The sequence below is a fragment of the Nonomuraea sp. NPDC049028 genome (genome assembly GCF_043197735.1).
In the GTDB taxonomy this organism is placed as follows: domain Bacteria; phylum Actinomycetota; class Actinomycetes; order Streptosporangiales; family Streptosporangiaceae; genus Nonomuraea.
In genome coordinates, this window is the sequence record NZ_JBICTR010000015.1 from 113,282 (window position 1) to 169,763 (window position 56,482).

The following is a 56,482-nucleotide window of genomic DNA, read 5'->3' on the forward strand; positions in this document are numbered from 1 at the left end:
CCGGCGAGCTGGGCCAGGCTCAGCGCCTGGCTGTTCAGTTCGATGATCTCGGTGTAGAAGCCGCGCATCCGCTGGTAGGACTCCAGGTTGTGGACCAGGCGCCATGCTTGGGGGGAGCGTGCGGATAGGCACCGGCGGGCCACGGCGAGAAGATCTGCGTAATGCCGGTCGAGCCATCGCAGTGCGGCGACATCGGATTCGTGCCGGGGAGGTGGCACGCGGCGATCGTCTCCGTCGGCACTCATACAGGTGACGGAGGCGCTGGAATCGATCGGGAGAACCGCGGCGTCGATGGTGCCGTTCGTGTACCGGAAGAGTCGTTCGTCGGCGGCGGCAAGTTGTCTGGCGCTGTCGTGCTGATCGGATTCGATCAAGGCGGCTGTGCGGACAGCGTCGTGCATGCGATAGCCGCCGCTGGCGCGGTTGTCCGGGATGAGCAGACCGCGCTGGTAGAGGGTGGCCAGCATGGTGATGGCCTCGTTGGCCGACTGGTTGGCAAGGACGGCAGCAATGGGCGCGATGATCAGCGAGCCGGGGTAGTGGGCGACGCGGCGGAGCGCGAGGCGTGCGGGTTTGGCCAGAGTGGCAAGAGAACGGGCGAATGCGGCAGAGGTCTCGTCGCTGATCGTTCCTGCGGAAGCGGTGGGGATGTCATGGGCAGGGTTGGCCACCTTCAAGTCGCTCATTTGTCGGATCGCGAGTGGAAGCCGGAAGGTGGCGGCGATCGCGGTGACCGCCTGGGGGTCGTTCAGCCCAGCACGGCGCAGGATGGCTCCAGCCAACTGGGCGGCCTGGCTGCGGGTGAACGGTTGCAGGGTGATGCCGTGATCGGGGTCGAGGCCGATCAGCACGTGGCGGGTAGTGATCAGGACCGCCGATTCTTCGGCTGCGGGTAGCAGCGGGCGGATCTGTTCGGCGGTGTCGGCGTCGTCCAAGACGATCAGTATTTTCTTGCCTGCGGTGGCGGTCCGCCAGGTGCGGCTGAGCGCTGTCACGCTTGTGGCGTTTGGGTCGGGCGGTACGTTGAGGGCGTTGAGCAGGGTGCGCAGCGCTGCGGTGCTGGTCAACTGGGACTCGGTCGCGGCGTAGGTGCGCAGGCCCAGCCAGAACAACCCGTCGGGGTAGCGTGCGGCCAGTGCACGGGCGGCGCAGATGGCCAGCTCGGTCTTTCCGGTCCCGGGCATGCCAGTAATGACCATGATGAGAGGACCTGGCCGGTTTCCCTCAGGGCCGGGGGTTGTCAAACGGCGCAGGTCTTTGGTGCGACCGATGAAGACCCGGGTGCCCGATGGAGGCTGCAGCACCGAACCGGCCTGCGGATCTTCTGTCTGGAGCGTCGCCGGGTATGGCGGGTCGCCGTGCGGCAGGGCGATCAGCGTACTGGCGCTCACCAGGCTGGTCGTCAGGACCAGCCCTCCGAACAGCCACCAGTTCCACGTCATGGTGAGCAGATTGGTGAGTCCTCCGGCCGCCACGCCGGCCATCGGACCCAACGCGACGATGACCAGACGCCCTCGCCGCTGAGCCCGTAATCCACCTGCCATCGGATCACCTCATGTCGCTGTCGACCGGGTCGACGATCTAGAGGTCGCACGGAGTTCACGTAGGTCGGGGATGTGGTTATAGAGCGTGCCCGGACTGACGCCGAGCAATCTGGCGATCGAGGTGATCGAGTTCTCCGGATTCGGCAACATGTCGCGGGCAGCGCGCAGCAGTTCGGGGATGATGACGGTGAGGCGGCCGCCGGGGGTGGTGGTGTCGAGGTTCTCGTGCAGCGAGGTGAAGCCGATCTCGCGCCGTCGGAGCCGCCGGCATCCGCCGCACCCTCCAGCGCACCAGCTCCGGCGACCTGACCGCCCTTCCGGCCAAGACCCAGAGTTCCGAACGACGCATCGCCCTGCCGACGCGGTGCATGCGCTCCCTGAGCCCCGCTTGTGCTCACCAGAATTTTCCTAGATCGTCCCGGCTTCAGCATCACTCTTGAGCGCGGCACCAGAGGGCCCCAGTGCCGCGCCCCGTTCGCAGCGTTGGTAACCGGGCGGGAGCCTACGGTTTCCGCCTGGATCCATGAGGACATGAGCCGCTGGAGCAGGTCACCGAAGGCTACGAGGCCATAGACGAGCGCTCTGACCCCTGCCCTCAGGGTGCGAGATGCTCCCTCAGGCCCGGCGGCCATGCCTCGAGTTCCCGGTCCACCAGCAGCTCAGCGCGCTCAGGCGGCCCTTCGACCCGGAACAGCACGACCCGCCCCTCCGGCTCGGGCGCGGCCACAACGCGGTGCGCGATCTTCGCCGGGTCGAACGGGAAGTCCCAGTGCGCCAGCCGGCCGTACACGCGGCCGTCGGCCACCAGTTCGGACTGCCGCACCCACCGGCTCCGCGAGCTGCGCACCGCCGCGCGAAGCAGGAAGCTGCCCGGGTGCGGCCACCCCGCATCGGACTCGTCCACGATCACGGCCGATCCGGACCGCAGCCGCAGCGGCTGCGTGGTGGCCTCGGTCAGCGCCGCCAGCAAGGATTCGTCCGCGACCGTGAGCCGATCGAGCAGCCGGGCCGCGGCCACGGCGTCGACGTCGCCGTACACGTCATAGAACGAACCCGCGACGCCCCTCGCGAGCGCGGGATGCAGCGCGGGGACCTCGGCCGCCTCCTGGAACACCTGATGCTTGGCCTCCCAGGGCACCGGACCCGCGCCGCTGATCAGGCGATCCCAGTGGGGCCGCGGCAACTGAAGGGCCAGCGCCGTGAAGACCTGCGACGCCTCAGGCGATTCGAAGTAGTCGGCCCACAGCCCGTACTCGGCCGAATCGGCCACCGGGGCCGGGCCGTACATCAGCATCGCGGCGAACTGGCGCACAATCCAGTCCTGCAGCGCGTGGTCACCGCTCGACCAGCACATCCGCAGGTACATCAAAATCCCATAGGACGGGAACCTCTGGTGCAGCAGGACCCAGCCGGCGGCGACCTCGGCATCGGTCCCGAAGAGGTTCAGCCCGTGCGGGTCGAACTCGCCATGGGCGTCCGTGGTCGCCAGCACGGCACCCACATCGGCGTCGACCCATCGCCGGTCCAGCCCGATGTCCGCGAGTTCCCGGTCCCACACGGGGGACCCGATCCGCGGCGGCGGCGATGTCGGCTCTGACACCCGCCAACCCTAAGGAACCGGTGAGCGCGGGGGCAAGGCGGAAGGGCCGGGGCGCCGGAATGGCGTCGTCGAAGTCGCGTCGGGCGTTCGGGTCACCACGTTCATGGAGGCGGGGTCGTTTCGGCGGTCCCAGCCATCGCAGTCGTTTCGGCCGTCCCGACCATGGTGGCCGCGGCAGGCGCGTGTCGGCGGGCGAAGAGGAGGCAGGCGCTCGCGCCGAGGAGGACGGCGACGACGGTGACGACGCCTAGCGGGAGGATGCTGGTGGCGCCCGCGATGCCGACGAACGGGGCGGCCACACCGCCGAAGCCGTACCTGACCGTGCCGAGCAGGGAGGACGCTGTTCCCGCCATCCGCGGGTAATCCGCCAGAGCGAGGGTGCTGGCGGGTGCGGAGGAGATCGCCACGCCGCCGGCCAGGAAGAACAAGGACGCGATGACCACCCAGAGCGGCATCGGGGTGAGGCCGGAAATGAGGAGCCCGGCGGCACCGCCGCCGGCGACGAGGATGCCGATGGCGAGGGTGCCGGTGATGCTCCATCGTTCGGCGCCGCGGCCGCCGAGCCACCCGAAGAACGCGAAGCCGGCTGAGTTGAGTCCGAAGGCGGCCGCGTACCACTGCGGGGAAAGGCCGTAGATGTTCTGCAGGACGTATGTGGCGCCGGCGAGATAGGCGAACACGGCGGCCCAGAGGAAGCCCTGGTTGAGGAGGGCGCCGAGGAAGACCCGGTCGGCGAGCAGCGTGCGGTAGTCGCGCATGGTCTGGGCGAATCCGCCTCGGACACGATGGTCGGCCGGAAGTGTCTCCGTGAAGATGAGCAGGGTGGCGATCAGGATGCCGGCGCCGATGACCGCGAGGACCACGAACAGGCCACGCCAGTCGACGAGCGCGGTGAGCAGCCCGCCCAGCAGCGGGCCGACGATCGCGGCGCACGCTCCGACCACGGTGAGCCGGCCGTAGAAGCGGATCAGCTCGCCGCCGGAGTGGACGTCGCGGCCCGCCGCCTGAGCGATGACGATTCCGACCCCGCCGGTGAGGCCTTGCACGAGCCGGGCGATGATGAGCACCTCGACGCTGGGGCTGATCGCGCAGAGCGCGGAGGTGACGATGTACGCGGCGACGCCGAGGCGGAGGATCCCTCGCCGCCCGAACTGATCCGAGATCGGTCCTGCGATCAACTGCCCGGCGGCCAGCCCGATCAGGCACGCGGTGACGGTCAACTGCGCGATGGAGGTCGCGGCACCGAGTTCGACCGTCAGTGCCGGCAGCGCGGGCAGGTACAGGTCCATCGAGATCGGCCCGAACACCGTCAGCAAGAGCAACAGGGGCGGCAGAAATCGCCCCGCTACAGGCTTGGACGGCGTTGTGGTCTCTGGCATCGTTCTTGCTTTCCTCGCGAGGTCGACGGGAGGGAGGCTGGGCGAAGGTCGCTACCGGGCTGTCATTCGGCCATGCGCGCACATGTCCGCTGACGCACGGGGTCAGGGCTTGAGGAGGGTCTTGATGGCGCGGCGCTCGTCCATGGCCTTGTAGCCCTCGGCGACCTGCTCCAGCGGCAGGGTGAGGTCGAAGACCTTCCCGGGGTTGATCCGCCCCGACAGGACGTGGTCGATCAGGTCGGGCAGGTAGCGGCGTACGGGGGCGGGGCCGCCACGCAGGCCGACGTGGGAGAAGAACAGCTCCTGCCCGTCGACGGCGACCTCGTGGGGGACGCCGACGAAGCCGACGTTCCCGCCGGGCCGCGCCGAGTGCAGGGCCTGCCGCATGGCCTCGGCGGTACCCACGCACTCCAGGACCGCGTCGGCGCCGATGCCGCCGGTCAGCTCCTTGATCCGGGCGATGCCCTCCTCGCCGCGCTCGGTGACGATGTCGGTGGCGCCGAACTCCCTGGCCAGCTGCTGCCGGGGCTCGTGGCGGCTCATCGCGATGATCCGTTCCGCGCCCATCTCCTTGGCGGCGATGACCGCGCACAGGCCGACCGCGCCGTCACCGACCACCACGGCGGTCGAACCGGGCTTGACCTCGGCGGCGTCGGCGGCGTACCAGCCGGTGCCCATGACATCGGAGACGGCCAGCAGGCCGGGCCACAGCTCCTCGTCCGGCACCTGGTCGGTGGCGACCAGGGTGCCCTGCGCGTTGGGGATGCGCACGTACTCGGCCTGGCAGGTGCTCATGAACTCACGGTTCAGGCAGCTGGACTGGAAGCCGTTGCGGCAGTTCGCACACGTGTTGTCCGAGGTGGCGAACGAGCCGACGACGAACTGACCGGGCCGGACCGCGGTGACCTGGCTGCCGACCTCCTCCACGAAGCCCACGTACTCGTGACCCATCGGGTGAGCCTCCTGGGCCGGCTCCAGGCCGCGGTAGGACCACAGGTCCGAGCCGCACACACAGGTGACGGCCGTCCGGATGATCGCGTCGGTCGGCTTGAGGATCTTCGGGTCCTCCAGGGTCTCGAAGCGCACATCGCCGGGGCCGTGGATCACTGCTCCGCGCATCAAAGTTTCCTTTACGTGGTTAGGCGTCTGATATGCGGCTGCCGCCCGGTCGTACCGAAGGCGCAGGATTCCGCCGCAATCCACCTAACCGGCATTCCGCGGTGGTTACGAGTTACCAGCGAGAGGTGTACTCCCAGTACATCCCTCGCTTGGCGCTGACGCCGTACGGTCGAGCTGTGGACAATCGTGACGAGGTCCGCGAGTTCCTCACCTCGCGGCGAGCTAAGATCACCCCGGAGCAGGCCGGCCTGATCGCCGGATCCCGGCGGCGCGTCCCCGGTCTGCGCCGCAGTGAGGTCGCGGCCCTGGCCGATCTGAGCGCCGAGTACTACGCCAAGCTCGAACGAGGCAACCTCGCCGGCGCCTCCGCGGCGGTGCTCGAAGCCCTCGCCCGCGCCCTGCGGCTCGACGACGCCGAGCGCGCCCACCTCCTGCACCTGGCCCAGACCGCCGACGGCTCGGACGTCCTCACCCGCCCCCGGCGCCGCGCCGCCCGGCCGCAGACGCTCCATCGCAGCCTGCAGTGGACGCTGGACGCGATCACCGCCGGACCCGCCTTCGTGCAGAACAGCCGCATGGACGTGCTCGCCGTCAACCAGTTCGCCCGCGCGTTCTTCGCCGACCTGTACGCCTCCCCGGCCAATCAGGAGAATCTGGCCCGGTTCGCGTTCCTCGACCCGGCCTCCCATCGCTTCTACCCGGACTGGGGTCCCTTCGCGGACATGTGCGTGGCCATGCTGCGCACAGAAGCCGGCCGCAACCCCCACGACAAAGAGCTCCACGACCTCGTCGGCGAACTGTCGACCCGCAGCGATGAGTTCCGCACCCGCTGGGGCGCGAAACGTCCGCCGGCACGGCACCGGAACCAAACGCTTCAACCATGCCATCGTCGGAAAGCTCACCCTCGCCTTCGAGGGTTTGCAGATGGTCGCCGACCCCAGCCTCACCATCACCATCTACACCGCCGAACCCGGCTCACCCTCCGAGGAGGGCCTGCGCCTGCTCGCCTCCTGGGCGGCCACTCAGGAAGCCCGGACCCACACGGAGCCGTTGGCGGCGGACTGACCGGTCGGTGGCGAGGTCGGCGAGGGAGACCTCACCGACTGCGTAGCGCCGGCGGATGGAGCGGCAGGCGGGCGCGGGCGTCCTGAAGACGGTCGCGGGCGTCCTGGAGACGCTCGCGGGGCGGGGAGGTCGGTCAGGTGTCGCGGTCGTAGCGCAGACGGACCTCCGCGGCCAGCGTCTCGTCCTCGTGCTCCAGCCCGTACGTCCAGACGCGGCCCGCGTCGTCGACGCGGCCACGCAGCGGCAGGGTCCTGGCCAGCAGCTCGATGGCCAGCCCGCTCGTCGGCGCGTCACCGCCGTCCTCCACCGCCCCCGCGAACTCCGCGCAGGCGAGCTCCAGGTGCGCGATGCCGAGCTGCACCCGCAGCCGGGCCACGTCGTCCTGGGGGGCCACCTCGAGCGCCTCCAGCAGCACCTCGGCCGCCTCCCCCGGCTCGCCCCGCTCCAGCAGCAGCTCGGCCAGTTGCTGCGCGGCGTGCGCGCCCACGTCGTCCGGCCCGGCGGCGGCCAGCGCGGCCCGCAGCTCGTTCTCCGCCTCGTCGTAGTCGCCGGCCAGCAGGGCCAGCCGGGCCAGGGCGAGACGCGCCAGCGGGACGTAGGCGGCCGTGCCAACGCCCAGGACCGCCTGCCACGCCCCCCTGGCCTGCTCGGCGCGGCCCTCGCGCTCGAAGCCCTGCGCGAGGTGACAGGCCGCCTGAGCGGCGAACTCCGGATGTCCGGTGGCCAGCGCGACCCGGGCGGCCGCCCGGGCCCCCTCCGGGTCGCCGCGCTCGTCGAGCACCACGGCCAGGCCCACGGCGGCCTGCGCCCGGTCGGGCTCCTCGGGGTCGGCGGCCAGCTCGCTGAGTATGGCCGCCGCGCCGTCGAGGTCACCGTGCTCGGCCAGGCGGCGAGCGGTGTCGAGAGGCGGGACCTGCAGCTCTGAGAACGTCAAGAGAGCTCCTTAGGCGACGGTCGGACAGAGCCTAACGAGTTCCGGTGATCATGTCTTCTCACTGGCCACGTTCAGCCTGGGTGGCGGGAAAAAATCCCAGAAAACGGACGTAGCCCTCCCCGTCCGAGCACAGCGGACGGAGAGGGCCACGGTTACGCGGCGGAGAAGGCCACGGTCCCGCGAACGCGACGTGCGGGTCAGTCACGGACGCGACAGCCGGATCAGTCGCGAACGCGACAGCCAGCTCAGTTGCGGACGTAACGACCGGAGCCGTCGCGGACGCGACAAACCAGGTCAGTCCTCGTACGCCTCCAGCGGCGGGCAGGAGCAGACCAGGTTGCGGTCGCCGTAAGCCTGGTCGATGCGCCGCACCGGCACCCAGTACTTGCCCTCCCGCAGCGACGGCAGCGGGTAGACCGCCTCGGTACGGCTGTAGGGATGGGCCCACTCGTCGGCCGCGACGGCCTCGGCGGTGTGAGGGGCGTTGCGCAGCGGGTTGTCGGCCCGGTCGTAGGCGCCCGAGGCGACCCGCGCGATCTCGCCCCTGATGGCCACCATCGCGTCGACGAACCGGTCGAGCTCGGCCAGGTCCTCGCTCTCGGTCGGCTCGATCATCAGCGTGCCGGCGACCGGGAAGGACATGGTCGGGGCGTGGAAGCCGTAGTCGATGAGCCGCTTGGCCACGTCGTCGACCGTGACGCCGGTCTCCTTGGTGATCTGCCGCAGGTCGACGATGCACTCGTGGGCCACCAGGCCGCCGCGCCCGGTGTAGAGCACCGGGTAGTGCGGGGCCAGCCGCCGGGCGAGGTAGTTGGCCGACAGGATCGCCTGCTCGGTGGCCGCGGCCAGGCCGTCGCCGCCCATCATCCTGACGTACGCCCAGGAGATCGGCAGGATGCCCGCCGAGCCGTACGGGGCCGCGGAGACCGCGCCGACCGGTGAGCCGGGGCGCAGCGGGTGGCCCGGCAGGTAGGCGGCCAGGTGGCCGCGGACCGCGACCGGGCCGACGCCGGGGCCGCCGCCACCGTGCGGGATGCAGAAGGTCTTGTGCAGGTTGAGGTGCGAGACGTCGGCGCCGAACTCGCCCGGCTTGGCCAGCCCGACCAGCGCGTTGAGGTTGGCCCCGTCGACGTAGACCTGGCCGCCCGCGTCGTGCACCTTGGCGCAGACCTCGGTGATCGTCTCCTCGAAGACGCCGTGCGTCGACGGGTAGGTGAGCATGATCGCGGCCAGCGCGTCGCGGTGCTTGTCGATCTTGGCGTCGAGGTCGGCCAGGTCCACGTTGCCCTCGGAGTCGCAGGCCACGACCACGACGCGCATGCCGGCCATGACGGCGCTGGCCGCGTTCGTGCCGTGCGCGGAGGACGGGATGAGGCAGATGTCGCGGTGCTCGTCGCCGTGGTCGCGGTGGTAGGCCCGGATCGCGAGCAGCCCGGCGAACTCCCCCTGGGACCCGGCGTTCGGCTGGATGGAGACCGCGTCGTAGCCGGTCACCTCGGCCAGCCATTCCTCCAGGGTCTCGATGAGGTGGTGGTAGCCCGCGGCCTGCCCGTCAGGCGCGAAGGGGTGGATCCCGGCGAACTCCGGCCAGGTGATGGGCTCCATCTCGGTGGTGGCGTTGAGCTTCATCGTGCAGGAGCCGAGCGGGATCATGGACCGGTCGAGGGCGATGTCCTTGTCCTGGAGCCTGCGCAGGTAGCGCAGCATCGCGGTCTCGGAGTGGTGGCTGTGGAAGACGGGGTGGGTGAGGTAGCCGGACTCCCGCCTCAGCGCGGCCGGCAGCGTGTCCAGCCCTTCGTCGGCGAGGAGGCCGGCCACCGGCCCACTGACGCCGAAGGCGGCGGCGACCTGCTCGAGGTCGGCCGCCGTGGTCTTCTCGTCGCAGGCGATGGAGACGTGGTCGGCGTCGGCCTGCCACACGTTGACGCCGCGCTCGGCGGCCTGCCGGACGACGTCGGCGGCCCGGCCGGGCACCCTGGCCAGCACGGTGTCGAAGAACTCCCGGTGTACGACCTCGACACCGCCGCGGCGCAGGCACTCGGCCAGCGCGGCGGCGTGCCGGTGCACGCGGCCGGCGATGCGGCGCAGCCCCTCGGGCCCGTGGTAGACGGCGTACATGCCGGCGATGACGGCCAGCAGGACCTGCGCGGTGCAGATGTTGCTGGTGGCCTTCTCCCGTCTGATGTGCTGTTCGCGGGTCTGCAGGGCCAGCCGGTAGGCGGGCGCGCCGTCGGCGTCGACCGAGACCCCGACGAGGCGGCCGGGCATCTGCCGCTGCAGTCCTTCGCGTACGGACATGTAGGCGGCGTGCGGCCCGCCGAAGCCGAACGGCACACCGAAGCGCTGCGAGGAGCCGATCGCGATGTCGGCGCCGAGTTCGCCCGGCGCGGTGACCAGGGTCAGCGCGAGCAGGTCGGCGGCGGCCACGACCAGCGCGCCCGCGGCGTGCGCCCGCTCGGCCACCGCGCGGAAGTCGCGCAGCCGGCCGGAGGCACCCGGGTATTGGACGAGCACGCCGAAGCACTCGGGCAGCTCACCGTCGAGCGCGTCCTCGACCAGCGTGATGCCCAGCGGCTCGGCGCGGGTGGCCAGCACCGCCTTGGTCTGGGGCAGCGCGTCGGCGTCGACGACGAACACGTCGCTCTTGGACTTGCCCGCGCGCCTGGCCAGCGTCATCGCCTCGGCGGCGGCCGTGCTCTCGTCGAGCAGGGAGGCGCCGGCGACGTCGAGCCCGGTCAGGTCGGAGACGACGGTCTGGAAGTTGAGCAGCGCCTCCAGGCGGCCCTGCGAGATCTCCGGCTGGTAGGGGGTGTAGGCGGTGTACCAGCCCGGGTTCTCCAGCAGGTTGCGGCGGATCACCGCCGGGGTGATCGTGTCGTGGTAGCCCAGGCCGATCATCGAGGTGAGCACCCGGTTGCGGCCCGCGATGGCCCGCAGCTCGGCGATGACCTCGGTCTCACTGGCCGCGGCGGGCAGCGAGAGCCGGTCCTTGATCCTGATGGACTCGGGGACGGCCACCGCCACCAGGTCGGCCACGGACTCGAAACCCACGGCCTCGAGCATGCGCTGCTGCTCGGATTCGGACGGGCCGATGTGCCGGGTCGAGAACGGCGGAGCTGACAGGTCGGTCATGGAAGGTGCCTCCCGAGGGCTATGGAGACCGGCGCCTGGGCGCGGGCGAGTGCCGGATCTCCCCCTCTGTCATGGCGACCTGAGAGCTTCACCCCCATGAGGGCTTGCACCGTCGGTGAGGCGCGCCTGGCGGGCGTGCCTGCTTTCCAGAGTTGCCTACCCCGAGCGGTACGGGTGCCTGAGAGATTCCGGGGAGGGTTGCTCCTTCGGCGCCCCGGGACCAGCCCGGGACTCTCCCGCAGGGGGTCGTCAGCCTTGCGCCTCTTAGGTTACTACCGGATTGCTACCCTATGCGGCGCGCCCGTCGCCGCTGGGCCAGCTCGTCAGCGGGGTGGTCGGCCGGGACGCTGTCCTCGACCGCCGCCCTTTCCCCCGGCAGCTCCGCGAGGGAGCCCTCGACCTCGCGCCAGACCCGGCCGAGCGCGATGCCGAACACGCCCTGACCGCCCTGGAGCAGGTCGATCACCTCGTCGGCCGAGGTGCACTCGTAGACGCTGACGCCGTCGCTCATGAGCGTGATCTGCGCGAGGTCGCCGACCCCGCGGTCACGCAGGTGTTGTACGGCCGTACGGATCTGCTGGAGGGAGACTCCGGTGTCGAGGAGCCGCTTGACGACCTTGAGCACCAGGATGTCGCGGAAGCTGTAGAGCCGTTGGGAGCCCGAGCCGTGCGCGGCTCTTATCGTCGGCTGGACCAGCTCCGTGCGCGCCCAGTAGTCGAGCTGCCGGTAGGTGATGCCGGCCGCCGCGCACGCCGTCGGGCCGCGGTATCCGATGTCACTCGGCAGTGTCGTGGGCTGCTCGTCGAAGAGCAGACCCTGCTCTCCGGCACGCTGCCGCGCACTCTCACGCCGCACCGGATCTTCCTGGCCGGCCGTCTTTCCCTCGCCGCTGCTGACCGCCACGCGGACCTCCGGCTTTCTCTCATCCCATGGCCTGATCTGGGGGTTCGTAAAAGCGCGGCCATGGGTTTCACTTGCACCGTAGGACCGTGACCATGCGCAGTCAACGATCCCGCTCGGCGCGTCGTGAAGCGTAAATGCACTGAAATACCTACCCCGCCCGGCCAAAGTCTTCGGGGGTGATCGTGTCAAGGAACTCCCTGAACTTCTCCACCTCGTCCTCTTGGTCGTCGGGGATGATCACCCCGGCCTCCTGGACGACCTCCTCACTGGCGAAGATTCGTGCTCCGGTGCGCAAGGCGAGCGCGATCGAGTCGGAGGGCCGCGCGCTCACCTCTACGCCGTTGGAGAACACCAGGTCGGCGAAGAAGATACCGTCACGCAGGGCGACGATGTTGACCGCGCGCAGGCCCACGCCGAGGGCGCTCAGCACGTCCCTGAAAAGGTCGTGCGTGAGTGGCCGGGCTGGAGGCTCCTCCGCTTGGGCCAAGGCGATGGCCGTGGCTTCGGTCATCCCAATCCAAATCGGCAGGAACCTCTCCCCGTGTGCCTCCTTGAGCAAGACGATCGGCTGATTTGTGGGCATCTCTACGCGGACGCCCACGACCTCCATCTGCAACACGGGCTGCTCCATATTCGACTGGTCGGCGACCCCGGCACAGCTATTGGGCCGGTCCGCTTCTGCATTTCAACGTAACACCCGAGGGGCCTTGTATGTCCCGCTGGTCCGGTCATCGGCCTAGAACGGTTCGCACGCCCGTACGCACCAGAGCGGCGTGCAGGTCGAGCAGCAGCGCCGACAGCTCCCTCGCGGCCTCGTCAGCCTCTCCGATGGCCCCTGGGGCCCGGCGTTTGAGTATGGGCGCGACCGTCTGCTCCACCAGACCGCACTCGCGCTCGGCCGCGGCCTTGACCGCGCGCAGATGCCGGGCGTGCAGGCCGAACCGGGCCAGGGCGCCGACGCTGCGCGCCACGTTGAGCGCCTCCTCGTCGTAGCGCCTGGCCGTCGCCGAGAGCAGCCCGTAGTCCTCGAGCTCGGCCAGCGTGTCCTCGTCGAGCCCGGCCGCCTCCAGCAGCTCGGCGCGGCTCAGCCGCACCTCCCGCGTCTCCGGCCGGTCGGTCACGGCACGCGGGCGGCCGAAGTGCTCGGCCATCTTGTCCTTGATCACCCGCAGCGGCAGGTAGTGGTCGCGCTGCTCGGTGAGGATGTAGCGGAGCTGCTCGACGTGCAGGTGGGTGAACTTGCGGTAGCCCGACGGGCTGCGCTCCGGCTCGATGAGCCCCTCGCCCTCCAAGAAGCGGATCTTGGAGATCGACACATCGGGGAACTCGCCCTGGAGCATGGCGAGCACCTCCCCGATGCTCATGTGCGAACGTGCCGCCTGCGCGCTCATGCGGCTTCCTCCGTGAGCCGCATGAACGCTGTGACTATCGGTCGCTCGCTGGGCTCGCTCATGCGCCGGCGGCGGTCCGCATCAGGAAGACGAGGCGGAACTTGCCGATCTGCACCTCGTCACCGGAGTGCAGCGGCACCTCCTCGATGCGCTCCCGATTGACGTAGGTGCCGTTGAGGCTGCCCACGTCGCGCACGGAGAACTGGCCGCCGCGAAGGCGGTAGAACTCCACGTGCCGCCGGGAGACCGTGATGTCGTCCAGGAAGATGTCGCTCTCGGGATGGCGCCCCGTGGTGGTGAGCTCCTTGTCGAGGCGGAAACGGCTCCCCGCGTTGGGCCCCCTGGTCACGGTGAGCAACGCCGTGCCAGGCGGCAGCTGCTCCACCAGCGCGCGCTCGGCGAGGAGCATGTCACCGGTCTCAGCCTCGTACGCCTCGATTCCCGCGACAGAGATCGTCGATGTGGTGTCCCCGGCGACCTCGGTTCTGGTCAGCGGTGACCCACAACGGGAACAGAAACGGGCATCCTCGGGGTTGGCGTGCCCGCACTGCGTGCAGTAGACGCTCGGCATCGATCGGCTCGGCCTCCTACCGCGAAGACGCGGCAACGGGGATCTGGGCGCGCCTCGCTTCGCTCTTCAAGTTTGCGAATGCCGCAACTTACGCTGATCAGCGGCAAAGGTCAAGGCGGGGCGCTGGACGACGGGTTCGGACGGTGACAAAGTTACCGCCGCCCGCGCCCCAAGGTCCATGCCGCCGCGCGTTTCTACATTACGATCTTGCACGTTCCGGCGCCACCGATCCGCCAGTGTCACGTTCCGTGATGATTCTATGCGAATTGCCGTACAGATTTCGGTCCCGAGGCTCAGGAGGCCGCCTCCTCGACCACCCGGGCCCAGTGCTCCAGGAGCGACTGCGCGGTGTCCACGTCGGCGGCCTCGGCCCACAGATCGGTGACCGGCTCGGTGGCGGCGGGCAGGATCAGCACCCAGCTCCCGTCCTCGGCGGCCACCCGCACCCCGTCGGTGGTGTCGACGCGGCAGCCGTCCGGCTCGGCCTCGGCGGCCTCGATGACCGAGCGCATGACGGCGCCCTTGGCCGCCCACGGGGTCGGCACCGTACGCTTGAGCAGCTTGGCCTCGGGGATGCGCGCGTCGATCTGGCTGAGCGAGAGCCGGGTGCGGGCGACCAGGCCGAGCAGCCGCATGAACGCCGCCACCCCGTCGATCGCCGGACCGAACTCGGGCACCACGAAACCGCCCCTGCCGTCGCCCGCGAAGATCATGTCTTCGTCCACCGCGGCCGAGGTGAGGGCGTCGACCGCCGTGGAGGTCCAGCGCACCTGCACGCCGTGGAAGCGGCAGACCTGCTCGGCGACCCTGGTGGTGGTGACGGGCAGCGCCACCCGGCCGGTCCTGCGCTCGGCGGCGATCAGGTCGAGCACGACGAGCAGGGCCCGCTCCTCGCCGATCAGCTGGCCCATCTCGTCCACCAGCGCGATGCGCTCCCCCACGGGGTCGAACCGCACCCCGAAGGCCGCCCTGGAGGAGCTCACGAGCTCCGACAGGCGCTGCAGGTCCCTGCGGCGCTCGGCGAACGTCTCCGTGGGCGAGATGTCGTCCAGGCGGGCGTTCACGGTGAGCACGTCGACGCCGACCCGGCCGAGCAGCGTGGGCAGGACCAGCGCGGAGGTCCCTCCGGCGCAGTCGACGACGACCTTCATGTCCCTGATACCGGTCATGTCGACGCAGCGCAGCAGCTCGTACGCGTAGTCCTCGACCGCCCTGGCGGGAAAGCGGAGCTCGGCGATCTCGCCGGGGAAGGCGCGCCGGAACTCCTGGCGGGAGAAGACGCGCTCCAGCTTGCGCTGGGCGGCCGGAGGCAGGTCGGCGCCGCGGTCGTCCATGATGACGATGTCGATGCTCTGCGGGTCGCCGGCGGTGGTGCGCAGCGCGATGCCGCCCGCCGCGGACTCCCTGGCCGTGTGGAAGCGGGCCACCGGCAGCGGCGCGGCCTCCAGGTCGAGGACGTTGATGGCGCTGGCGTTGAGCGCGCCGATCACGGCCCGCTTCAGCGCCCTGGCGGCCAGCGAGGAGTCGCGCGAGGTGACGACGTGCTCGCCCTTCTTCAGGGTGGTGGCGTACGCGCTGGCCAGCCGTACGCACAGCTCGGGGGTGATCTCCACGTTGACCAGGCCGCTGACGCCGCGGGGGCCGAACAGGCTGCGCTGGCCGCGCGACTCCCAGATCACGCTGGTGTTGACGACGGCGCCGGCCTCGATGGTCTTGAAGGGGTAGACCTTGACGCCGCTGGAGACGTACGCCTCGGGCTCGATGACGCACTCGTCGCCGATGACGGCGTTCTCCTCGATGCGGGCCCCGGCCATCACGTCGGTGCTCTTGCCGATCACGCAACCGCGCAGGTGGCTGCCGGGGCCCAGGTAGACGTTGTCGTGGACGACCGCCCGGTGCAGGAAGGCGCCTTCGCGCACGACCGTGTTGTTGCCGAGCACGGTGTACTCGCGCAGCTCGGCGCCGGCCTCGACCTTGGCGTACGCGCCGACGAGCAGCGGGCCCTTGAGCACCGCGTCGGGGTCGACCGAGGCCGACTCGGCCACCCAGACGCCCGGCGAGACCTCGAAGCCGCCGATGTCCACGGCGACCCGGCCGGACAGGGCGTCGGCCTGGGCCTTGAGGTAGCTCTCGTGGGTGCCGACGTCCTCCCAGTAGCCCTCGGCGACGTAGCCGAAGATGGGGGCGCCGCGCTCCAGCAGGGTGGGGAAGACGTCGGCCGACCAGTCGACGGGCTCTCCGGAGGCGACCGCGTCGAGGACCTCGGGCTCCATGATGTAGATGCCGGTGTTGACGGTGTCGGAGAAGACCTGCCCCCAGGTGGGCTTCTCCAGGAAGCGCTGGACCCGGTTGCCCTCGTCGACGATCACGATGCCGAACTCGAGGGGGTTGGGCACCCGTTTCAACCCGATGGTGACAAGTGCCGAATTTTCACGGTGAAAACGGACCATATCCGACAAATCGATATCGGTCAGGGCGTCGCCGGAGATCACCAGGAATCGGTCGTCGCGCAGGCGGGCCGCGGCGTTCTTCACACTGCCCGCCGTGCCCAGCGGAACGTCCTCGGTGGCGTATTGCAGGCTCATGCCGAGTTCGTCGCCGTCGCCGAAGTAGTTGCGCACGAGCGCGGCCAGGAACTGGAGGGTGACCACGGTCTCGGTGATGCTGTGCCGTTTGAGCAGCCGCAGCACGTGCTCCATGATCGGGCGGTTGACCACGGGCAGCAGGGGCTTGGGCTGGTTGGCCGTCATCGGACGCAGCCGAGTGCCCTCTCCACCCGCCATGACGACCGCCTTCACCCGATCACTCCTCCTTGGCCGCGGTTACGAGCCGTCGTACCTGTACCCCATACAACACCCCCGACCACCAGTACAGGCCCGTTCCCCAGAGCGCAAAGGCCCATCCGACAATTCGTGCTATATCGGCATACCACCCAGTGTGGGAGGCAAGGAAGAGCAGAGGGAAGGCGTACATCAGGTTGAACATGGCGGCCTTGCCCAGGAAATGCACCTGAAGTGCCTTGTAACCGCTCTTCCGAAGTACGGGAAAGAAACACGCGACGAAGAGTTCGCGACCCAGGATGATCGCCACCAGCCACCACGGAATGACGTCGCGCACCAGCAGCGCCAGGATCGTGGCGAAGACATAGAGCTTGTCGGCGGCCGGGTCGATGATCCGGCCGAGCCTGCTCATCTGGTTGAAGGCGCGAGCGATCTTGCCGTCCAGCCAGTCGGTGAACCCGGCGACCGCGAGCACGAGGATCGCCCAGGCGTCCGCCTTCGGCCCCAATACCAGCCAGAGGAAGACGGGAACGCCGAGGAGGCGCAGGAAGCTCAGCAGGTTCGGAACCGTCCAGATCCGATCCTCGGCGGAAGTTTCGCTCACGCTGCCGACCCTACTGCGTCGCCTTTCTCCGCAGCGGGGTTGGCAGCGGCTCATCCTTTCCGCCGGCACTCCCGACGACCTGGTGGCACTCCCGACGACTTTCCCGCCGGCACTCCCCGCGGCTCTCTGGGCGACGCCACGCGGATCGGCGCGTCGCGAGAGGTTAGCGTCGGCCCTCACCGCGCAGGTGTAGGGGGATGAAGCGGAACATCCTGATCGTGATGTGCGCCGGCCTGTTCGTCGTCCTGCTGGACGTGACCATCGTGAACGTGGCGCTGCCGTCCATCGCGGCCGGCCGGCACGCCGGGCTCGCGGACCTGCAGTGGGTGGTCGACGGCTACCAGATCGCGCTGGCCGGGCTGCTGCTGACGGGCGGCACGCTGGGCGACCGCTTCGGACACCGGCGGGTGGTGCTGGCGGGGTTCGGCCTGTTCGGCGTGGCGTCGGCGGGCTGCGCGTTCGCGCCGGGCGTCGGGGCGCTGGTGGCGGCGCGGGCGGTGCAGGGCGTGGGCGCCGCGCTGCTCCTGCCGGGCACGCTGGCGGTCATCACCCGGACCTTCCCCGGCGAGCGGGAACGGGCCAGGGCCATCGGGGTCTGGGCCGCGGTGGGCAGCGCGGCCCTGCCCGCCGGGCCGCTGCTCGGCGGGATGCTGATCCAGGCGTTCGGCTGGCCGTCGATCTTCGCCATCAACGTGCCGATCATCCTGATCATCTTCGTGGCGGTGTTCCGGGTCGCTCCGGCCGACGAGCCCGAGCGCCGGCCGATCGACCTGCCGGGCACTGTGACGGGCGCGGGGACGCTGCTGGTCCTGACGTACGCGGTGATCCAGGCGGGGCGTGACGGGCCCGACTGGCGGCTGTTCGGGGCCGCCGCGGCGCTGCTGGCCGCGTTCGTGGCGATCGAGAGCCGGCGGGAGGCGCCGATGCTGCCGCTGGGGCTGCTGCGGCGCCCCTCGATCGCGGTCGGCACGATCGGCTCGGCGACCATGAACTTCGGGATCAACGGCATGATGCTGCTGATCACCCTGTACCTCCAGGGCGTGCTGCGGCTGTCCCCGATGACGGCGGGCGCGGCGCTGCTGCCGCTGTTCGTGCCGCTGGCGCTGCTGTCCGCCCCGTTCGGGCGCCTCGCCGGCCGGTACGGGCCGCGTCCCGTGATGGTCGCCGGGCTGGTGGTCCTGGCGGCGGGCATGGGGCTGCTGCTCCTCGTACGGCCGGCCACGCCGTACCTGGTGCTGCTCCCGGCGCTGGCCGTCATCGGGCTCGGCGCGGCGCTGCTGACGCCGAGCGTGGTCGCCCTGGCCATGAGCGACCCACCGCCCGGCCGGGAGGGGCTGGTGAGCGCGATCAACAACACCGCCCGGCAGGCGGGCGGCGCGATCGGCGTCGCGGTCTTCGGCGCGATGGCGGGCGCTCCCGGCGGGCCCCGCTTCATCGGCGGGCTGCATGGGGCGGCCGTGGTGGCGGGAGTGGCCTACCTCGGCGTGACGGCCCTGACCCTGACCCTCGGCCTCACCACCGGCCACCCCACAACCCCCTCGTCTGTACGCTCCCAGACCTGTACCTGACCACTCCAGGCCCGCATCTGACCGCCCGCCCCAAGACCCGCGTCCGACCACCCCAGGCCCACATCTGGCCACCCCAGGCCCACATCTGGCCACCCCAGACCCAAGGCCGGTCACCACGGGCCCGCATCTGACCGCCCGCCCCAAGACCCGCGGCTGACCGCCGGCACCAAGCCGTCCCGGGCCAGACCGCACCACCCGAGATCCGCCACCGCCCGAAACCCCCATCGGGAGCCTCCACCACCGGGGGTCGGGTCCCGAAGGCTGAGGCCGCCGACCGTGATCGGTGGGCGGGGGTCAGTAAGGGTCGGTCAGCCGGAGGGACGGTTGGCCGGGGTCCGTCAGTCGTGGTCGGTGGGCGGGGGTCAGTAAGGGCCGGTCAGCCGGAGGGACGGTGGGCCGGGGTCCGTCAGTCGTGGTCGGCCGGAGGCGGCGGCCGGGGTCGATCGAGCGGCTCGGCCGGGGGCGTCCGGAGTCGGCCGAACGGAGCCGACTGGGGTCATTCAGGTCCGACGGCGGGAGGGACGGTTGGCCGGAGGCGGGCGGTCAGGTGCGCAGGAAGCTGTGGGTGTGGCCTACCGGCTCGAAGCCGAGCCGTTCGTAGAAGTCCTTGGGCCAGTCGGCGGCGTCGGCCAGCAGGAACACCAGCTCGCTGTCGGCCGCCTCGGCGAGCAGCGCCCTCATCAACGTGCGGGCGTGCCCCCGGCCCCGGTGGCGGTCCCCCGTGTAGAGGTCCTCGATCTGTGTGACGGCGCCGTTCCGGTAGATGTCGGCCCGCGCGGCGAGTTGGCCGTCCTCCGTCCGTACGGCGCGGAAGCCCACCGTGTCGGCGCCGCGCAGCCGCTCCTCCACGCGCCTGGCGAGCTGGTCGATGACGTCGTCGGTGGCCTCGGGCAGCGTCTCGCGCCAGCCGGCCCGGAGCGTGGGCAGCAGCGCGGGCAGGCCGAGGCGCTCCACGGGTGCCGCGTCGTGCGGGAACGCGCCGCGGAAGACCATGACCAGGTTCGTCTCGTGCGTGTAGCCCGCGGCCTCGAAGGCGGGCGCGTACGCCCGGCCCAGGCGGTCGTCGTCGACGTTGACCAGCCGGTGGGCGTACCCGGCGAGCACCTGGTCGGCCGCCTTCAGCGCCGCGCCGGGATCGTCGCCGGACCAGATGACGACCTTGTTGTCGTCGTACGAGCCGGGGTAGCGGTCGTTGAGGACGGCGAACCCGCCGGGCACCTCGACGGTCCGCCCCGCCTTCCGCCGGGCGAAGTCGTGCGCGAAGGCGACGCTACGGGCGAAGTCGTGCGCGAAGGCGGCACTACGCGCGGAGTCGGGCGTTAACCCGGCGCTACGGGCGAAGTCACCCTGAGACCCGGTATCCGCGCCGCCGAAACCGCCGGTCATGGGCGGGCCGCCGTGATGAAGCGTCTGATGAGGTCGGAGTCCTTCACCCCGGGCGCCACCTCGACCCCGCTGGACACGTCCACGCCCCACGGCGCCGCGGCGGCGACCGCCTGAGCGACGTTGGACGGGTCGAGGCCGCCCGCGAGCAGCCAGTGCCCCGTGGGGCGGCCGCGTACCGCCGCCCAGTCCCAGGGCTCGCCGGAGCCGGGGCGGGGCGCGTCGACGATGAGCAGGTCCTCGTCGTAGGCGCCGCAGCGCAGGTCGGCTTCGGCGTCGACGGCCCTGACCAGGGTGTGGCCGAGATCCTTCAGCGCGGTGAAGTCGCCGTGCGGATGCCGGCCGTGCAGCTGGACGCCGCGCACCCCGGAGGTGAGCGTGGCGGCGCGGACGGCCTCAGGGGTCTCGCCGCGGAACACGCCGACGGTGAGGACGTGGGCGGGGACCGCCGCGGCCAGCTCGGCGGCCCGCTCGGGGGTCACCTGACGAGGGCTTCGGGTCAGCACGAAGCCGATGGCGTCGGCGCCCGCCTCGACGGCGGCCGCCACGTGCTCGGGCTCGCTCAACCCGCAGATCTTCACGTACACACCGTCGACCCTAACGGCGAACGGCGGCGACCGGGACCCCCGGCGACCCCGAGCGGACGACCGCGACCAGGACCCCGCCAACCCCGAGCGGACGGCCGCGACCAGGACCCCGGCGACCCCCGAACAGCGCGCGGGTCAAGGGCCTCGGCCAGCGTGCGGGTCAGCTCAGGGGATCACCCGGGGGGCCGCCGCGGGAGTGGCGGAGGGGCTGGCGCAAGGGGTGGTGTACCGGGCGGAACGCCGCGTCCACCAGGCCGGTGCGGTAGGCGACGACGGCGGCCTGGATCCGGTTGCGCAGCCCCAGTTTGTCCATGGCGGCGGCGACGTGGGACTTGACCGTGGTCACGCCGACGCCCAGCTCCTCGGCGATCTCCGCGTTGGACAGGCCGGTGCCGACCAGCGCCAGCACCTCCAGCTCGCGGTCGGTGAGCCCGGCGGGGACCGGTACGCTCGCCGCCTCCTCGGCGGCCAGGAAGCGGGCGACCACCCGGCGCAGCACTGAGGGGGCCAGGAGCTGCTCGCCGGTCGCGGCCCTGCGTACGGCGTCGACCATGCGTTCTGGCTCGTCGTCCTTGACCAGGAAGCCGACGGCGCCCGCGCGCAGGGCGGCGTAGACGTTGGAGTCCTCGGCGAACGTGGTGAGCACGACGATCCTGGCGGCCGGCCGCGCCAGCAGGATCCGCCTGCTCGCCTCCAGCCCGTCGACCCTGGGCATGCGCAGGTCCATCAGGATCACGTCGGGCAGGTGGAGTTCGGCCAGGCGTACGGCCTCGGCGCCGTCCACGGCCTCGGCCACGACCTCCATGTCGCCCGTGACCTGCAGGAGCATGCGCACGCCCGCGCGTACCAGCGCCTGGTCGTCGGCGACCAGCACGCGGATCACGCGCCACCTCCCGTGAGGCCGCCGGTGAAGCGCTCGGTGACGCACCCCGTGCGCCCGACCACGTACTCGGTGGCGTGCAGCTCGGTGATGTGCGGGGCGGCGGTGGGCATGGTCGCGGTGAGCAGCCAGCCGCCGTCCTGGTCGAGGCCCGCGGTCAGCGTGCCGCCGAGCGCGCGGACGCGCTCGCGCATCCCGGCCAGGCCGCGGCCGGACGAGGGCAGGCGTTCGATGGTGGTGGGCGGGGAGCCGTTGCGTATGTGTACGGTCAGCCCTTGGCCGGCAGTGGTGACGGCGACACTCACCTGAGTGCCGGGACCGGCGTGCTTGAGCACGTTCGTGAGACCTTCCTGGACGATGCGGGCCGCGGAGGCGCGGGCCACGAGGGGGGCGTGCGCGGTGGCGGGGTCGAGCTCCAGCTCGACCTGGAGGCCGGCGGCGGTCATCCGCTCGGCGGACTCACGTATGAGGGCCGCGGGGTCGGCGGCCATGTCGGGGCCGCGGCCGGGGTCGCGCAGCACGTCGAGCAGCCCGCGCAGATCCTCCAGCGCCTGGTGGCCGGTCTCGCGGATGTCGGCCAGCGCGTCGGCGACCGGCCCCTCGGGGGCGGCGTAGCGGGCGGCACTGGCGCGCAGGACCATGGCACCCACGTGGTGAGCCACGATGTCGTGTACCTCGCGGGCGATGTTCTCGCGCTCGAGGAGCTGGTCGGCGCGTACCTGGGCGACCGCCAGCCGCGCCGACTCGCGCAGCCGCAGCCCCTCGGCCTCGGCGGCCGCCTGCCGTACGCCCAGGTAGCGGCCGATCGCGACGGGTGTGGTCACCAGGGCCATCAGGACGGCGACGCGGAACGCGGTGACCTCGGTCGAGTCCTGGACGATCGCGATCGAGGCGAGCATGGTGCAGGTCACGTAGGTGACCGTGATCCAGGCCCAGGAGGCGATCCGCATCGCGAACACGCAGAGCGCGATCAGCGTCAGGATCAGGCAGGTGGTGACCGTGTCGTTGAGATACTGGTCGGCGGCGATCAGCAGCACGCTCTGGAACATGAACACCAGTCCGGGAAAGCGCCGCGCGACGCCGAGGGAGAGCCCGCCCAGCACCGCGAGCAGTCCCACGACCCAGACCGGCTGGGTGCCGTTGTGCCAGTCGGTCCAGGTGCTCAGCACCGTGAAGGCCACTCCGCCACCGGCCAGCAGCACGTCCGGGGTGAGGTCGGCGTCCTTCAGCCGCCCGGCGGGGCCGCGCAGGTAGGCGCCGATGAGAACGGGCAGGGCGGGGACGAGCACCGAGTACATCCACGCGTTCGTGGTGAACGCGATGCCCGGGTCGGCCAGGTTGACCGCGGTCGCGGCGACGGCCACGCCCAGGGCCAGGCAGGTCGGCCGCCAGCGCGAGCGGTAGGCGACCAGGCCGACGGAGACGCAGAGCAGCATCTGGGCGGTGTTGGAGGTGAACGACCCCACCTGGTCGGTGAAGACGAGGAAGGCGGCCAGGTAGAGGCTCACCGCCAGGGGCGCGCGCCGGACCAGGCCCATGGGCGCGCCCACGCCCACGGCCATCGGGATCACCTCGTTGCCCGGCAGCAGGGCGGAGCCGCCGCCCTTGGCCGACAGCAACACGTCGAGAGCGGTCCCCGCGGCCGCGAGCACAAGGTCGAGCGGCACTCCACGCCATCGCATGCGCCCACGTTATCCGGGTGCCGCGCACCCGCCGGACCTACAGCCGGACCTACAGCCGGACCTCCCGCCGACGCCCGCCGCTCCTCCCGCCGGAGGAGGCGGTCTCCTCCAAGTGGCCGCGGCTTCGTCCCTTGGGGGGACGAAATCGGGGCGAGAACTCCCTTACGTTTGTGGTATGCCCAATGACACCGCAATGTTCCTCGGCCAGTTCCTGCGCGCTCCGGCCACCATCGGGGCGCTCGCGCCCAGCTCACGGTGGCTCGCGGCGGCGGTCTGCGCGCCGGTGCCGGAACGCGGCGAGCCGACCGTGGTCGAACTCGGCCCTGGTACGGGGCCCTTCACCGCCGAGATCCAGCGCCGGCTGAGCGGGCGCGGCCACCACCTGGCCGTGGAGGTCAACCAGTCGCTGGCGGCGTTGTTGGCCGAGCGGTTCCCCACCGTGGACGTCGCGAACGACGACGCGACCGAGCTGCGCCGCCTGCTCGGCGAGCGCGGCCTGCGGCAGTCGGACGTGGTGGTCAGCGGGCTGCCCTGGGCGGCCTTCCCCGAGGACCTGCAGCGCGGGCTGCTCGGCGCGGTGGCCTCGACGCTGAGCCCGGCGGGGGCGTTCACCACCTTCTCCTACATCCACGCCGTTCCGCTGAACTCGGCGCGCCGCTTCCGGGCGCTGCTGGCCGAGCGGTTCGAGGAGGTCGTGCGGGGCCGTACGGTGTGGCGCAACGCGCCTCCGGCGTTCGTGTTCCACGCCCGCCGGCCGCGACCCTGAACAGAACTTACTTCTACAATGGTGTGATGGATTTCACGCTTCCCGAAAGCGCCCTGGCCGTCCAGCGCGGCATCGGCGACATCTGCGCACGTTATGACCTTGATTACTGGCAGCGGTGCGAGGCGGACAAGCGCTGGCCGGAGGAGGTCTGGGCGGAGCTGGCCAAGGGCGGGTGGCTGGGTCTGGCCGTACCCGAGGAGTTCGGCGGGGGCGGCCAGGGGCTGCTGGAGCTGGCGGTGGCGACGGAGACGCTGGCCGCCTCGGGGGCGGCGGGCGGCTCGGCGTTCACGTACGTGCTGACACCCGGGTTCGGCGCGCTCACCCTGGCCAGGCACGGCACGGCCGAGCAGCGGGCGGAGCTGCTGCCCCGGCTGGCCACGGGTGAGGTGGAGACGTGTTTCGCGCTGACGGAGCCGGACGCCGGCTCCAACTCGCTGGCGATCACGACGGCGGCCCGGCGCGACGGCGACGACTACGTGATCAAGGGTCAGAAGATCTGGATCACCGGCGTGCAGCGGGCCACCTGGATGCTGCTGGTCACCAGGACCGTCCCGGCGGCCGAGGCCAGGCCACGTACGCACGGGCTGACCGTCTTCCTGGTGAACGTGCCGGAGGCGGTGGCGGCCGGGCGGCTGTCCTACCAGCCGATCCCGAAGCTCGGCGCCAACACGACGCCGTCGAACATGGTGTTCATCGACGATCTCCGGGTGCCCGCCTCCAGTGTGGTGGGGCAGATCGATCAGGGCGCGGCGGTGCTGTGGGACATCCTCAATCCCGAGCGGGTCCTGCTCGCCGCCTCCGCGCTCGGCGGGGCCGAGGTCGCGTTGCGGGTCGCGGTGCAGTATGCCAAGGAGCGCGAGGTGTTCGGCCGGCCGATCGGCGCCAATCAGGCGATCGCGTTCCCGCTGGCCCAGGTCAAGGCCAAGATCGAGCTGGCCCGCCTGATGATCTACAAGGCGGCGTGGTCGTTCGACCGGCGCCTGCCGTGCGGCACCGAGGCCAACATCGCCAAGCTCACCGCCTCACAGGCGGCGTGGGAGGCGGCCGACGCCGCGTTCCAGACGCACGGCGGGATGGCGTACTCGCTGGAGTATCCGGTGGCCAGGCTGCTCACGGACGCCCGCATCGGGAAGGTGGCGCCCGTGACGGAGGAGCTGCTGCTCAACTACCTCGCGACCCAGGTGCTCGGGCTGCCACGCAGCTTCTGACCGATCGACGGCACTGACCGACGTGGTGTGGCCGACGGTGTGGCCGACGGTGTGGCCGATCTGCCACGCGCACCAGCGACCGGCGCGGGCCGCGGCTTCGTCTCCCGGGGCGGCGTTCTCGGCCTCGGCGGACAAGCCCGATCCGGCACTGGTGCGGCAGCAGCCCTTCCACACCGTCCAAGGGTCACGCCTACCCTGGGCGCGCGGGTGAAACCGCAGGTCAGCCGAACTCCGGTGACCGTTTCTCGCGCACCGCCCGCACACCCTCCACCACGTCGGGGCCGCTGAAGCCGAGAAACTCCATGGCCAGCGAGGCGTCGAAGGTGGGCCCGGCCATGCGCAGCCAGTTGTTCAGGGAGTATTTGGTGAGGCGGATGGCCTCCTGGGAGCCGGCCGCGAGCCGCACGGCGATCTCCATCGCCTTGTCGTGCACCTGGTCGTCGTCGACGCACAGGCTCACCAGGCCCATCCGCTCGGCCTCCGCGCCGGTGACGGGCTCGCACAGCAGCAGGTGGTATTTGGCCTTGGCCAGCCCGCACAGCAGCGGCCAGACGATCGCGGCGTGGTCGCCCGCCGCGACGCCGAGCCTGGTGTGGCCGTCGATGATGCGGGCGGTGCGCCCGGCGACGGAGATGTCGGCCAGCAGGGCGACGGCCAGCCCGGCGCCCACCGCGGGCCCCTGGACGGCGGAGACGATCGGCTTGGCGCAGTTGAGCACGTTGTAGACGATGTCGCGGGCCTCGGCGAACACGCGCAGCCGGGTGGCGTGGTCGCGGGTCATCTCCTCGATCATCGACAGGTCGCCGCCGGCGGAGAACGCCTCGCCCTCTCCCCTGACGACCACCGCCCGGACGGAGTCGTCGCGGTCGACGTCGCGCCAGATCTCGGCCAGCTCGCGGTGGCCGGTCATGTCGACGGCGTTGCGCCTGCGCGGCTCGCTGATCGTGATCCGCAGCACGCCGTCGGCGGGCGTGTCGATCTTCAGCTTCTCGTACGCGTTCCGGTACGTCACAGAGCCTCCCGCAGCCGGTCAGCCACGTAGTCGCGGGCCTCCACAGCCTGGTCGAACAGGCCGGGCAGGCCGAAGAAGCCGTGGATCGCCCCGTCGAACCTGCGCGTCTCGACGGGCACCCCGGCCTCGGCCAGCCGCGCGCCGTAGCGCTCGCCGTCGTCGCGGAGCACGTCGTACTCGGCGGTCACCACGGTCGCGGGCGCCAGCCCGGCGAAGGACGGCAGCCGCAGCGGGGACAGCCGTGGATCCGCCGGGTCGGCCTGGCCGGCGTAGGTGCGCAGGAACCACGCGAATTCCTCGGCGTCGAGGCCGAGGCCCGTGGCGAACTCGGTGTGGCTGGGGGAATCCATGGCCGCGTCGAGCGCCGGATAGATGAGCACCTGGTGGGCCAGGTTCAGCCCGGCGTCGCGGGCCTGCCAGGCGGCCACGGCGGCGAGGTTGCCGCCGGAGCTCTCGCCCATCACCGCGACGCCGCCGTCGCACTGGTAGAAGGCGGGGCGGGCGAAGATGTCGCGCACCACGGTCCAGGCGTCGTCGGCCGCGGCCGGGAACGGGTGCTCGGGCGCCAGCCGGTAGTCGACGGAGACGACCACCGCGCCGGTGCGGATGGCCAGGTCGCGGCCGAGCGCGTCGCTGCGCTTGATGCCCCCGGTCACCCAGCCGCCGCCGTGGAAGAAGACCACCACGGGCAGCGCGCCGTCGCCCCGGTCGGCGCGGTAGACGCGGATGGGCACGTCCTCGGCGCTCTCGTCGCGGACGAAGGGCAGGTGGGTGAGCGGCCCGCGCTGGGGCGCGAGGCCGTCCTGGTTCCGGGCCTCCTGAATCTCGGCCAGGTCCATCCCGGCCGGGCCGGGGCCGGGATCGGACATGTAGCGCTCGACGAACTCCTGCGCCTGGGGGTGCAGTGGCATGATCGAAGCCTAGCGGGCCGCCTCCACGAGCGCGTCGAAGAGCCGTCCGTCCTCGGCCCGCTCCGGGTGCCACTGCACGCCGACCCCGAACCGGTGGCCCTGCAGCTCGATGCCCTCGACGATCTGGTCCTCGGCCCAGGCCACGGCCAGCAGCCCGTTGCCGAGCCTGCGTACCGACTGGGTGTGCGGCGCGACCACCTCGACCTTGTCGCCCACCGCCTTGCCGAGCTTGCTCGACACGCTCACCTGGATGACGTGCGGCGTGCCCGGCTCGGCGTGCCGCTCGTTGTCGAGCACCTCGGGCAGCCAGGGGATCAGCGTGCCGCCCTGGGCGACGTTCAGCACGTGCATGCCGCGGTCGATGGCCAGGATCGGCACGTCGGCCTGTACGGCGGCGCGGGCCAGGGCCAGCTCGAACCGGTCACGGTGTCCCTGCGCCTCGGGCACCCGCTCGTCCTGTTCCTCGCCGTAGGCGCTACCGCCCACCTCGACCCCGCCGGCCAGCACCACGCCCCGCAGCCCTCGTACGTAGTCGTCGATCGCGTGCAGGTTCAGCGGCGGCAGCACCACGGGGGCGCCTCCGGCGCGCTCGACGGCCTTGGCGTAGGACGGGGGCGACAGCACCGCCTCCCGCACCCAATCGCCCCAGCGGGCGGCTTCGAAGTAGGCGGTGATGCCGATCAGCGGTCGGGACATGCGATCTCCAGGGTGCCTGGTGGAGTACGTGCCGCCGCCGGTGGTGACGACGGCCGCACGCCCATCATGGCGTAGACCATTTCGGTTATGTCACCTCTCCTGAAGATCCCTGCTGCATAAGGGGTGATTACCGCACCGTGAGAAAGACCGGCAGCTCCGCCGCGGAATTGGAGAACAGGGACGGTACGGGGACCAGCGCCGCGGACGGAACGGCCAGCGACAGGCCCGGATAGCGGCGGAAGAGGGCGGGCAGCGCCTCGGTGGCCTCCAGGCGGGCCAGCGGGGCGCCCAGGCACAGGTGGGGACCGCCGCCGAAGGCCAGGTGCCTGCGCTGCTCGCGGGTGATGTCGAAGCGCGCGGCGTCCTGGCCGTGGTGCGCCTCGTCGCGTCCCGCCGCGCTGTACGGAGCCAGGATGGCCTCTCCGGCGGGGATGGTGACGCCGGCGATCTCGATGTCCTCCAGCGGGTAGCGGGCCATGAAGTTGCCGATGGGCGCGTCCCAGCGCAGCGTCTCCTCCACCACGGCCGACCAGGTCTGCTCGCCGCCGGCCACCGCCAGCGCGCGCTGGTCCGGGTGGGTGAGCAGGGCGCGGGCGCCGTTGACGATCAGGCTGAGCGTGGTCTCGTGCCCGGCGGCGAGCATCAGCCACATCGTGCCGACCAGCTCCTCGTCGGTGAGCCGCTCCGGGTCGTCGCGCTGGGCGGCGATCAGGTCGCTGATCAGGTCGTCGCCGGGCTCGGCGTGCCGCGCGGCGACGAGCCGGTCGAGCAGCAGGTAGATGTCGCGCTGGGTCTTGAGCACCTCTTCCGGGGCGGTGGTGGAGCGGAAGATGCTGTCCACCAGCTCCCGCAGCTCCGGGCGCTCCTCCTCCGGCACCCCGACGAGCTCGCAGATCACCTGCATCGGCACTGGGTAGGCGAAGTGCTTGCGCAGGTCGACGGTCCCGTCGGCGGCCGCGTGCGAGGGCAGGTCGTCCAGCAGCCCGCCGACGATCCCGGCGATGCGCGGCCGCATGCTCTGGACGCGGCGCGGCGTGAGCGTCTGGGTGACGAACTTACGCAGCCGGTGGTGCTCCCGCCCGTCGGCGGTGACCATGTTGGTGACCTTGACCATGCCGATGAGCGGCCAGTCGTCGGTGATGCGGCCGTCACGGACGGCCGTCCAGTTGTGCCAGTCCTTGCTGACCCTGCGGTCGGTCAGCAGGTCGGCCAGCAGCGCGTGATGGGTGACCGACCACGCCTCCACGCCGCCCGGCAGGACGACGCGGACGACGGGGCCCAGCTCCCGCAGCCGGGCGGCCTCGCCGTGGTGGTCGGTCCCGGCGGGATCGAGGGTGACTACAGGGATCATGAACGGTCTCCAAGCGCGCGGAAGTGGACGGGCAGCGAGGCGGGGCAGCGGGTCCACGGTGACGGGTGCGGGGTCAGCTCCGCGGCGTCCACGGACAGGCGCACGTCGGGCAGCAGGTGCAGGGCCGTCTCCACCGCGGTGCGGGTGATGAGCCGGGCGGGGACGGGCGCCGGGCAGACGTGCGGACCGGCGCTCCAGGCCAGGTGGGCGCGGTTGCCCAGCTCGATCTCCGTCGCGCCGCCGTGGACGCGCGGGTCGTCGTTGGCCGCCCCCAGGCCCAGGACGAGCGCGTCACCGCGGGCGATGCGCCGGCCGCCCAGCTCGGTGTCGCGCAGGGCGTATCGGGCGGGCATGTTCGTCATGGGCGGGTCGCGCCAGAGCACCTCGTCCAGCGCGTCGTCGACGCCCAGACGGCCGCCGCGCACCCGGCCGGCGAAGCGCGGGTCGGTCAGCATGAGCCGGAAGGTCTGCGCGATCCACGTGGTCGTCGTCTCCTGCCCGGCGGAGATCATCACCACCATCGACTGCAGCACCTCGGCCTCGTCGCGCAGGTCGGCGTGGGCCAGGAAGTGGCTGGTCAGATCATCGGACGGGGTCTCCTTCCTGGCCCGCAGGAGGCCGCCGAGTATCTCCTCGAACTTCTTGTTGCCGGCCTGGGAGTCCTCGGCGCTGCCGAACAGGGCGCGCAACGCCGCCAGCAGCTCATGCCCCTGGCCGGTGTCGAGGCCGAACAGGCCGGCGATGGCCAGCATCGGGACGACGGCCGCGTAGTCGCCCACCAGGTCTGCGCCGCCCCGGTCGGCGAAGCCCTCGATGAGCTCGCGGCACATGGACTCGACGGAGCGGCGCATGCGGCGCTGGTCGATCGCGGCGACCCCGTCGTCGATCGGGCGGCGCAGGCGGCGGTGTTCGGCCCCGTCGGCGCCGATCACGTTGGGCCGCCAGAACATCATCGGCCCCAGCCCCGAGTCGGGCGGCACGACGCCCTCCTGGAACAGCCGCCAGTTGCGGGCGTCGCGCGAGTACAGCTTCTCCTGCCGGGTGATGGTCAGCAGCTCGTGGTAGCCCATGACCAGCCAGGCACCGACGCCCGGCTCCAGCTCCACCCAGGCGACGTCGCCCCATTCGCGGCGCAGCCTGCGGAAGACGCCGCGCGGGTCGGGGCAGGTCGTGGTGGCGGAGAGGGGGATCATGAAGGGCCCTTCTGCAGGGCGAGCGCGTGCTCGACAAGGGTGATCAGCGCGTCCACCGAGGAGGAGCGGCTCCTGGCGTCGCAGTTCACGATGGGCGTGCCGGGCTCCAGGTCCAGTGCCTCCCGCAGCGCCTGCGCGCTGTGGTCGGCGGAGTCGGGGAAGTGGTTGACGGCGACGGCGAAGGGCAGGTCGCCGCGGAGTTCGAGCTGGTCGATCACCTCGAAGCTGCCCTCGATGCGGCGGGTGTCGACCAGGACGAGCGCGCCCACGGCGCCCTCGCCGAGGCCGGCCCACAGGTCCCAGAAGCGCCGCTGGCCGGGCGTGCCGAACAGGTAGAGCGCGGTGTACGGGCTGAGCGTGATGCGGCCGAAGTCCATGGCCACGGTGGTCGTGGTCTTGCCCTCCAGCCCGGCCAGGTCGTCCACGCCGACGCTGGCCTGCGTCATGGTCTCCTCGGTGCGTAACGGCTCGATCTCGCTGACCGCGCCGATCATCGTGGTCTTGCCGACACCGAAGTCGCCGACCACGAGGATCTTGACCGCCTGCTGCACGGTGTCGGGCAGGTAGCGGTCAGCTGAGCCGGCGGAGCCCATTGAGCACCTCCTGGAGGGTCGTCAGGTCGGGACGCCCGGCCTCCGGGATGCGGGAGCGGGCTATCAGGTGGCCGGAGTCGACCAGGTCGGAGGCTAAGATCCCGGCCACGCTCAGCGGCAGCTTGAGGTGCGCCGCCGCCTCCGCCAGCGACAGGAGCCGCCCGCACATGCGCAGCAGGTCACGCGCCTGGCGGGTGGCGGAGGGCGGCAGGGGCTTACCGGCGTCGGCCACGACGAGGAGGGTGTCGAGGCCGATGGTGTTGCGGGTGGGGCGGGCCCGGCCCTGGGTCAGTACGTAGGGCCGTACCGCGCTGTCGTGGTACTCGCCGCTCATTGCCGCGCGGCCCGGCGTGCGGGGGTGCTGAAGTTCCTCTCGCCGATCTTGATGACCTGGGCCTGCATCTGCTGCGCGATGAGCCGCGGGTCGACCACCGGATCGGTGATGACCACCAGGTGGGAGCCGGATCCGGCGGCGCGGGCGAACAGGAAGCCGCCCTCGAAGCCCACCATCAGCTCCCTGACGGCCCTGTTGCCGCCGCCGAACTCGCGCCCCACGCTCTGGGCCAGCGACTGCAGCCCGGAGCAGGCGGCCGACAGGCGGTCGGCGACGTCCCTGTCCGTACCGGCCGAGCGGGCCTTCAGCAGGCCGTCGGAACTGAGCACGACGACGTGGCGGACCCCGGGGACCCAGACGACCTCGGCGATCATCCAGTCCTGATCTTGGTGCATCGGTACCCCGTTCGTCATCTGTCGTTGTCCGTCATCCGCCGTTGTCCGTCATCCGCCGTTGTCCGGTCATCCGCCGTCGTGTGCCCCTGCGTCGGGGTCGTGGTCAAAGAAGGCGGCCATCCACTCGCCCGCCTGTTCCGGGGTGGCGGCCGGCTCGGCGGCCGGTCCCGCCGCGGCGAGCCGCTCGGCGTCGGAGCCCGCCTCACCACGGCGTGAGCGCCTGCGCGGCAGCGCGCCGCCGCCCGCCGTGTCCTCCGTCGTCCCCGCGACGTGCTCGCCCAGGGCGGCGGGCGCGTCCGGCATCGGCTCGTCCGGCACGGGCTCGTCCAGCGTGGGGTGGTCCTGGGTGAAGTGGTCCTGGGCCGGGTCGATCGGCCGGACCTCGTGGCGGGCGGGCCGGGCTCGGGGCGGCGCCTCGGCCGGCTCCAGCGTCTCCACGATCGGGCCGGGCACCAGGACGACCGCGCGCACCCCTCCGTACGGTGAGGGCAGCAGGTCGGCCAGGAACCCGTGGCGGCGTACGTAGTGCCCGATGACCGCGAGCCCGGTCTGCGGGATCTCCCCCACCTCGCCCACGTCGACGGAGCGGCGCCCGGAGACGATTTCGCGCGCCTGCTCCAGCTGGTGGTCGTCCATGCCGACGCCGCCGTCGTCGATCTCGATGACGGCGCCGCGCTGCACGTTGCGCACCGCGACGAGCACCGTGGTCGCCGGCGGCGAGGACTGGGTGGCGTTGGCGAGCAGCTCGGCCACCAGGTGGATGAGCGGCTCGACCACGTGGGCCGCGACAGCGGTGTCCGGGTCGCCCGACACCTCCACCCGCTTGTAGGCGACGATCCTGGAGGCGGCGGCCCGCACCACGTCGACCAGCGCGAGCGGTTTGGGCCACTGCTGTCCCGGCCACTCGCCGCACAGCACGGCGAGGCTCTGCGCGTGGCGGCCCTGCTGGGCGGCGGCGTGGTCGACCTGCATGCTGGTCTCGAGCACGTCCGGGTTGCCGGGATGGCGCTCGGCCATCACCGAGACGTTCTCCTGGATGCGGTGGGCGGAGGTCTGTACGCGCCGGGCCAGCGCCAGCAGGGCCAGCCGCAGCGACTCCTGCCGCTCGCGGTCCTGCCCGGCGGCCTCGCCGACCGCGTCGAGCACCTCTTCCAGCAGCTCGGCCGCGTCCTCGTCGAGCCCCTGGCTCTGGTACGGCGGGGGCACCTCGCCCTGGGCGATCACGGCCGGGATCCGCTTGTCCACCAGGTGCCTGACCGCCTCCTGCAGGGCCTTGGAGCGGGCCGCGACGTGCTTGCTCCACTGGGTGTTGCGCTGCTGGAGGTGGTGCTGGAACTCGGCCTCGCGCTGGTGCATGGCGCTCTCGCGGCGGCTCATCGTCCGCAGGGCCTCCTGGTGCGCCTGGCGCAGCGCCGCCACGGCGGCCAGGGCGAGGAGCGAGAGCGCCGCGGCGCCGACGCACGCCCAGACGACGCCGGTGCGGCTGTCGAGGAGCAGGGCGGCGAAGGCGCAGCACGCGGCGACCACCGGCAGGGCCAGCGCCGCCGGCCAGAGCCACTGCGTCTGAGGTGAGGGGGTCACCGGCGGCTGAGTGGCCGGCGTCTGCGGCTGAGGAGCGGGCCGCTGAGGTGACGGCGTCCGGCGGGCCGGAGCTTGGGGCGGTGGCGGTGGGGGTTGGGAACGAGCCATGGTCACCTTCGCGAACGGGCTGGAGTATGCGCTGGTCTCAAGCGGGAGGCGGCTACGGAGACCCCCTCTGCCGAAGCAAGCGGCATCTCCCCTTCCAGTCCGTTGCCTCTGCGTCACTCCCAGTGGCGACGCTTCCGCCAAGATCCGATTATTCCGACTCTACTGAATGAGTCAATCCATTCCCCGCCGCCTGTCAGATATATACCAAAGGTGCCTTTTATCCAGCTTTGTCAGGATATGTCCGACTTCGAGGCGGTGGCGCGCCTGACAATTCCCGGCCGATCCTGTCAATGAATCGCGTCTTCATATCCGGCCAGGAAAAGGCCGATAAGGTCCGCCCGAAAAGTCATCGTCATAAGATATGGACCCCCTATGACCCTTGTCCGGGCAAAACCCGTCACCCACAATCCAGAGGACACCGCCGGACCACAGGAAGGAAACTCATCGTGCCTGCGAACAATGACGTATTCGCGTACGCCCCCTCGCAAACGAGGTGCTGAGCGTGGCCCGCTACCGCGCCCCCCTGCCGGACGCCACGAGCGCCGCCTTCCTCGCCGAGGCGCTGGCCGAGGCCAATGCCCTCCGCGCCGTGCACCACGCCCCGCCGCTGGTCCTGGACCAGGAACTGGTCGAGTACGCCAGGTCCCGCGCCGCGTCGCGATCGGAATACCCGGACACCGAGGCCGGGCACGACGGGTTACGGGAAGGCACCGGGGAGAACCTTTTCTGGGGCGCCGGCTCGAAACAACGGCCGCTCAACGCGGGGAAAGCGGTTGCCGAATGGTACGAGGAAATCAAAGGCTACGACTTCACCGACCCGGAAAAAGTCGTCGACTGCGGACACTTCACCCAACTGGTATGGAGGGAGAGCCGGCGGATGGGCGCCGGACGCGTGGCCGGACGGGGCCCGGATTTCTTCGAGACCTACATCGTCTTCGTTTTCGAGGCGCCCGGCAATAAGCCCGACCACTTCGCGGAGAACGTACGTCCCGCCTGACTTCCGGCCCGGGAGCCGTGCCGCCGACGGCTCCCCTCACCCCGATCACCTCAGTCACATATGCGAATAAAACACACTTTCACTTTGATGACCAAAATCTCCCCCACCTTGAACGCGGAAAATCACGTTATCGTCACGGACAGTTTTGCTCCGCACTGTATCGGGGCGAAACGGTTGTGACGCTCAGGAGGTGGTGTAAGACTCGAATTCGAGCGAGCAGTCGTGCCGGGGCCCGCCGCACGCTCATTACCCGGAGCCGTCAGGGAGGTGTTAACGACACGACCGGAAGAATATTCCGGTCAAAGGGTGGGGTTAATTTCATGTCGTTGAATCCGCGCCTGGTAAAGGAGAGTTTCTCCGTCGTGGAGCCGGTGGCCGACAAGGCCGCCGCCTACTTCTACGGCCGGTTGTTCGCCGAGAGTCCGCACCTGCGGGGCATGTTCCCCCCGGCGATGGACCTGCAGCGCGACCGGCTCTTCGGCGCTCTGACCCGCATCGTGTGGAGCCTGGACAGCCCGGCCAGCCTGGCGTCCTTCCTCGGCCAGCTCGGGCGGGACCACCGCAAGTACGGCGTGATCGCGGAGCACTACACCGCGGTCGGCAACGCCCTGCTCGCGACCATCAAGCGGTTCGCCGCCGACATCTGGAACGAGGAGATCGAGGCCGCCTGGGCGGCCGCCTACACCGCCGCCGCCAACCTCATGATCGAGTCGGCCGAGTCCGACTCCGGGGTCTCGCCCGCGTGGTGGCTGGCCGAGGTCATCGACCACGAGCTCCGCGCCCCGGACATCGCCGTCCTGACGCTGCGACCGACGCAGCGCCTGCCGTACACGGCGGGCCAGTACGTCAATGTGCAGGTCTCGCGGTGGCCGCGCGTCTGGCGCACGTTCTCCATCGCCAACGCGCCGCGCCCGGACAACACGATCACGCTGCACGTGCGCTCGGTCCCCTGCGGCTGGGTGTCCACCACGCTGGCCAGAGACACCCGCATCGGCGACACGATCATGCTGGGGCCGCCGATGGGCACGATGACGCTGTGCGACCGCAGCTCGCGCGACGTGCTGTGCGTGGCGGGCGGCACCGGGCTGGCACCGATCAAGGCGATCATCGAGCACATCATCGCCTCGGGCCGCCGCCCCAACATCCACCTGCTGTTCGGGGCGCGGACGGCGGCGGAGCTGTACGACCTGCCCGACCTCATCCGGATGGAGTCGACGTTCCCCTGGCTGCGGGTGCTGCCGGTGGTCTCCGGCCAGGCCGGCTACGAGGGGATGCGCGGCCGGCTGCCGGAGGTCACGCAACGCTTCCACTCGTGGGCCGAGCATGAGGTGTACGTGTGCGGGCCGTCCGGCATGGTCAGCGAGACGGTCCGGCGCCTGCGCATCGACGGCGTGCCGCTGTCCCGCATCCACCGCGACATCGTGCAGGGAGAGCGCTGACGCGGCGACCACGACCGTTCGCCGAGTCTCCGTGCCGCCCCCTCCCCGAAGGAGATGCCCCCATGGGGACCTCTGCCACAACGAACCGCCTTCTTCGTCTCCCCGGAGGGGGTATCCGCCCCGAGCAGGACGGACCGTCTTCCTCCGCCCCGAAGTGGCATCCCCATGGGAGGCCCCAGCCACAACGGACCGGCTCCTTCCGCGCCCCCGAAGGGGGTATCCCATCCCAAGGACACTAGCCACGACGGACCGGCACAGTAACGGAGACGGTCGCGCAACGGACCTGGTGACAGCGCCAGACGCGGCGGCGTCGCTAGGAGGCGGCGGGCCGCTGGAACGCGGCGGCGGTCTCGTCGTCGCTGGGCCAGAACGTCTCGATGGCGAGCTCGGCGACCGTCACGTCCAGAGGCGTGCCGAACGTGGCGATCGTGGTGAACATCGACAGGATCCGCGTCCCGTGCCTGATCCGCAGCGGCACCAGGAGGTCGGCCGGGCCCGGCACGTGCACCACGTTCAGATCCACGCCGGGGTAGGTGTAGGCGGCGAGCTCGTCGTGCAGTTCGGCCAGCTGCCCCGAGCCCGACGCCTCCGCCTGCCTGCGCAGCTGGTGCAGCAGGTGGGCGCGTACCTCCGCCAGGTTGACCAGCCGGCCGCCCATCGCCTCGGGGTGCAGCGACAGCCGCATCACGTTGACCGGCTCCTTGAGCAGCTCCGCCGGCACCCCGTCCATGAACAGGGCGGTCGCCGAGTTGGCCGCCACCAGGTTCCAGGTGGCGTCCACGACCAGCGCGGGGTAGGGCTCGTGCCCGGCGAGGATCTTGTCGAGCGCCTGCCGGACGGCCTGCATCTCCGGGGCGCGTACCTCACGTTCGGGGAAGACCGGCGCGAACCCGGCCGCGACCAGCAGCCTGTTGCGGTGGCGCAGCGGCACCTCCAGCTCCTCCGACAGCTTCATCACCATCTCCCGGCTCGGCCGGGCCCGCCCGGTCTCCAGGAAGCTGACGTGGCGAGCCGACACCTCGGCCTCGATCGCCAGATCGAGCTGGCTCACCCGCCGCCGCTGCCGCCAGGATCGCAGCAGCTCCCCGAACGACTCATCCCCCACCGCGAACGCGCCATTGACCGACCCCATACGGCAACGCTACCGAACAGCAGGGAAGCAGCACGATTACCTCAGGAGTAATCGCGCGGCAAATCGCCCAGTCCTCGGCGCTCCTGGTCACGGCGTGGCACGATGGCCGGGAAGCGAACACGGGAGCGATGGGAGCTTGTTATGAGCGACGCAGTGCTCGCGATCGGCACCCGCAAGGGCCTGTTCCTCGCCCGCTCGACGGACGGCGGCCCGTTCGAGGTGGCGCCGATCCAGTTCTCCACGGTCGGCGTGACCTCGGTGGCGATCGACACGCGCGCCGCCACGCCGCGGATCCTGGCGGGCATCGAGTACGGCCACTTCGGCCCCTCGGTGATGTGCTCCGACGACCTCGGCGAGACCTGGCAGGAGGCCGAGCGTCCCCCCATCGCCTTCCCCGAGAAGACGGGCGCGACCCTGACCAGGGTGTGGCAGCTCATGCCCTCTCCGGCCGAGCCCCAGGTGGTCTGGGCCGGGGTGGAGCCGGGCGCGCTGTTCCGCTCGGAGGATCGCGGCGTCACCTACGAGCTGGCCGAAGGACTGTGGGAGCACCCGCACCGCCGGCACTGGCAGCCGGGCGGCGGCGGGCTGTGCCTGCACACGGTCGTCAGCCACCCCACCGACCCGCAGGTCATGGGCGTCGCGGTGTCGACGGGCGGCTTCTATCGCACCAACGACGGCGGCCTCTCGTGGGAGGCCGCCAACCAGGGCATCCGCGCGCCGTTCATGCCGGAGGGCCAGCAATATCCCGAATACGGGCAGTGCGTGCACAAGGTGGGCATGCACCCGTCCCAGCCCGAGCGGCTCTTCCTGCAGCACCACTTCGGCGTCTACCGCAGCGACGACTTCGGCGGCTCCTGGCACGACATCGGCTCGTCGTTGCCGTCCGACTTCGGTTTCCCGATCGTGGTGCATCCCACCCGGCCCGACACGGTGTACGTGCTGCCGCTGACCGCCGACATCGACCGCACCCCGGTCGATCACCGCTACCGGGTCTTCCGCAGCCAGGACGCCGGCGGCACCTGGCAACCATTGGAGACCGGGCTGCCCGAGGGGCCGGTGCACGCGAGCGTGCTGCGTGACGCGATGACCGCCTCCGAGGCGGGGGTGTTCTTCGGCACCCGCGACGGCGAGGTCTACTGCTCGCGGGACGACGGCGGCACCTGGTCGACGGTCGTCCGGCACCTGCCCGACGTGCTCAGCGTGCGTGCGGCGGTGCTGTAGCCCATGGCCAAGAACGTGATGATGGTGGTCTTCGTCCTGCCCAACTCGCTGCGCCGGTGGGTGAGCGGCGACAGCGAGGTGAAGGTCTTCGCCGTCGCCGCCGACCAGCACACCCCGCCGACGCTCGGCTCCGCGCTGGACATGCTGCGGCGTACGCATCCGCTGCTGGAGGAGCGGCTGCGCGACGACTACGGGCGCATCCGCCGGCACATCAACATGATCGTGTGCGGCGAGAACGCCCGCGGCCTCGGCAGCCTCGACTGCGCGCTGCCGCCGGGCGCCGAGGTCTACGTCATGCCCGCGCTGGCCTGATCACGCCTGCTTGTCAGGCGCACTGATCACGCCGGCTTGCCGACCCGGCTGATTCAGTTCACACCTTGCGCCAGCCGGGGACCCAGGCCCCGTCCTCGATGACGTAGTCACCGAAGAGGGCGGGCGCCTCCTTGACCATGAGCGCGCCGATGTGCTGGAACAGCAGCCGGATCTCCTCCTCGGCCCCCACCGCCGTGCGCGCCTCGATCGTGTGCCGCAGCGTGCGGACGTTGGCCGTCCAGACCAGGCCGGTCGCCAGCCCCTCCGGGGCGAAGCGGCGCATGAACGAGGTGCGGTGCTTCTTCTCCGAGAACGGCACGCCCTCCTCGTCGAGCCCGAAGTGGCCGGCCATCCAGACCTGGAACTGCTCCATCTGCTCCAGCAGGGCCGTGGCCCGCTTCATCAGCTCGGGGTCGGACTGGGCCCACTCAGGGAACCAGAACGGCAGCTCGTCGAGGCGGACGAAGCGCAGCGACTCCTGCGAGATGGCCACCCCGGGGCGGTGCCTGACGAGTTCGTGGGTGAGCACGCGGCTGACGTTGTGCAGCACGAAGCTGAAGTTGAGGTGCTCGAGCACCGAGCCGTGGGCGCTGGCCAGGATGTTGCGCAGGTAGTCGCCCTGGTCCTCGCGGATGCGCACGACGTTGGGGTTGAGTCCGGGCTCGAAGGAGCGGTAGCACAGGCGCCCGGCGAACTCGGCCAGGTTCTGTGCGTCGAGGTCGCCCCGGTCGAGCCGCTCCAGCCAGCTCTCGCCGCCGACCTCGCCCAGGTAACGGGCGAGCTCGTCGTAGTCGAGTTCTGGACGGGCGACGAGGAACACCTCGGGTTCGACGGTGCGCATGGGCGAGCCCCCGCTCGGGTTAGGCGATGTGATGGCCCCCAGCAAACCAGGTCACGGACCCGCGCGCGACTCGGCGCGGGGCGGGGCTGAACACTTGTCCCTTCAAGTTTTTCGCCCTACAGTCAGCACCCTCGATACTTGAAGGGACAACTTATGAACGTCGTCCTCTGGGTCCTCCAGATCCTGCTCGCCGCCGCCTTCCTCGTAGGAGGGTTCCTGAAGGCCACCCAGCCCAAGGAGAAGTTCCAGGCGCGCATGGGATGGGTGAATGACTTCAGCCAGGCGCAGGTCAGGGGTATCGGCGTGGTGGAGGTCCTCGGCGCGCTCGGCCTGGTGCTGCCCTGGGCCACCGGCATCGCCCCGATCCTCACGCCCCTGGCGGCGGTCGGCCTCGCCATCACCATGATCGTCGCTGCCCAGGTGCACCGTCGGCGCAAGGAGAGCTTCGCGGTTAACCTGGTACTGCTGGCGATCGCGGTCATCGTCGCGGTCGGCCGATTCTGACACTGGGGGTCCCTTGGTCGAAGGGCTCGGCCATGACGAGCAGCGAGCGTGGCAGGGCCTGCTCGCGGTGATGCTCGTCGGCATTCCGCAGGTGGAGCGCACCTTCCGCGCGTACGGGCTGGTGCACATCGAATACGGCCTGCTCAACACGCTGACCGCCGGGCCGCTGCGGCTGAGCGACCTGGCCACCCTGGGCAACGTCTCGATCAGCCGCCTGAGCCACCGGGTCAGCAAGCTGGTCGAGCGCGGCTACGTACGGCTGCGGCCCGACGAGAACGACGGCCGGGCCAGCGTCGCCGAGATCACCCCCGAGGGACGGGCAGTCATCACCGCGATCGCGCCCGACCACGCGCGGGCCCTGCGCGAGGTGCTGTTCGACCACCTGTCGCCCGAGCAGGTCGCCGCGCTGGCCGACGCCATGCAGAGCGTCGGAGCCAAGCTCGGCGCCTGCATGGCGGACGACCGCGGGAGAGAAGGCCACGACCCCACCGGGTGCGGCTAGGTGATGTCCTGCCGGATCGTCGTGGCCGAGGCGACCGCCGAGAAGAGCACCGCGTACCCGAGCAGCACCAGGGCGCCCGCCCAGGCCGGCAGCAGGTAGTCGGTGCCGAGCCCGAGGTCGACGCCGCTGTTGGTCACCGCGCTGCCCGCGCCGGCCGGCGTCCACTTACCGACGGGCTGCAACACCGGGATCGCGTTGACCAGGGCCTCGACGATGAACACCCACACCACCGCGACGATGATCGCGCCGAGCTGGTTCTTGATCAGCGCGCCCAGCCCGACACCGAACAGCGTGTAGAGGACGAGCACGAGCAGCACGCCCGTGGCGATGCGCAGGACCTTCGCGGACAGGACCAGATCACCGCCGGACAGCAGGACCGACACGACCACCGCGATGGCGGTCAGCGCCAGCACGATCAGCCCGAAGGCCAGCCCGACGACCACCCCCGCCCCGAGCTTGGCCACGACCACCCGCTCGCGCCGGGGCGTGGCGAGGAACGTGGTGGTGATGGTCTGGTAGCGGTATTCGGCGGTCATCATGACGACCCCGAGGATCATCGGGAACAGCGCGCCGCTCGAGCCGAGCCCCCACAGGAGCTCCTGGAAGGGCACGGTGCCCCGGCTGGGGAAGACCTGCTGACCGTTCTGGCCGGTCTGGCCGGCGAACCCGATCGTGAGACCGAGCTGCAGGAGCACATAGGCGACCGTGACGCCCAGCATCACCCACCAGAGCCTGGTGGTCCGGAGCTTGAGCAGCTCCGCCCTGATCAGCGTCATCAGCCCTGCCCCTCCCCCGTCAGCTCCAGGAAGACCTGTTGCAGGTCGGAGCGTTCGGTTGTGACCTCGCTCAGCACGACCTTCGCGTCGAGCGCGATCCGGCCGATGTCCTCGGCGCCGAGGCCGCGTACGCGCAGGAACCCGTCCTGCTGGTCGACCGTGGCTCCGGCGCCTTCGAGGGCCGGGACGAGCTCGGCGGTCCCCGTGGTGCGCACCCTGACGGCCGCGTCGGCGTTGGAGACCAGCTCGGCCAGGCTGCCCTGGCGGACGAGACGGCCCTTGGCGATGATCACCACGTTGTCGACGATCTGCTCGACCTCGGCCAGCACATGGCTGGAGACCAGGACGGCGGCGCCTTGGTCGTGGGACAGGTAGCGCAGGAAGCCGCGCAGCCACTGGATGCCCGCCGGATCGAGCCCGTTGGCGGGCTCGTCGAGGATGAGCACCTTGGGATGGCCGATCAGCGCGGTGGCCAGCGCCAGCCGCTGCCGCATGCCGAGCGAGAAGACCTGCACCCGCTTGCCGGCCACGTCGGCGAGGCCGACCTGGTCCAGCGCCTCCGTCGCGCGCTCGCGGGGCAGCCGGGCCGCCGCGCAGAGCACCCGGAGATGGTTGAGGGCCGTACGGCCCGGATGGAAGTTGGTGGCTTCGAGTACCGCGCCCACCTCACTGAGGGGATGCGGTAACTCGACGTAGCGCTGGCCGTTGACCAGCGCCGTGCCGGAATCGGCGGTGCACAGCCCGAGCAGGCTGCGCAGGGTGGTGGTCTTGCCCGCCCCGTTCGGGCCAAGGTAGCCGGTGATGGTGCCCGGCTCCACTGTGAACGACACCCCGTCGACCGCGCGTACCGGTCCGAACGCCTTGCAAAGGTTTCGAATCTCGATCGCACTCATCGTGAGGTAATTATCACGAATGTGGAGTTGATGGCACCTCCTACCCAAGGAGGAGTTCAGAGGCGGTATACCCGGCGGGCATTGCCGGAGCCGATCATGTGGGCCACCCTGGCCGCGTCGGCGGCGCTCCACTCCCCCGCGTCGAGCCGCGACTTCAGGGCGGCGGCCAGCGCCCGGCGGAAGTAGAGGGCGCCCAGGTGGCCGGTCTCGGCCACGCCGTGGCAGCCGGAGCCGAAGAGCAGCTTGTGGAACGGCGCCAGTTCCAGCAGTTCGTCCATGATCCGCGCGGACCCGGCGGCGCTGTGGGTCAGCGCGAGGCCGGCGTCGACGTAGACGTGCGGGAAGACGCCGGCCAGGTAGGCGGCCTGGCGGTGGAACGGGTAGCCGTGCAGCAGCACCACCGGCACGCCGGCCGGCTGCAGCGCTCTGAGGAACGTGGTCATCCGCGCCGGGTCGGTGCGATGCAGGCCGGAGTAGGACGGATCACCGAATCCGGCGTGGAACTGCAGCGGCAGGCCGCGGTCCCTGGCCACGTCGACCGCGGTCCACAGCAGGTGGCGCAGCAGGATCGGGTCGGTCAGCGGCTCCTTGGGGTCGGACAACCGGCGGTTGGCCGCCGCGATGACCGAGCCCCTGCTCGGCCTCGACGGGTCGAAGTCGAGGCCGCACCGATGGCCGATGACCGTCGCCATGCCCACGGCTCTGGCGGCCCTGGCGGTGAGCTCCTCGGCCAGGCTGTCCATGTAGTCGAGGGCCGTCTCGGCCATCTCCACGACGTCCTGCTCGATCTGCTCGACGCCGACGACCTCGTTCGCGCTCGCGTCGCCGTGGCGGGCCAGTTCGGCGGCCGTCAGCAGCTCGGCGCCCTCCATGCCGGTGTCGACCAGGAGCGCCCCGACCCCGGCGGCCCGCAGCAGCCGCCGGTTGACCTCGTCGGCGCCGAGGTCGGCCCGGCGCGCCAGGTAGACGGCGGGCGGCGCGTGCGGCTCCAGGCCGAGTACGGGCGCGCACCAGCGGCGGATGGCCGCGCCGATCGGCGTGTCGAAGTGGGTGGTGCCCGGCGGCGCGGGGCAGCCGCCCTCGTTGAGCAGCAGCTCGAACTGGGCTCTGGACAGGTCGTCGCGGCGCACCCCGTGACAGTGGTGGTCGACGAGCGGGGCGAGGAGGGCGTCACGCACCGTATCGGGAAGATCTACGGGGAGCATGCGGAGACTCTAGGTGGCCTCCGCACGCCCCCGCGGCCGTTTTACCTACCCGAGAGACGCGCTAGATCCTCACGTGTGAAAGCGCGCTCCGGTCCACACGTGCGAACGCTCCGGTCCGCACGTGGGAAACCGCCCCCAGACCCGGCCCTCACCGGCGGGCGAGGCGGAGCACGTTGGCGATGACGCGCGCGCCCGCGCCGCCCTCGGCGGTGAGGATGGACTCCGGGTGGAACTGCACGGCGAAGCGGCGCCGCTCGGTGTCCTCGATCGCCATGACGTTGCCGTCGGGCGTCAGCGCGGTCGGGGTGAAGCCGACCACGCCGGCCCGCTTGGCGTGCAGGGAGTGGTAGCGGGCCGCGACGAACTCCTCGGGCAGCCCGTCGAGCAGCGCGTCGCCGCCGCCCAGCCGGGTGACCTGGCCGCGCTTGCCGTGCTCGGGGTAGTCGAGCAGCTCCAGCGAGCCGCCCGCGTGCTCGACCATCGCCTGCAGGCCGAGGCAGACACCGAAGACCGGCAGGTCACGGGCGTAGATCTCATCGATGAGCGCCGACATGCCGAAGTCGGACGGCCAGCCGGGCCCCGGCGACAGGACGACGAGGTCGGGCGCGATGTCGTCGAGCATGGCCGAGGGGAAGCCGTGGCGCAGCGTGACGACGTCGGCGCCCTCCTGGCGGAAGTAGTCGGCCAGGGTGTTGACGAAGGAGTCCTCGTGGTCGACGAGCAGCACTTTCATGCCCTGGCCGGGCTGCTCGCGGACCGGGACGACCGGCTTGGCGTGCGGCTGGTTGACCGCGGCCAGGGCGCCGAGCAGGGCGCTGGCCTTGAGCTCGGTCTCGCGCTCCTCGGCCTCCGGGTCGGAGTCGAACAGCAGCGTGGCGCCGGCCCTGACGGTCGCCAGGCCGTTCTTGATCTGGGCGGTGCGCAGGGTCAGGCCGGTGTTCATGGAGCCGTCGAAGCCGATGAAGCCGATGGCGCCGCCGTACCACCTGCGGGTGGTGGCCTCGTGGTCCTCGATGAACTGCATGGCCCAGGTCTTGGGCGCGCCGGTGACCGTGACGGCCCACATGTGGGTCAGGAAGGCGTCGAGGGCGTCGAACTCCGGCCGCAGCCGGCCCTCGATGTGGTCGACGGTGTGGATCAGCCGGGAGTAGAGCTCGATCTGGCGGCGGCCGATGACCTTGACGGAGCCGGGCACGCAGATGCGCGACTTGTCGTTGCGGTCGACGTCGGTGCACATGGTCAGCTCCGACTCCTCCTTGACGCTGGTCAGGAGGGTGCGGATGGCCTCGGCGTCCTCGATCGGGTTGCTGCCGCGGGCGATGGTGCCGGAGATGGGGCAGGTCTCGACGCGGTCGCCGCTCACCCGGACGTACATCTCGGGCGAGGCGCCGACGAGGTGTTCGCCCTCGCCGAGGCTGATGATGAACTCGTAGGGGGCCGGGTTGCTGTGCCGCAGGCCGCGGAAGAAGGCCGACGGGTCGGTGCAGGGGGCGTGGAAGACCTGGCCGGGCACGACCTCGAACAGGTCGCCGCGCTTGAACTTCTCCTTGGCGGCGGCCACGACCTTGGCGTATGTGCCCCTCTTGGGGTCGGCGGGCACCTCGGCGGGCTCGGTGAGGGGCACGGACTCGCCGGTGCGCTCCAGGCCGCGGGTGGTGGCGCCGTCGACGGTGAACTCGTAGCGGTATTCGACGCTGGTCTCGCGCTGGCGGTCGATCACCACCAGTCTGTCGGGCAGGTGCAGCACCAGGTCGCGCTGGTCGTCGGGGCGGACGAGCTCCTGCCTGATCGGCTCGAACTGGAAGGCCAGGTCGTAGCCGAAGGAGCCGTAGAGGCCCAGGTGCGGGTCGTCGCCCCGGAACGCGGCGATGACCTCGCGGATCGCGGTGAACACGGTGGGCCGGCGGCTGCGCATCTCCTCGGTGAGCAGGTCGCCCGACTCGGGCACGTAGACCTCGACGTGGTCGGCGGTCGGCTCCTCGACGGGCTTGCCGGCGGCCAGCAGGCAGGAGACCACGGCGGGCAGCACGACCCTGCCGCGGGCGTTGAGCGCCCTGGCGGAGATGTGGCGGCCCCTGGCGACCAGCTCCAGGCACGGGTCGACGTAGCCGAACGCCCATCGGCTGTAGCGGCCCGGGTAGTCCATCCCGGAGGAGAAGGCGCCGCCGCGTCTCTCTCCGAGCGCCGTCACGATCTCTTCGAGCGCTTCCTCAGGCACCTGGCGTACCTCGCGCTCGACGCCGATGCCCCCGGCGGTGGTATATCCGCTCGTCTCCACTGCTGCCCCTTGTCGAAAACCGATGATCGAACACCGACACTGATGCCCCGGGGGCGGACACGAGAAAGGCCGCCTTCCGGGGCGGCCGTCCGTTGAGGAATGCGAATCACGCGCCGCCTACTAGCGGCGCCACCACTGAAGCTGCAACGAGATTCGCATGTGGCAAGCGTAACCGGCTCGCGATGATCACGCAACGCGCCCGCGCCGAGACGCCCCCAGATGGGCGAAACGCCCGGCAAATAGGGGTGCGCAACTCCTGACGGGAGTTCTGACGAACGGCTAACTTTGCAATCATGGAACGCCCCCCGTTACTAGCGTGGCGCTCGGTCACGTTGATCTCGATCTTGTTGTTCGCGGTGCTGCTGCTGCTCAGTGGGAGCTACGGATATCACCGCGATGAGATGTACTTCCGTGTGCTGTCCGAGCACCCCGCCTGGGGGTACGTCGATCAGCCCGCGTTCGCGCCGATGGCGGCCAAGCTGTCGATCGCCGTGTTCGGCGACACGCTCTTCGGGATCAGGGTGCTGCCCGCGCTGGCCGCGGCGATCCTCGTCGTGCTCGTCACGCTCATCACCCGCGAGCTGGGCGGCCGTGGCGTCGCGCAGATCCTGGCCGCGCTCGGCACGGCCACCGGCGCCTACACCTTCATCGCCGGGCACACGCTGCTGACGCTCAGCTTCGACCTGCCGTTCTGGGCGGCGGCCATCCTGTTCATGACCAAGGCGCTGATGCGCGAGCAGCCACGGTGGTGGCCGGCCGTCGGCGTGATCGCCGGGCTGGCGACCTACAACAAGCACCTGATCGTCATGCTGCTGCTGGGCCTCGCGGTCGGGCTGGTGGCCGTGGGGCCGCGCCGGGTCCTGGCCAGCCCCTGGCTGTGGGGTGGCGCGCTGATCGCGGCGGCGCTGGCCGTACCGAACCTGCTCTATCAGGCCACGCACGACTGGCCGCAGCTCAAGATGGCGGCGGCACTGAGCTCGGAGAAGGGCGGCGAGCTGCGGGCGCTGTTCGTGCCCATGCAGCTCACGCTGTTCGGGCCGGTCGTGACGATCATCGGCGCGTTCGGCTGGCTGCGCCTGTGGCGCGATCGGCGGGTGCGGGCGCTGGCCGTCGCCTATCCCGCCGCGGCCGTGGCGACGCTGATCAGCGGCGGGCGCTTCGACTACACGGCCGGCCTGATCCTGCTGCTGTTCGCGGCGGGCTGCGTGAGCGTGGAGGCGGCGGGTCTGGGCAAGGTACGCCTGGCCACCGGGTTCCTCGTGGTGAACGGCCTGGTGTCGGCCGTGATCGCGCTGCCGCTGATCCCGGCCGCCAAGCTGGCCGCCACCCCGATACCGGCGATCGACGAGGTCGTGCGCGAGTCCATCGGCTGGCCGCAGTTCGCGGCCAAGGTTCAGAACGTGCTGCGCGCGCTGCCGCCGGAGGACCAGGCGCGGGCCATCGTCATGACCGGCAGCTACGGCGAGCACGGCGCGCTCGTGCGCGCCGGGATCCCGCGCGTCTACAGCGGCCAGAACCAGCTCCACGAGTACGGTCCGCCGCCCGAGAACGCCACCGTCGCGGTCATGGTGAACATCGGCCCGCGCGGCATGGACTTCCAGTACGACAGTTGCGAGCAGAAGGACCGCGTCGACAACGGCGTCGGCGTCGACAACGAACTGCAGGGCATGGGCATCTTCCTGTGCCGGGGGCTCAAGCAGCCGTGGAGCGTGGCCTGGCCCCGCTACCAGCACTTCGACTGACGCCCCGGCCGTTGGGGTGCCCCCGGGCTACCGGACCCCGGGGGCATCTGTTACTGGTAGGTAATGCGACGTGTGCGGGTCCGGCGTGACCTTCCCATTCCGATGCCCGACGGCGTGACCCTCCTGGCCGACCATTACGCGCCGGTCAGAGGAGGGGACCGCGCGCCGGTGATCCTGATCCGCTCCCCGTACGGCCGGCGCGGCCTGTTCGGCTGGATGTGCGGCCGGGGCTTCGCCCGGCGCGGCTTCCAGGTGGTGATCCAGAGCTGCCGGGGCGGTTTCGGCTCGGGCGGGACGCTGGACCCCCTTGGCGACGAGCACGACGACGGCCTGGCCACCGTCGCCTGGATGCGCGCGCAGCCCTGGTACGGCGGGTCGTTCGCGATGTTCGGCCCCTCCTATCTCGGCTACGCGCAGTGGGCCATCGCGGCCGAGGCCGGGCCGGAGCTGAAGGCCATGGCCACGCAGATCACCGCCTCGCAGTTCAGGGACGCCGCCTACGTGGGCGGGGCGTTCGCGCTGGAGTCCGCGCTGAGCTGGACCACGCTGACCGACGCCATGTCCCGCCCCTTCGGAGGTACGGCGATGCTGACGGCGCCCCGGCTGACCCGCCGGGCGGTCCTGTCCGGGCGGCCGGTGGCCGAGCTGGACCAGGTGTCGGCCGGGCGGCCGCTGCCCTTCTTCCAGGACCTCCTGGAGCACCATGCGGACCCGGCGGTGCCGTACTGGGACAAGCGTGACTTCTCCCCGAAGGTCGGCGAGGTGGAGGCGGCCGTCACCATGCTGGGCGGCTGGTACGACGTGTTCCTGCCGTGGCAGCTCAAGGACTACCAGGCGATGCGGGCGGCCGGGCGGCGGCCGTACCTGACGATCGGGCCCTGGTACCACGTGGACCGCCGGCACGGGCGGCCGGCCATGGCCGACGCGCTGGCCTGGTTCCGCGCGCACCTGCTGGACGACCCGTCTGGGCTGCGCCCCGATCCGGTGCGGCTGTACGTGACCGGAGCCGAGGAGTGGCGCGACTACCCCGACTGGCCGGTGCCCGAGATGCGGCCGGAGCGGTGGCACCTGCAGCACGGCTTCGGGCTCGGCACCGAGCTCCCGCAGGAGGACGAGCCCGACCGTTTCCGTTACCACCCGGACCATCCGACGCCGGTGCTCGGCGGCCCGGTGCTGCTGGCCGACTCAAGGCCGAGGGACCAGCGGCGGCTGGAGGCGCGGCGCGATGTGCTGGTCTACAGCTCCGCCGCGCTGGAGTCGGACGTGGAGCTGATCGGGCCGGTCGGCGCCGAGCTGTTCGTCAGGTCGAGCACCCCGTACGTGGACGTGGTCGTGCGCGTCTGCGACGTGCATCCGGACGGCCGCTCGCTCAACGTGTGCGAGGGTGTGCGGCGCCTGGGTCCGGACTCGGCGGCCGACGACATCCGGCGGGTGCTGGTGGACCTGTGGCCGGTCGGGCATCGGTTCGCCCGCGACCACCGGATCCGGGTGCACGTCGCCGCCGGGGCCTACCCGACGATCGCCCGCAATCCGGGCACCGGCCAGTCGCTCGGGCTGGGCGGGGAGATGGTGCCCGCCGACATCGAGGTGTTCCACTCCCCCGAGCATCCCTCGGCCATGATCCTGCCGCTGTGCGCGCCGCGCGGTTGATGTCGCTGCTCCTGCTGCTGCAGGGGCGCGGCGGGATGACGGCCGCGGAGCTGGCCGAGGAGCTGGAGGTGTCCGAGCGGACCATCCACCGCGACGTGCTCGCGCTGTCGGAGTCGGGGGTGCCGGTCTACGCCGATCGGGGGCGCGGCGGCGGCTACCGGCTGCTGGACGGCTACCGTACCCGGCTGACCGGGCTCGACCGGGCCGAGGCGGAGGCGCTGTTCCTGTCGGGGGTGCCCGCGGCGCTGCGCGAGATGGGGCTGGAGGAGGTGGCCGCGACGGCCCGGCTGAAGGCCGCCGCGGCGCTGTCACCCGGCGTACGCGACGCGCCCGCGACGGCCGCGCAGCGCTTCCACCTGGACGCGCCCGGCTGGTTCGCCGGTGACTCCCCGCCCCCGGCCGCGCTCGCGCCGCTGGCCAGGGCCGTCTGGCGGGACCTCGCCGTGACGGCCGTCTACAAGGGCGCGGAGCGGACGGTGGAGCCGTACGGGCTCGTGCTCAAGGCCGGCGCGTGGTATCTGGCGGCCAGGAGCGGGGAGCGGTTCCTGATCTACCGGGTGGACCGGTTCGGGGAGATCTCCGTGCTGGCCCGGGTCTTCGAGCGCGACCCGGGCTTCGACCTGGCGGCCTTCTGGACGGGGCAGTCGGCGGCGTTCACCCGCTCGCTGCTGCGCGAGACGATCACGTTGCGGCTGAGCGAGGCGGGTGTGCGCCTGCTGCGCCACATCGCCGACCCGGCGGCCCTGCCCGACGCGCTGGCCTCGCTCCAGCCCGACGGGACGGTCCGGCTGGGGGTGGAGTCGGTCCAGGTGGCCTACAGCCAGGTGCTGCGTTTCGGGCCGGAGGCGGAGGTGCTCGAACCACCGGAGCTGCGCGCCCTGGTCGCCGGGACGGCGGCCCGGCTGGCGGACCTCTACCGGTAGCCCTTACCGGCGGGCGGCTCTCTACCGGTAGTCCTCCGGGTCGGCCTCCTTACCGGCCTCCCGGACCTCGGTGATGAAGCGCCACACGTCCGGCCTGCTGCCGTCCACGTCCGTGAACCCGTACACCTGGGCCAGCTCGCCGCTGGAGACCGACCGGCCCGACCAGCGGCCCTTGTCCGGGTCGGTGGCCAGGGCGGCGACCGCCCGGCCCACGTAGGCCGGGGTCTCCGACACCGCCCACGCGGGGTCGGGCGCCGCCTCGCGCCAGGTCTCCTCGGTGACGCCGAACAGCTCCAACATGGCCTCCGAGCGCAGGAACCCCGGGGTGAGCGCCACCGCCGTGCCGCCGTACGGCTCCAGGTCGTGCGCCTGGCTGAAGGCCAGCCGGTTCACCGACACCTTGGCCAGGTCGTAGTACGGCGAGACCCGGTAATGCGTGTCGTTGTAGCCCGTGGTGCCGTCGGTCACCTCGACCACCAGCCCGCCCGGGTGGCGGATCAGCAGCGGCAGCAGGTAATGGCTGGTGATCAGGTGGGTGTCGATGGCCAGCCTGAGCAGGCGCAGCCCGTTGTCCAGATGGTGCTTCCACACCGGCGTGTCCCACTCGTACAGCGGCTCGCCGCCCCACACGTCGTTGACCAGCACATCAAGCCGTCCCTGCTCGCGCTCGATCCGCTCGGCCAGCGCCTTCACCTGTGCCGGGTCCAGGTGATCCACCCGCACCGCGATGCCGGAAAGAGGACATCTCTTGTCATGTTTTACGCGGGACCGGCTGCCGGCCGGCCGAGGACCGCCGCCCGAGCGGAATGTCTGAGCGACCGGGCCTCATCACGGGACCGACCGTTCGTCGCGGGGAGCCGACCACTCGTCGATCAGTGACCTGACCGAAATAATCACCTCACTAGTCTGCGAGGGCAAGAGCCGCATCTCCCCTAGGAGACCGCCTTGCCCGATGACAAGAGTGACCGCAGCCCCTGGAACTGGCTGCTGCTCCTCCCCATCGCCATCCCCCTGCTGACGTTCCTGTACAACTCCGACGAGCCCCGGCTGCTGGGCTTCCCGCTGTTCTACTGGCTGCAGATCGCCTTCATCGCCCTCGGCGTGGGCACGACCACGCTGGTCTACCAGATGACCAAGCGCCGGAGGCAGCGGTGAGCGAGCATCTGACCGAGATCATCATCTTCACCGTCCTGTTCCTGGTGGTCAGCGGCATGGGCTTCGTCGCCGCCCGGTGGCGCCGGCCCACCGACCTGGCCAGCCTCAACGAGTGGGGGCTGGGCGGGCGCAACTTCGGGGCGTGGATCACCTGGTTCCTCATCGGCGGTGACCTCTACACCGCCTACACCTTCGTGGCCGTGCCCGCGCTGCTGTTCGGGGCGGGCGCCGCCGGGTTCTTCGCGGTGCCGTACACGGTGATCACCTACCCGATCGTGTTCCTCATCATGATCCGGCTGTGGTCGGTGTCGCACGTGCACAGCCTGGTCACGCCGGCCGACTTCGTGCGGGTACGGTTCGGCTCGCCGACGCTGGCGTTGCTGGTGGCCATCACCGGGATCGTGGCGACCATGCCGTACATCGCGCTGCAGCTGGTCGGCATCGAGGCCGTGCTGAAGACGATGGGCGTGTCCGGCAGCGGGTTGCTCACCGACCTGCCGCTGATCATCGCGTTCGTGATCCTGGCGGCCTACACCTACCAGTCGGGGCTGCGGGCGCCCGCGCTCATCGCCTTCGTCAAGGACATCCTCATCTACCTGGTCATCCTCGTCGCGATCATCTACATCCCGGCCCGGCTGGGCGGCTGGAGCCAGATCTTCGGCGACGCCACGGCCAAGTTCGCCGCGACCCCGGCGCCCGGCGACGGGACCCTGCTCAACGCCAACAACCAGCTCCAGTACGTCACGCTGGCGCTGGGCTCGGCGCTGGCGCTGTTCCTCTACCCGCACAGCGTCACCGGCGTGCTGGCCTCGCGCAACCGCGACGTGATCAAGCGGAACATGTCGGCGCTGCCCGCCTACAGCCTGCTGCTGGCGCTCATCGCGCTGCTCGGGTACATGGCGATCTCGGCGAAGATCAAGCCGATCGGCACCGACGTCAACACCGTCGTGCCGCAGCTGTTCGACCAGATGTTCCCCGACTGGTTCGCTGGCGTCGCGTTCGCGGCCGTCGGCATCGGCGCGCTCGTCCCGGCGGCCATCATGTCGATCGCGGCGGCGAACCTGTTCACCCGCAACATCTACCGCGAGTACATCAACCGCGATCCGACCGACGCCCAGGAGGCCGGGGTCAGCAAGGTCACCTCGCTGGTGGTGAAGATCGGCGCGGTGCTGTTCATCCTGTTCATCGACCCGCAGTTCTCCATCGACCTGCAGCTCATCGGCGGCGTGATCATTCTGCAGACGCTGCCGTCGGTCGCGATCGGCCTGTTCACCCGCTGGTTCCACAAGGGCGGGCTGATCGCGGGGTGGGTCGCCGGAATGGGCGCCGGCATCCTCATGCTCTACAACGTCGCCAACCCGGCCACCAAGCACGAGCACTTCGGCGGCTCGGCGTTCGCGCTGTCCAAGCTGGGCCTCGACACCAAGATGACGATCTACGCGGGCTTCCTGGCGCTGGCCGTGAACCTGATCGTGGCGGCACTCGGCACGCTGCTGTTCCGGGCGCTCAAGGTCGCGGACGGCCCCGACGGCACCGCCCCCGAGCACTACACGGCCGACGAGGGAGACCCGCGCATCAAGGATCTCAACCTGTCCGGTTCGACGTGACATTTAGGCCAAACCGTAACCCAGCCGACATTGGGATTAATCCCCTGGAAAAGCTAATCTCCTCCCATTGACGAGATGTCAGGAGCCGGTTCAGAGCGTAGACCGGCTCCTGATCCATGCTTCGGAGGGGTCGATGACAACCGGGGAACCCGGGCGGGCACGCAGTGACCGCAGCCCTTGGAACTGGCTGCTGGTGCTGCCCATCGTGCTGCCGCTGCTGACCTTCCTGTTCAACGCCGACGAGCCCCGGCTGCTCGGCTTCCCGCTGTTCTACTGGCTGCAGATCGCCTTCATCATCGTCGGCGTCGGCTGCACCACGATCGTGTACAGGATGACCAAGTGAACGCCAACGTGACCGAGCTGGTCGTCTTCGCGCTGCTGTTCCTCGCGGTGAGCGTCATGGGCTTCGTGGCGGCCAAATGGCGGCGGCCCGAGAACATCGAGAGCCTGCACGAGTGGGGCCTGGGCGGCCGGAACTTCGGCTCCTGGATCACCTGGTTCCTGGTCGGCGGCGACCTCTACACCGCCTACACCTTCGTGGCCGTGCCCGCGCTGGTGTTCGGGGCCGGGGCGCTGGGCTTCTACGCCCTGCCGTACACGGTGGTGGTCTACCCGCTGGTGTTCCTGGTGCTGGCCCGGATGTGGTCGGTGTCGCACGTGCACGGGTTCGTCACCCCGGCCGACTTCGTCCGGGCCCGGTTCGGGTCGCCGACGCTGGCGCTGATCATCGCGATCACCGGCCTGGTGGCGACCATGCCGTACATCGCCCTGCAGCTCGTCGGCATCGAGGCCGTGCTGAAGACGATGGGCATCACCGGGCACCTGCCGATCATCATCGCCTTCGCCATCCTGGCGGCCTACACCTACCAGTCCGGGCTGCGGGCGCCGGCGCTGATCGCCTTCGTCAAGGACACGCTGATCTACATCGTGATCCTGGCGGCGGTCATCTACATCCCGGCCAAGCTCGGCGGCTGGGGGTCGATCTTCGACGCGGCCAAGGCCAAGTTCGAGGCGAGCCCGGCGCCTGGCGACGGGATCACCCTCAACGCCGGCAACCAGCTCCAGTACGTCACGCTGGCCTTCGGCTCGGCACTGGCGCTCTTCCTCTACCCGCACAGCCTCACCGGCGTGCTGGCCTCCAAGAACCGCGGCGTCATCAAGCGGAACATGGCGGCGCTGCCCGCCTACAGCTTCCTGCTCGGCCTGATCGCGCTGCTCGGCTTCATGGCGATCGCGGCGGGCACCAAGCCGGTCATGGGCGCCAACGGCAAGGCGGACACCAACACGATCATCCCGGCGCTGTTCGACCAGATGTTCCCCGACTGGTTCGCGGGCGTCGCCTACGCCGCCGTCGGCATCGGCGCGCTCGTCCCGGCGGCCATCATGTCGATCGCGGCGGCGAACCTGTTCACCCGCAACATCTACCGCGAATACCTGCGCAAGGACGCCACGGACGCCCAGGAGGCCAAGGTCTCCAAGCTGGTCTCCCTGGTGGTCAAGGTGGGCGCGGTGCTCTGCATCCTGCTGCTCGACCCGCAGTTCTCCATCGACCTGCAGCTCATCGGCGGCGTGATCATCCTGCAGACGCTGCCGTCCGTGGGGCTGGGCCTCTACACCCGCTGGTTCCACAAGGGCGGCCTGATCGCCGGCTGGATCGCCGGGATGGGCGCGGGCATCTGGATGCTGTACATGATCCCGAACCCGGCCAACGGCAAGGCCCACTTCGGCGGCTCGGCGTTCGGGCTGGCCAACCTCGGGATCGACACCAAGATGACGATCTACGCGGGCTTCCTGGCGCTGGCCGTGAACCTGATCGTGGCGGCACTCGGCACGCTGGTGTTCCGGGCCATGAAGGTGGCCGACGGGCCGGACGCGACCTCGCGCGAGGACTACTTCGCTGACGAGGGCGACCCCAAGGTCAAGGACCTGGACCTGGCGGCATCGCACTGATCGCCTTCCTGGCCGGTTGACGGCCGGTTCCCGGTTGGGAACCGGCCGTCAGCCGGTCGGCATCGACTAGCCGTCGCCGAGATAGCCGGGGTTGGCCACGTCCAGCTTGGCCCGTACGGCGTCCCTGAGCGCCTCGACCAGGGCCGAGTCGTCGAGGCGGCCCTCGCGGACGGCCGCCGCCAGCTCCGCGTCGTCGCTCACCCCCAGCCCGGCCAGCCGCCGCCCGTGCTCCTCCGCCTGGCCGGGGCCGAGCTCGATCTCCCGCTCGACCATGCCGAGCACGTTGATCGCCACCCGGGTGTGGAAGCGCACCCGGCCCTCGACCGCGGGCAGCACGTCGTCGGCCAGGAAGTCGCGGACGGCCGCCACCAGGTGGGCCGCCGAGGGAACGTCGTGCGGGGTTGCCATCAGGAACTCCTTTGACTCATCAGCGTTTCGCGGCTTTCATCGCCGCTCCCACCCTTATAAGGGCCCAACCTGTCCCCCATGGACCGGTCGTTGACGCGGCGCCTACTGCGGCCATCCCGCCTGCGAAGACGGAGAGACAGCCCCATCGGAACGGCTTCGATTCGCGGATCGGCCCGCTTTCCGACACGGTAGCTCTTGAGCCGCCAGCCGTTACCACCCATTCTGTAGTGGTATTCCCGGGCTGTTCTCTTGCCGACGATCCAATACACATCCTTGGCCGAGTGCCGGATGACGACTTTGATGCGCAGCGGCCTGCTGACCGTTCACGCGCTGGGTGTGGGGTCACCGGTCGCGTCCCGGCGGATGATCTGGTCGGTGGCGTCGCGGACGTAGACGACGGCGGCCAGGTCCGTTCCGGTGGTCTGGACGGCCGTGTTGCGGTCGGCGCCGTCCCAGCTGCGCACGGTGTTGCTCGAACCTGCCGTCCACTGAGTGGCGTTCCCGTCGCCAACAATGTCGTCCCCGCCGGCGTCCAACCCTTCATGATCCATGTGACCCTCTCCCTGGCGCTGGCCTTGTCCCCGGTGACCGTGACCGAGATTCCGAAGAACTTCCTGCTCATGGAGCGCGACGCGCGCAAGCCGCTGAGCCCCGACGAGGCCGCTGAAGTCAGCTACGAGATCAGCGACAAACTCACCAGGCCGTTGGAGCTGAACCCGTGCGGGCACCGGCGCGCCGTTGACGGCGGCCGGTTGGCGGCCCGCACGATCACGCTCGGGACCTCCGCCCCCAGCGGCTCCTCCGAACAGCTCATCATCTACAAGAGCCCGCGTGCCGCCCATGCCGTGCTCACCCGGCTGCGCGCCGAGGTCAAGCGATGCGCGCGCAAGGGCGATCCGTCGTCGCCCGAACTCTCGATCCGGTGGCGGACGAACAAGGCCAAGGCGGGCGATGAGGCTTGGGGCATGGGGTACCAGACGCGGCAGGACGGCCACGTGAACCAGACCGTCACCGGTGTCGTCGCACGTAAGGGCAGCGCCCTGATGATCTACACGACCGACGAGGGGAGCTACAACCCCGGCGGCCTGACCAAGGAGGCCAGGAAGATGGCGGCCAAGGTGTGCGGGTTGCCCGGCGTGTGCTGACCCTGCCGCGTCCGGCCGGTGGGCGGCCTGGAAACGCGACCGAATCCGTTGACCGGGCAACGATTATCGGTTGAGATCCTGTCATGAGCTTCGCCGTCCCTGACAGCGTCCGCCCCATCCGCGATGCCGTACACACCTTCATGACCGAGCGGGTCGAGCCCGCCGAGAACGTGCTCCACCAGGGCGGGCCGGCCGCCGGGGCGGCGCTCGACGAACTGCGGGCGGAGGCCAAAAAGGAGGGTCTGTGGGCCCTCGGTCACCCGCGTGAGCTGGGCGGGGGCGGGCTGCCCTTCCTCGACTACGTCTACGTCAACGAGGTGCAGGGGCGTAGCGAGTTCGGGCAGATCGCGCTGGGGACGTACACGCTGCAGGACTCGCTGATGCTGCACGAGCACGCCTCGGCCGAGCAGCGGGAACGCTACCTCGACCCGCTGGTGCGCGGCGATATCTCGCCGAGCTTCGCGATGACCGAGCCGTCCGTGTCGAGCAGCGACCCGACGCAGCTCAGGACGGCCGCGGTCCTCGACGGGG

General features: G+C 70.8%; 51 protein-coding genes, 2 pseudogenes and 1 riboswitch (2 of these 54 cut by a window edge). Of the genes and pseudogenes, 19 read left to right on the top strand and 34 right to left on the bottom strand.

Annotation, left to right across the window (positions count from 1 at the left end):
* The 4 genes from ACGFJ2_RS48090 to ACGFJ2_RS48105 all read right to left on the bottom strand — a co-directional run.
* On the bottom strand, positions 1 to 1,484 hold the 5' portion of the coding sequence (locus tag ACGFJ2_RS48090) for a tetratricopeptide repeat protein (protein ID WP_393480094.1). The gene continues 775 nt to the left of window position 1, outside the view; only the first 1,484 of its 2,259 coding nucleotides appear in the window; its start codon is at positions 1,482 to 1,484; its stop codon lies beyond the left edge, outside the window.
* Between the two features lie 655 nt (positions 1,485 to 2,139).
* On the bottom strand, positions 2,140 to 3,144 hold the full coding sequence (locus ACGFJ2_RS48095; protein ID WP_393480097.1) for a hypothetical protein: 1,005 nt from the start codon (positions 3,142 to 3,144) through the stop codon (positions 2,140 to 2,142).
* A 101-nt stretch (positions 3,145 to 3,245) separates the two neighbouring features.
* Positions 3,246 to 4,523 (bottom strand): multidrug effflux MFS transporter, encoded by a 1,278-nt coding sequence (locus ACGFJ2_RS48100; protein WP_393480100.1) that lies wholly within the window; start codon positions 4,521 to 4,523, stop codon positions 3,246 to 3,248.
* A gap of 102 nt (positions 4,524 to 4,625) precedes the next feature.
* A complete protein-coding gene (locus tag ACGFJ2_RS48105) occupies positions 4,626 to 5,642 on the bottom strand; it encodes a zinc-dependent alcohol dehydrogenase family protein (RefSeq protein ID WP_393480103.1) in 1,017 nt (338 codons plus the stop codon).
* Positions 5,643 to 5,818: 176 nt separating this feature from the next.
* Here ACGFJ2_RS48105 and ACGFJ2_RS48110 point away from each other — a divergent pair.
* Positions 5,819 to 6,707 (top strand): annotated as a pseudogene (locus ACGFJ2_RS48110) (helix-turn-helix transcriptional regulator).
* A gap of 133 nt (positions 6,708 to 6,840) precedes the next feature.
* On the opposite strand, the gene ACGFJ2_RS48115 reads toward ACGFJ2_RS48110, so the two are convergent.
* The 8 genes from ACGFJ2_RS48115 to ACGFJ2_RS48150 all read right to left on the bottom strand — a co-directional run bounded on the left by ACGFJ2_RS48115 (position 6,841) and on the right by ACGFJ2_RS48150 (position 17,023).
* Entirely contained in the window at positions 6,841 to 7,641 is an 801-nt protein-coding gene (locus tag ACGFJ2_RS48115; protein WP_393480106.1) for a tetratricopeptide repeat protein, read from the bottom strand.
* A 294-nt stretch (positions 7,642 to 7,935) separates the two neighbouring features.
* Positions 7,936 to 10,773: an aminomethyl-transferring glycine dehydrogenase gene (gene gcvP / locus ACGFJ2_RS48120; protein WP_393480109.1), complete on the bottom strand. Its 2,838-nt coding sequence runs from the start codon at positions 10,771 to 10,773 to the stop codon at positions 7,936 to 7,938.
* Positions 10,774 to 10,929: 156 nt separating this feature from the next.
* Positions 10,930 to 11,022: riboswitch (glycine riboswitch) on the bottom strand.
* Positions 11,023 to 11,056: 34 nt separating this feature from the next.
* The gene (locus tag ACGFJ2_RS48125) at positions 11,057 to 11,677 is read right to left on the bottom strand and encodes a MerR family transcriptional regulator (RefSeq protein ID WP_357953000.1); all 621 of its coding nucleotides are present in this window, start codon (positions 11,675 to 11,677) and stop codon (positions 11,057 to 11,059) included.
* Positions 11,678 to 11,825: 148 nt separating this feature from the next.
* A complete protein-coding gene (locus tag ACGFJ2_RS48130) occupies positions 11,826 to 12,296 on the bottom strand; it encodes a bifunctional nuclease family protein (protein WP_214634355.1) in 471 nt (156 codons plus the stop codon).
* 109 nt (positions 12,297 to 12,405) lie between these two features.
* The gene (locus ACGFJ2_RS48135; RefSeq protein ID WP_357953002.1) at positions 12,406 to 13,068 is read right to left on the bottom strand and encodes a MerR family transcriptional regulator; all 663 of its coding nucleotides are present in this window, start codon (positions 13,066 to 13,068) and stop codon (positions 12,406 to 12,408) included.
* Positions 13,069 to 13,126: 58 nt separating this feature from the next.
* Positions 13,127 to 13,639, bottom strand: coding sequence for an FHA domain-containing protein (locus tag ACGFJ2_RS48140; protein WP_357953004.1), 513 nt, complete (start codon positions 13,637 to 13,639; stop codon positions 13,127 to 13,129).
* Positions 13,640 to 13,932: 293 nt separating this feature from the next.
* Positions 13,933 to 16,437, bottom strand: coding sequence for a sugar phosphate nucleotidyltransferase (locus ACGFJ2_RS48145; protein WP_393480114.1), 2,505 nt, complete (start codon positions 16,435 to 16,437; stop codon positions 13,933 to 13,935).
* Positions 16,438 to 16,441: 4 nt separating this feature from the next.
* Positions 16,442 to 17,023 (bottom strand): CDP-alcohol phosphatidyltransferase family protein, encoded by a 582-nt coding sequence (locus ACGFJ2_RS48150; RefSeq protein WP_357953009.1) that lies wholly within the window; start codon positions 17,021 to 17,023, stop codon positions 16,442 to 16,444.
* 197 nt (positions 17,024 to 17,220) lie between these two features.
* Between ACGFJ2_RS48150 and ACGFJ2_RS48155 the strand changes: the two genes are divergently transcribed.
* A complete protein-coding gene (locus ACGFJ2_RS48155; RefSeq protein ID WP_393480117.1) occupies positions 17,221 to 18,591 on the top strand; it encodes an MFS transporter in 1,371 nt (456 codons plus the stop codon).
* A gap of 543 nt (positions 18,592 to 19,134) precedes the next feature.
* Here ACGFJ2_RS48155 and ACGFJ2_RS48160 read toward each other — a convergent pair.
* From ACGFJ2_RS48160 to ACGFJ2_RS48175, 4 genes are all read right to left on the bottom strand, one after another.
* A complete protein-coding gene (locus ACGFJ2_RS48160) occupies positions 19,135 to 19,977 on the bottom strand; it encodes a GNAT family N-acetyltransferase (RefSeq protein ID WP_357953012.1) in 843 nt (280 codons plus the stop codon).
* A complete protein-coding gene (locus ACGFJ2_RS48165) occupies positions 19,974 to 20,561 on the bottom strand; it encodes a phosphoribosylanthranilate isomerase (RefSeq protein ID WP_358194683.1) in 588 nt (195 codons plus the stop codon). Before ACGFJ2_RS48165 ends, ACGFJ2_RS48160 begins: the two co-directional genes overlap by 4 nt.
* 160 nt (positions 20,562 to 20,721) lie before the next feature.
* Positions 20,722 to 21,444, bottom strand: coding sequence for a response regulator transcription factor (locus ACGFJ2_RS48170; protein ID WP_357953016.1), 723 nt, complete (start codon positions 21,442 to 21,444; stop codon positions 20,722 to 20,724).
* Positions 21,441 to 23,123: a sensor histidine kinase gene (locus ACGFJ2_RS48175; protein WP_393480121.1), complete on the bottom strand. Its 1,683-nt coding sequence runs from the start codon at positions 23,121 to 23,123 to the stop codon at positions 21,441 to 21,443. Before ACGFJ2_RS48175 ends, ACGFJ2_RS48170 begins: the two co-directional genes overlap by 4 nt.
* 175 nt (positions 23,124 to 23,298) lie before the next feature.
* Here ACGFJ2_RS48175 and ACGFJ2_RS48180 point away from each other — a divergent pair, with 175 nt between their 5' ends.
* Both ACGFJ2_RS48180 and ACGFJ2_RS48185 read left to right on the top strand, forming a co-directional pair.
* The gene (locus tag ACGFJ2_RS48180; protein WP_393480124.1) at positions 23,299 to 23,889 is read left to right on the top strand and encodes a class I SAM-dependent methyltransferase; all 591 of its coding nucleotides are present in this window, start codon (positions 23,299 to 23,301) and stop codon (positions 23,887 to 23,889) included.
* A gap of 26 nt (positions 23,890 to 23,915) precedes the next feature.
* Complete coding sequence (locus ACGFJ2_RS48185) at positions 23,916 to 25,097, top strand: acyl-CoA dehydrogenase family protein (RefSeq protein WP_358194697.1); 1,182 nt, start codon at positions 23,916 to 23,918, stop codon at positions 25,095 to 25,097.
* Between the two features lie 220 nt (positions 25,098 to 25,317).
* Here ACGFJ2_RS48185 and ACGFJ2_RS48190 read toward each other — a convergent pair whose 3' ends face one another.
* The 9 genes from ACGFJ2_RS48190 to ACGFJ2_RS48230 form a co-directional block, all read right to left on the bottom strand.
* The gene (locus ACGFJ2_RS48190) at positions 25,318 to 26,109 is read right to left on the bottom strand and encodes an enoyl-CoA hydratase/isomerase family protein (RefSeq protein ID WP_393480128.1); all 792 of its coding nucleotides are present in this window, start codon (positions 26,107 to 26,109) and stop codon (positions 25,318 to 25,320) included.
* On the bottom strand, positions 26,106 to 27,020 hold the full coding sequence (locus tag ACGFJ2_RS48195) for an alpha/beta hydrolase (protein WP_357953025.1): 915 nt from the start codon (positions 27,018 to 27,020) through the stop codon (positions 26,106 to 26,108). The genes ACGFJ2_RS48190 and ACGFJ2_RS48195 overlap by 4 nt, the downstream gene beginning before the upstream one ends.
* A 9-nt stretch (positions 27,021 to 27,029) precedes the next feature.
* Positions 27,030 to 27,716 (bottom strand): gamma-glutamyl-gamma-aminobutyrate hydrolase family protein, encoded by a 687-nt coding sequence (locus ACGFJ2_RS48200; RefSeq protein ID WP_357953026.1) that lies wholly within the window; start codon positions 27,714 to 27,716, stop codon positions 27,030 to 27,032.
* A gap of 127 nt (positions 27,717 to 27,843) precedes the next feature.
* Positions 27,844 to 29,067, bottom strand: coding sequence for a cytochrome P450 (locus ACGFJ2_RS48205; protein ID WP_393480131.1), 1,224 nt, complete (start codon positions 29,065 to 29,067; stop codon positions 27,844 to 27,846).
* On the bottom strand, positions 29,064 to 30,260 hold the full coding sequence (locus ACGFJ2_RS48210; RefSeq protein ID WP_357953029.1) for a cytochrome P450: 1,197 nt from the start codon (positions 30,258 to 30,260) through the stop codon (positions 29,064 to 29,066). The genes ACGFJ2_RS48205 and ACGFJ2_RS48210 overlap by 4 nt, the downstream gene beginning before the upstream one ends.
* Positions 30,257 to 30,853, bottom strand: coding sequence for an ATP/GTP-binding protein (locus ACGFJ2_RS48215; protein ID WP_357645266.1), 597 nt, complete (start codon positions 30,851 to 30,853; stop codon positions 30,257 to 30,259). The genes ACGFJ2_RS48210 and ACGFJ2_RS48215 overlap by 4 nt, the downstream gene beginning before the upstream one ends.
* Positions 30,831 to 31,187: a DUF742 domain-containing protein gene (locus ACGFJ2_RS48220; RefSeq protein ID WP_357953033.1), complete on the bottom strand. Its 357-nt coding sequence runs from the start codon at positions 31,185 to 31,187 to the stop codon at positions 30,831 to 30,833. Before ACGFJ2_RS48220 ends, ACGFJ2_RS48215 begins: the two co-directional genes overlap by 23 nt.
* Complete coding sequence (locus tag ACGFJ2_RS48225; protein WP_357953035.1) at positions 31,184 to 31,582, bottom strand: roadblock/LC7 domain-containing protein; 399 nt, start codon at positions 31,580 to 31,582, stop codon at positions 31,184 to 31,186. The genes ACGFJ2_RS48220 and ACGFJ2_RS48225 overlap by 4 nt, the downstream gene beginning before the upstream one ends.
* 66 nt (positions 31,583 to 31,648) lie before the next feature.
* Entirely contained in the window at positions 31,649 to 33,163 is a 1,515-nt protein-coding gene (locus ACGFJ2_RS48230) for an ATP-binding protein (RefSeq protein ID WP_393480136.1), read from the bottom strand.
* Positions 33,164 to 33,773: 610 nt separating this feature from the next.
* Between ACGFJ2_RS48230 and ACGFJ2_RS48235 the strand changes: the two genes are divergently transcribed.
* Together ACGFJ2_RS48235 and ACGFJ2_RS48240 are read left to right on the top strand one after the other, a co-directional pair.
* On the top strand, positions 33,774 to 34,268 hold the full coding sequence (locus ACGFJ2_RS48235) for a CAP domain-containing protein (protein ID WP_393480139.1): 495 nt from the start codon (positions 33,774 to 33,776) through the stop codon (positions 34,266 to 34,268).
* Between the two features lie 320 nt (positions 34,269 to 34,588).
* A complete protein-coding gene (locus ACGFJ2_RS48240) occupies positions 34,589 to 35,707 on the top strand; it encodes a globin domain-containing protein (protein ID WP_357953041.1) in 1,119 nt (372 codons plus the stop codon).
* Between the two features lie 313 nt (positions 35,708 to 36,020).
* Here ACGFJ2_RS48240 and ACGFJ2_RS48245 read toward each other — a convergent pair whose 3' ends face one another.
* A complete protein-coding gene (locus ACGFJ2_RS48245) occupies positions 36,021 to 36,839 on the bottom strand; it encodes a helix-turn-helix domain-containing protein (protein ID WP_393480142.1) in 819 nt (272 codons plus the stop codon).
* Between the two features lie 141 nt (positions 36,840 to 36,980).
* Here ACGFJ2_RS48245 and ACGFJ2_RS48250 point away from each other — a divergent pair, with 141 nt between their 5' ends.
* Both ACGFJ2_RS48250 and ACGFJ2_RS48255 read left to right on the top strand, forming a co-directional pair.
* Positions 36,981 to 38,060 (top strand): WD40/YVTN/BNR-like repeat-containing protein, encoded by a 1,080-nt coding sequence (locus ACGFJ2_RS48250; RefSeq protein ID WP_393480144.1) that lies wholly within the window; start codon positions 36,981 to 36,983, stop codon positions 38,058 to 38,060.
* Positions 38,061 to 38,063: 3 nt separating this feature from the next.
* Entirely contained in the window at positions 38,064 to 38,372 is a 309-nt protein-coding gene (locus tag ACGFJ2_RS48255; protein WP_225292858.1) for a hypothetical protein, read from the top strand.
* 58 nt (positions 38,373 to 38,430) lie between these two features.
* On the opposite strand, the gene thyX is transcribed toward ACGFJ2_RS48255, so the two are convergent.
* Positions 38,431 to 39,213: an FAD-dependent thymidylate synthase gene (thyX, locus tag ACGFJ2_RS48260; RefSeq protein WP_357953044.1), complete on the bottom strand. Its 783-nt coding sequence runs from the start codon at positions 39,211 to 39,213 to the stop codon at positions 38,431 to 38,433.
* A 153-nt stretch (positions 39,214 to 39,366) separates the two neighbouring features.
* Between thyX and ACGFJ2_RS48265 the strand changes: the two genes are divergently transcribed.
* Together ACGFJ2_RS48265 and ACGFJ2_RS48270 are read left to right on the top strand one after the other, a co-directional pair.
* On the top strand, positions 39,367 to 39,717 hold the full coding sequence (locus tag ACGFJ2_RS48265) for a DoxX family protein (protein WP_393480148.1): 351 nt from the start codon (positions 39,367 to 39,369) through the stop codon (positions 39,715 to 39,717).
* A gap of 13 nt (positions 39,718 to 39,730) precedes the next feature.
* The gene (locus ACGFJ2_RS48270) at positions 39,731 to 40,219 is read left to right on the top strand and encodes a MarR family transcriptional regulator (RefSeq protein ID WP_357953048.1); all 489 of its coding nucleotides are present in this window, start codon (positions 39,731 to 39,733) and stop codon (positions 40,217 to 40,219) included.
* On the opposite strand, the gene ACGFJ2_RS48275 is transcribed toward ACGFJ2_RS48270, so the two are convergent.
* The 4 genes from ACGFJ2_RS48275 to ACGFJ2_RS48290 all read right to left on the bottom strand — a co-directional run bounded on the left by ACGFJ2_RS48275 (position 40,216) and on the right by ACGFJ2_RS48290 (position 45,371).
* Positions 40,216 to 40,995, bottom strand: a complete 780-nt coding sequence (locus tag ACGFJ2_RS48275) for an ABC transporter permease (protein ID WP_357953050.1) — start codon at positions 40,993 to 40,995, stop codon at positions 40,216 to 40,218. The two genes, ACGFJ2_RS48270 and ACGFJ2_RS48275, sit on opposite strands and share 4 nt — an antisense overlap.
* Entirely contained in the window at positions 40,995 to 41,888 is an 894-nt protein-coding gene (locus ACGFJ2_RS48280; RefSeq protein ID WP_357953052.1) for an ATP-binding cassette domain-containing protein, read from the bottom strand. Before ACGFJ2_RS48280 ends, ACGFJ2_RS48275 begins: the two co-directional genes overlap by 1 nt.
* Positions 41,889 to 41,944: 56 nt before the next feature.
* Positions 41,945 to 43,093 (bottom strand): amidohydrolase family protein, encoded by a 1,149-nt coding sequence (locus ACGFJ2_RS48285; RefSeq protein ID WP_357953054.1) that lies wholly within the window; start codon positions 43,091 to 43,093, stop codon positions 41,945 to 41,947.
* 148 nt (positions 43,094 to 43,241) lie between these two features.
* A complete protein-coding gene (locus tag ACGFJ2_RS48290; RefSeq protein ID WP_393480152.1) occupies positions 43,242 to 45,371 on the bottom strand; it encodes an anthranilate synthase component I in 2,130 nt (709 codons plus the stop codon).
* Positions 45,372 to 45,664: 293 nt separating this feature from the next.
* On the opposite strand from ACGFJ2_RS48290, the gene ACGFJ2_RS48295 reads away from it, so the two are divergent.
* From ACGFJ2_RS48295 to ACGFJ2_RS48305, 3 genes are all read left to right on the top strand, one after another.
* Positions 45,665 to 47,113, top strand: coding sequence for a glycosyltransferase family 39 protein (locus ACGFJ2_RS48295; RefSeq protein WP_358194776.1), 1,449 nt, complete (start codon positions 45,665 to 45,667; stop codon positions 47,111 to 47,113).
* Between the two features lie 63 nt (positions 47,114 to 47,176).
* Positions 47,177 to 48,763: a CocE/NonD family hydrolase gene (locus ACGFJ2_RS48300; protein ID WP_393480156.1), complete on the top strand. Its 1,587-nt coding sequence runs from the start codon at positions 47,177 to 47,179 to the stop codon at positions 48,761 to 48,763.
* Entirely contained in the window at positions 48,745 to 49,686 is a 942-nt protein-coding gene (locus tag ACGFJ2_RS48305) for a helix-turn-helix transcriptional regulator (RefSeq protein ID WP_393480158.1), read from the top strand. Before ACGFJ2_RS48300 ends, ACGFJ2_RS48305 begins: the two co-directional genes overlap by 19 nt.
* 21 nt (positions 49,687 to 49,707) lie before the next feature.
* Here ACGFJ2_RS48305 and ACGFJ2_RS48310 read toward each other — a convergent pair.
* Positions 49,708 to 50,418, bottom strand: a pseudogene (locus ACGFJ2_RS48310) (SDR family oxidoreductase); the annotation flags it as partial.
* Positions 50,419 to 50,631: 213 nt separating this feature from the next.
* On the opposite strand from ACGFJ2_RS48310, the gene ACGFJ2_RS48315 reads away from it, so the two are divergent.
* The 4 genes from ACGFJ2_RS48315 (at position 50,632) to mctP (ACGFJ2_RS48330) (ending at position 54,398) form a co-directional block, all read left to right on the top strand.
* Positions 50,632 to 50,841, top strand: coding sequence for a DUF3311 domain-containing protein (locus ACGFJ2_RS48315; protein ID WP_357953063.1), 210 nt, complete (start codon positions 50,632 to 50,634; stop codon positions 50,839 to 50,841).
* Entirely contained in the window at positions 50,838 to 52,448 is a 1,611-nt protein-coding gene (gene mctP / locus ACGFJ2_RS48320; RefSeq protein ID WP_357953066.1) for a monocarboxylate uptake permease MctP, read from the top strand. Before ACGFJ2_RS48315 ends, mctP (ACGFJ2_RS48320) begins: the two co-directional genes overlap by 4 nt.
* Before the next feature lie 133 nt (positions 52,449 to 52,581).
* On the top strand, positions 52,582 to 52,791 hold the full coding sequence (locus ACGFJ2_RS48325) for a DUF3311 domain-containing protein (protein WP_225292873.1): 210 nt from the start codon (positions 52,582 to 52,584) through the stop codon (positions 52,789 to 52,791).
* A complete protein-coding gene (mctP, locus tag ACGFJ2_RS48330; RefSeq protein ID WP_393480162.1) occupies positions 52,788 to 54,398 on the top strand; it encodes a monocarboxylate uptake permease MctP in 1,611 nt (536 codons plus the stop codon). Before ACGFJ2_RS48325 ends, mctP (ACGFJ2_RS48330) begins: the two co-directional genes overlap by 4 nt.
* A gap of 66 nt (positions 54,399 to 54,464) precedes the next feature.
* Here mctP (ACGFJ2_RS48330) and ACGFJ2_RS48335 read toward each other — a convergent pair whose 3' ends face one another.
* Entirely contained in the window at positions 54,465 to 54,806 is a 342-nt protein-coding gene (locus ACGFJ2_RS48335; protein WP_358194801.1) for a DUF6285 domain-containing protein, read from the bottom strand.
* 323 nt (positions 54,807 to 55,129) lie between these two features.
* A complete protein-coding gene (locus ACGFJ2_RS48340; RefSeq protein WP_393480165.1) occupies positions 55,130 to 55,357 on the bottom strand; it encodes a hypothetical protein in 228 nt (75 codons plus the stop codon).
* Between ACGFJ2_RS48340 and ACGFJ2_RS48345 the strand changes: the two genes are divergently transcribed.
* A complete protein-coding gene (locus ACGFJ2_RS48345) occupies positions 55,358 to 55,951 on the top strand; it encodes a hypothetical protein (protein ID WP_357953075.1) in 594 nt (197 codons plus the stop codon).
* An 83-nt stretch (positions 55,952 to 56,034) separates the two neighbouring features.
* A protein-coding gene (locus tag ACGFJ2_RS48350) for an acyl-CoA dehydrogenase family protein (RefSeq protein WP_357953076.1) crosses the window boundary here: on the top strand, positions 56,035 to 56,482 show its 5' end (the start). 743 nt of this gene lie beyond the right edge of the window; only the first 448 of its 1,191 coding nucleotides appear in the window; it begins with the start codon at positions 56,035 to 56,037; its stop codon lies beyond the right edge, outside the window.

Coding starts and splice junctions, on each gene's coding strand:
- ACGFJ2_RS48100 (WP_393480100.1), bottom strand. CDS start 4,523: ATGCCAGAGACCACAACGCCGTCCAAGCCTGTAGCGGGGCGATTTCTG.
- ACGFJ2_RS48105 (WP_393480103.1), bottom strand. CDS start 5,642: ATGCGCGGAGCAGTGATCCACGGCCCCGGCGATGTGCGCTTCGAGACC.
- gcvP (WP_393480109.1), bottom strand. CDS start 10,773: ATGACCGACCTGTCAGCTCCGCCGTTCTCGACCCGGCACATCGGCCCG.
- ACGFJ2_RS48135 (WP_357953002.1), bottom strand. CDS start 13,068: ATGAGCGCGCAGGCGGCACGTTCGCACATGAGCATCGGGGAGGTGCTC.
- ACGFJ2_RS48140 (WP_357953004.1), bottom strand. CDS start 13,639: ATGCCGAGCGTCTACTGCACGCAGTGCGGGCACGCCAACCCCGAGGAT.
- ACGFJ2_RS48155 (WP_393480117.1), top strand. CDS start 17,221: ATGAAGCGGAACATCCTGATCGTGATGTGCGCCGGCCTGTTCGTCGTC.
- ACGFJ2_RS48160 (WP_357953012.1), bottom strand. CDS start 19,977: ATGACCGGCGGTTTCGGCGGCGCGGATACCGGGTCTCAGGGTGACTTC.
- ACGFJ2_RS48175 (WP_393480121.1), bottom strand. CDS start 23,123: ATGCGATGGCGTGGAGTGCCGCTCGACCTTGTGCTCGCGGCCGCGGGG.
- ACGFJ2_RS48180 (WP_393480124.1), top strand. CDS start 23,299: ATGCCCAATGACACCGCAATGTTCCTCGGCCAGTTCCTGCGCGCTCCG.
- ACGFJ2_RS48185 (WP_358194697.1), top strand. CDS start 23,916: ATGGATTTCACGCTTCCCGAAAGCGCCCTGGCCGTCCAGCGCGGCATC.
- ACGFJ2_RS48195 (WP_357953025.1), bottom strand. CDS start 27,020: ATGCCACTGCACCCCCAGGCGCAGGAGTTCGTCGAGCGCTACATGTCC.
- ACGFJ2_RS48200 (WP_357953026.1), bottom strand. CDS start 27,716: ATGTCCCGACCGCTGATCGGCATCACCGCCTACTTCGAAGCCGCCCGC.
- ACGFJ2_RS48205 (WP_393480131.1), bottom strand. CDS start 29,067: ATGATCCCTGTAGTCACCCTCGATCCCGCCGGGACCGACCACCACGGC.
- ACGFJ2_RS48210 (WP_357953029.1), bottom strand. CDS start 30,260: ATGATCCCCCTCTCCGCCACCACGACCTGCCCCGACCCGCGCGGCGTC.
- ACGFJ2_RS48215 (WP_357645266.1), bottom strand. CDS start 30,853: ATGGGCTCCGCCGGCTCAGCTGACCGCTACCTGCCCGACACCGTGCAG.
- ACGFJ2_RS48220 (WP_357953033.1), bottom strand. CDS start 31,187: ATGAGCGGCGAGTACCACGACAGCGCGGTACGGCCCTACGTACTGACC.
- ACGFJ2_RS48225 (WP_357953035.1), bottom strand. CDS start 31,582: ATGCACCAAGATCAGGACTGGATGATCGCCGAGGTCGTCTGGGTCCCC.
- ACGFJ2_RS48240 (WP_357953041.1), top strand. CDS start 34,589: ATGTCGTTGAATCCGCGCCTGGTAAAGGAGAGTTTCTCCGTCGTGGAG.
- ACGFJ2_RS48245 (WP_393480142.1), bottom strand. CDS start 36,839: ATGGGGTCGGTCAATGGCGCGTTCGCGGTGGGGGATGAGTCGTTCGGG.
- ACGFJ2_RS48250 (WP_393480144.1), top strand. CDS start 36,981: ATGAGCGACGCAGTGCTCGCGATCGGCACCCGCAAGGGCCTGTTCCTC.
- ACGFJ2_RS48255 (WP_225292858.1), top strand. CDS start 38,064: ATGGCCAAGAACGTGATGATGGTGGTCTTCGTCCTGCCCAACTCGCTG.
- thyX (WP_357953044.1), bottom strand. CDS start 39,213: ATGCGCACCGTCGAACCCGAGGTGTTCCTCGTCGCCCGTCCAGAACTC.
- ACGFJ2_RS48265 (WP_393480148.1), top strand. CDS start 39,367: ATGAACGTCGTCCTCTGGGTCCTCCAGATCCTGCTCGCCGCCGCCTTC.
- ACGFJ2_RS48275 (WP_357953050.1), bottom strand. CDS start 40,995: ATGACGCTGATCAGGGCGGAGCTGCTCAAGCTCCGGACCACCAGGCTC.
- ACGFJ2_RS48280 (WP_357953052.1), bottom strand. CDS start 41,888: ATGAGTGCGATCGAGATTCGAAACCTTTGCAAGGCGTTCGGACCGGTA.
- ACGFJ2_RS48285 (WP_357953054.1), bottom strand. CDS start 43,093: ATGCTCCCCGTAGATCTTCCCGATACGGTGCGTGACGCCCTCCTCGCC.
- ACGFJ2_RS48295 (WP_358194776.1), top strand. CDS start 45,665: ATGGAACGCCCCCCGTTACTAGCGTGGCGCTCGGTCACGTTGATCTCG.
- ACGFJ2_RS48300 (WP_393480156.1), top strand. CDS start 47,177: ATGCGACGTGTGCGGGTCCGGCGTGACCTTCCCATTCCGATGCCCGAC.
- ACGFJ2_RS48325 (WP_225292873.1), top strand. CDS start 52,582: ATGACAACCGGGGAACCCGGGCGGGCACGCAGTGACCGCAGCCCTTGG.
- ACGFJ2_RS48335 (WP_358194801.1), bottom strand. CDS start 54,806: ATGGCAACCCCGCACGACGTTCCCTCGGCGGCCCACCTGGTGGCGGCC.
- ACGFJ2_RS48340 (WP_393480165.1), bottom strand. CDS start 55,357: ATGGATCATGAAGGGTTGGACGCCGGCGGGGACGACATTGTTGGCGAC.